Origin of the sequence: Streptomyces zagrosensis, from assembly GCF_014203645.1 — a bacterium.
Taxonomy (GTDB): Bacteria; Actinomycetota; Actinomycetes; order Streptomycetales; family Streptomycetaceae; genus Streptomyces; species Streptomyces zagrosensis.
The window spans coordinates 115344-172264 of the sequence record NZ_JACHJL010000010.1 but is presented as its reverse complement, the minus strand read 5'-3'; the positions used below and the strand labels follow the sequence as shown (position 1 = coordinate 172264).

General features: G+C 69.5%; 51 protein-coding genes, 1 pseudogene and 1 riboswitch (2 of these 53 cut by a window edge). Of the genes and pseudogenes, 17 read left to right on the top strand and 35 right to left on the bottom strand.

Translation table 11 applies throughout. From position 1 onward, the window contains the following. Both FHS42_RS19870 and tdh read right to left on the bottom strand, forming a co-directional pair. Positions 1-137 carry the 5' portion of a glycine C-acetyltransferase gene (locus FHS42_RS19870; protein WP_184573754.1) on the bottom strand. The gene continues 1048 nt to the left of window position 1, outside the view, so the window shows 137 of its 1185 coding nt (coding positions 1-137); the start codon lies at positions 135-137; its stop codon lies beyond the left edge, outside the window. 110 nt (positions 138-247) lie between these two features. After that, complete coding sequence (tdh, locus tag FHS42_RS19865) at positions 248-1288, bottom strand: L-threonine 3-dehydrogenase (protein ID WP_184573751.1); 1041 nt, start codon at positions 1286-1288, stop codon at positions 248-250. A gap of 96 nt (positions 1289-1384) precedes the next feature. Between tdh and FHS42_RS19860 the strand changes: the two genes are divergently transcribed. Beyond that, positions 1385-2296 carry a LysR family transcriptional regulator gene (locus FHS42_RS19860; RefSeq protein ID WP_184573748.1) on the top strand — a complete coding sequence of 304 codons (912 nt, stop codon included), beginning with the start codon at positions 1385-1387 and terminating at the stop codon, positions 2294-2296. Between the two features lie 42 nt (positions 2297-2338). Here FHS42_RS19860 and FHS42_RS19855 read toward each other — a convergent pair whose 3' ends face one another. The 9 genes from FHS42_RS19855 to FHS42_RS19815 form a co-directional block, all read right to left on the bottom strand. Beyond that, complete coding sequence (locus FHS42_RS19855; protein WP_376772647.1) at positions 2339-2641, bottom strand: gas vesicle protein K; 303 nt, start codon at positions 2639-2641, stop codon at positions 2339-2341. Between the two features lie 305 nt (positions 2642-2946). Next, a complete protein-coding gene (locus FHS42_RS19850; protein ID WP_184573746.1) occupies positions 2947-3165 on the bottom strand; it encodes a gas vesicle protein in 219 nt (72 codons plus the stop codon). Beyond that, positions 3155-4126: a GvpL/GvpF family gas vesicle protein gene (locus FHS42_RS19845; protein WP_184573743.1), complete on the bottom strand. Its 972-nt coding sequence runs from the start codon at positions 4124-4126 to the stop codon at positions 3155-3157. The genes FHS42_RS19850 and FHS42_RS19845 overlap by 11 nt, the downstream gene beginning before the upstream one ends. Continuing rightward, positions 4126-4596, bottom strand: coding sequence for a gas vesicle protein (locus FHS42_RS19840; RefSeq protein WP_184573740.1), 471 nt, complete (start codon positions 4594-4596; stop codon positions 4126-4128). The genes FHS42_RS19845 and FHS42_RS19840 overlap by 1 nt, the downstream gene beginning before the upstream one ends. Before the next feature lie 72 nt (positions 4597-4668). Further along, the gene (locus tag FHS42_RS19835; protein WP_184573738.1) at positions 4669-4929 is read right to left on the bottom strand and encodes a gas vesicle protein GvpG; all 261 of its coding nucleotides are present in this window, start codon (positions 4927-4929) and stop codon (positions 4669-4671) included. 46 nt (positions 4930-4975) lie between these two features. Next, positions 4976-5689 (bottom strand): GvpL/GvpF family gas vesicle protein, encoded by a 714-nt coding sequence (locus tag FHS42_RS19830; protein WP_184573736.1) that lies wholly within the window; start codon positions 5687-5689, stop codon positions 4976-4978. A 5-nt stretch (positions 5690-5694) separates the two neighbouring features. Next, the gene (gene gvpJ / locus FHS42_RS19825; protein ID WP_184573734.1) at positions 5695-6147 is read right to left on the bottom strand and encodes a gas vesicle protein GvpJ; all 453 of its coding nucleotides are present in this window, start codon (positions 6145-6147) and stop codon (positions 5695-5697) included. Between the two features lie 282 nt (positions 6148-6429). Beyond that, on the bottom strand, positions 6430-6726 hold the full coding sequence (locus tag FHS42_RS19820) for a gas vesicle protein GvpO (protein WP_184573732.1): 297 nt from the start codon (positions 6724-6726) through the stop codon (positions 6430-6432). Between the two features lie 226 nt (positions 6727-6952). After that, on the bottom strand, positions 6953-8020 hold the full coding sequence (locus FHS42_RS19815; RefSeq protein ID WP_184573730.1) for a helix-turn-helix domain-containing protein: 1068 nt from the start codon (positions 8018-8020) through the stop codon (positions 6953-6955). Positions 8021-8189: 169 nt separating this feature from the next. Between FHS42_RS19815 and FHS42_RS19810 the strand changes: the two genes are divergently transcribed. Beyond that, on the top strand, positions 8190-8612 hold the full coding sequence (locus FHS42_RS19810; RefSeq protein WP_184574022.1) for a cupin domain-containing protein: 423 nt from the start codon (positions 8190-8192) through the stop codon (positions 8610-8612). A gap of 183 nt (positions 8613-8795) precedes the next feature. Here the strand turns inward: FHS42_RS19810 and FHS42_RS19805 are convergent, their stop codons facing one another. Beyond that, positions 8796-9659, bottom strand: a complete 864-nt coding sequence (locus FHS42_RS19805) for a SigB/SigF/SigG family RNA polymerase sigma factor (protein ID WP_184573728.1) — start codon at positions 9657-9659, stop codon at positions 8796-8798. A gap of 458 nt (positions 9660-10117) precedes the next feature. Further along, a complete protein-coding gene (locus FHS42_RS19800; protein ID WP_184573726.1) occupies positions 10118-10750 on the bottom strand; it encodes an alpha-ketoglutarate-dependent dioxygenase AlkB in 633 nt (210 codons plus the stop codon). A 125-nt stretch (positions 10751-10875) separates the two neighbouring features. Here FHS42_RS19800 and FHS42_RS19795 point away from each other — a divergent pair, with 125 nt between their 5' ends. Next, a complete protein-coding gene (locus FHS42_RS19795) occupies positions 10876-13605 on the top strand; it encodes a SpoIIE family protein phosphatase (protein WP_184573724.1) in 2730 nt (909 codons plus the stop codon). Between the two features lie 48 nt (positions 13606-13653). On the opposite strand, the gene FHS42_RS19790 is transcribed toward FHS42_RS19795, so the two are convergent. Further along, the gene (locus tag FHS42_RS19790) at positions 13654-14082 is read right to left on the bottom strand and encodes a MarR family winged helix-turn-helix transcriptional regulator (RefSeq protein WP_184574021.1); all 429 of its coding nucleotides are present in this window, start codon (positions 14080-14082) and stop codon (positions 13654-13656) included. A gap of 150 nt (positions 14083-14232) precedes the next feature. On the opposite strand from FHS42_RS19790, the pseudogene FHS42_RS19785 reads away from it, so the two are divergent. After that, positions 14233-14586 (top strand): annotated as a pseudogene (locus FHS42_RS19785) (HGxxPAAW family protein); the annotation flags it as partial. 70 nt (positions 14587-14656) lie between these two features. On the opposite strand, the gene FHS42_RS19780 reads toward FHS42_RS19785, so the two are convergent. Together FHS42_RS19780 and FHS42_RS19775 are read right to left on the bottom strand one after the other, a co-directional pair. Then, positions 14657-15433, bottom strand: a complete 777-nt coding sequence (locus FHS42_RS19780; protein WP_184573722.1) for a class I SAM-dependent methyltransferase — start codon at positions 15431-15433, stop codon at positions 14657-14659. 75 nt (positions 15434-15508) lie between these two features. Then, positions 15509-15898 carry a VOC family protein gene (locus FHS42_RS19775; protein WP_184573720.1) on the bottom strand — a complete coding sequence of 130 codons (390 nt, stop codon included), beginning with the start codon at positions 15896-15898 and terminating at the stop codon, positions 15509-15511. A 292-nt stretch (positions 15899-16190) separates the two neighbouring features. On the opposite strand from FHS42_RS19775, the gene FHS42_RS19770 reads away from it, so the two are divergent. Both FHS42_RS19770 and FHS42_RS19765 read left to right on the top strand, forming a co-directional pair. After that, complete coding sequence (locus tag FHS42_RS19770; protein WP_184573718.1) at positions 16191-17066, top strand: glycoside hydrolase family 19 protein; 876 nt, start codon at positions 16191-16193, stop codon at positions 17064-17066. Positions 17067-17266: 200 nt separating this feature from the next. After that, complete coding sequence (locus FHS42_RS19765) at positions 17267-17728, top strand: pyridoxamine 5'-phosphate oxidase family protein (protein WP_184573716.1); 462 nt, start codon at positions 17267-17269, stop codon at positions 17726-17728. Here the strand turns inward: FHS42_RS19765 and FHS42_RS19760 are convergent. The 5 genes from FHS42_RS19760 to FHS42_RS19740 all read right to left on the bottom strand — a co-directional run bounded on the left by FHS42_RS19760 (position 17694) and on the right by FHS42_RS19740 (position 21479). Beyond that, positions 17694-18377: an alpha-ketoglutarate-dependent dioxygenase AlkB family protein gene (locus FHS42_RS19760; RefSeq protein WP_184573714.1), complete on the bottom strand. Its 684-nt coding sequence runs from the start codon at positions 18375-18377 to the stop codon at positions 17694-17696. The two genes, FHS42_RS19765 and FHS42_RS19760, sit on opposite strands and share 35 nt — an antisense overlap. Continuing rightward, positions 18374-19039: a hypothetical protein gene (locus FHS42_RS19755; RefSeq protein ID WP_184573712.1), complete on the bottom strand. Its 666-nt coding sequence runs from the start codon at positions 19037-19039 to the stop codon at positions 18374-18376. The genes FHS42_RS19760 and FHS42_RS19755 overlap by 4 nt, the downstream gene beginning before the upstream one ends. Continuing rightward, a complete protein-coding gene (locus FHS42_RS19750; protein ID WP_184574020.1) occupies positions 19036-19338 on the bottom strand; it encodes an Ada metal-binding domain-containing protein in 303 nt (100 codons plus the stop codon). Before FHS42_RS19750 ends, FHS42_RS19755 begins: the two co-directional genes overlap by 4 nt. A gap of 154 nt (positions 19339-19492) precedes the next feature. Further along, positions 19493-20005, bottom strand: coding sequence for a methylated-DNA--[protein]-cysteine S-methyltransferase (locus FHS42_RS19745; RefSeq protein WP_184573710.1), 513 nt, complete (start codon positions 20003-20005; stop codon positions 19493-19495). A 295-nt stretch (positions 20006-20300) separates the two neighbouring features. Next, entirely contained in the window at positions 20301-21479 is a 1179-nt protein-coding gene (locus tag FHS42_RS19740; protein ID WP_184573708.1) for a CapA family protein, read from the bottom strand. Between the two features lie 229 nt (positions 21480-21708). Between FHS42_RS19740 and FHS42_RS19735 the strand changes: the two genes are divergently transcribed. After that, positions 21709-22524, top strand: coding sequence for an ArsR/SmtB family transcription factor (locus tag FHS42_RS19735; RefSeq protein ID WP_184574018.1), 816 nt, complete (start codon positions 21709-21711; stop codon positions 22522-22524). Between the two features lie 120 nt (positions 22525-22644). Here the strand turns inward: FHS42_RS19735 and FHS42_RS19730 are convergent, their stop codons facing one another. Further along, positions 22645-25776: an AfsR/SARP family transcriptional regulator gene (locus FHS42_RS19730; protein WP_184573706.1), complete on the bottom strand. Its 3132-nt coding sequence runs from the start codon at positions 25774-25776 to the stop codon at positions 22645-22647. A 348-nt stretch (positions 25777-26124) separates the two neighbouring features. On the opposite strand from FHS42_RS19730, the gene FHS42_RS38685 reads away from it, so the two are divergent. Then, positions 26125-28272, top strand: coding sequence for a tetratricopeptide repeat protein (locus FHS42_RS38685; protein WP_184573704.1), 2148 nt, complete (start codon positions 26125-26127; stop codon positions 28270-28272). Between the two features lie 117 nt (positions 28273-28389). On the opposite strand, the gene FHS42_RS19720 is transcribed toward FHS42_RS38685, so the two are convergent. The 8 genes from FHS42_RS19720 to FHS42_RS19690 all read right to left on the bottom strand — a co-directional run bounded on the left by FHS42_RS19720 (position 28390) and on the right by FHS42_RS19690 (position 35863). Beyond that, positions 28390-29289 carry a carbohydrate kinase family protein gene (locus tag FHS42_RS19720; RefSeq protein ID WP_184573702.1) on the bottom strand — a complete coding sequence of 300 codons (900 nt, stop codon included), beginning with the start codon at positions 29287-29289 and terminating at the stop codon, positions 28390-28392. 1041 nt (positions 29290-30330) lie between these two features. Next, on the bottom strand, positions 30331-30594 hold the full coding sequence (locus FHS42_RS37275) for a WhiB family transcriptional regulator (protein ID WP_312866956.1): 264 nt from the start codon (positions 30592-30594) through the stop codon (positions 30331-30333). Between the two features lie 65 nt (positions 30595-30659). Further along, on the bottom strand, positions 30660-30872 hold the full coding sequence (locus tag FHS42_RS19710; protein WP_184573698.1) for a hypothetical protein: 213 nt from the start codon (positions 30870-30872) through the stop codon (positions 30660-30662). A gap of 502 nt (positions 30873-31374) precedes the next feature. After that, entirely contained in the window at positions 31375-33018 is a 1644-nt protein-coding gene (locus FHS42_RS19705; protein WP_376772646.1) for an ATP-binding SpoIIE family protein phosphatase, read from the bottom strand. A gap of 932 nt (positions 33019-33950) precedes the next feature. Continuing rightward, positions 33951-34313: a hypothetical protein gene (locus FHS42_RS19700; RefSeq protein WP_221476689.1), complete on the bottom strand. Its 363-nt coding sequence runs from the start codon at positions 34311-34313 to the stop codon at positions 33951-33953. Positions 34314-34388: 75 nt separating this feature from the next. Next, positions 34389-34538: a hypothetical protein gene (locus FHS42_RS36265; RefSeq protein ID WP_221476688.1), complete on the bottom strand. Its 150-nt coding sequence runs from the start codon at positions 34536-34538 to the stop codon at positions 34389-34391. Positions 34539-34736: 198 nt separating this feature from the next. Next, complete coding sequence (locus FHS42_RS19695; RefSeq protein WP_184574014.1) at positions 34737-35405, bottom strand: alpha/beta hydrolase; 669 nt, start codon at positions 35403-35405, stop codon at positions 34737-34739. An 83-nt stretch (positions 35406-35488) separates the two neighbouring features. After that, on the bottom strand, positions 35489-35863 hold the full coding sequence (locus tag FHS42_RS19690) for a hypothetical protein (RefSeq protein ID WP_184573696.1): 375 nt from the start codon (positions 35861-35863) through the stop codon (positions 35489-35491). A gap of 371 nt (positions 35864-36234) precedes the next feature. Here FHS42_RS19690 and FHS42_RS19685 point away from each other — a divergent pair, with 371 nt between their 5' ends. Continuing rightward, complete coding sequence (locus FHS42_RS19685; RefSeq protein WP_221476687.1) at positions 36235-37389, top strand: LLM class flavin-dependent oxidoreductase; 1155 nt, start codon at positions 36235-36237, stop codon at positions 37387-37389. 102 nt (positions 37390-37491) lie between these two features. Beyond that, on the top strand, positions 37492-38118 hold the full coding sequence (locus FHS42_RS19680; protein ID WP_184573694.1) for an FMN reductase: 627 nt from the start codon (positions 37492-37494) through the stop codon (positions 38116-38118). 188 nt (positions 38119-38306) lie between these two features. Here the strand turns inward: FHS42_RS19680 and FHS42_RS19675 are convergent, their stop codons facing one another. From FHS42_RS19675 to FHS42_RS19665, 3 genes are all read right to left on the bottom strand, one after another. Continuing rightward, on the bottom strand, positions 38307-38906 hold the full coding sequence (locus FHS42_RS19675) for a hypothetical protein (RefSeq protein WP_184573692.1): 600 nt from the start codon (positions 38904-38906) through the stop codon (positions 38307-38309). Between the two features lie 198 nt (positions 38907-39104). Then, the gene (locus FHS42_RS19670; RefSeq protein WP_184573690.1) at positions 39105-39578 is read right to left on the bottom strand and encodes a C40 family peptidase; all 474 of its coding nucleotides are present in this window, start codon (positions 39576-39578) and stop codon (positions 39105-39107) included. 4 nt (positions 39579-39582) lie between these two features. After that, positions 39583-39734, bottom strand: a riboswitch (cyclic di-AMP (ydaO/yuaA leader). A gap of 541 nt (positions 39735-40275) precedes the next feature. Then, the gene (locus tag FHS42_RS19665; protein ID WP_312866955.1) at positions 40276-41307 is read right to left on the bottom strand and encodes a methyltransferase domain-containing protein; all 1032 of its coding nucleotides are present in this window, start codon (positions 41305-41307) and stop codon (positions 40276-40278) included. A gap of 612 nt (positions 41308-41919) precedes the next feature. Here FHS42_RS19665 and scoE point away from each other — a divergent pair. The 6 genes from scoE to FHS42_RS19635 are packed head-to-tail and all read left to right on the top strand — an operon-like array spanning position 41920 to position 52839. After that, positions 41920-42825: a (3R)-3-[(carboxymethyl)amino]fatty acid oxygenase/decarboxylase gene (scoE, locus tag FHS42_RS19660; RefSeq protein ID WP_376772637.1), complete on the top strand. Its 906-nt coding sequence runs from the start codon at positions 41920-41922 to the stop codon at positions 42823-42825. A gap of 9 nt (positions 42826-42834) precedes the next feature. Beyond that, positions 42835-43398: an FcoT family thioesterase gene (locus FHS42_RS19655; RefSeq protein WP_312866954.1), complete on the top strand. Its 564-nt coding sequence runs from the start codon at positions 42835-42837 to the stop codon at positions 43396-43398. A gap of 38 nt (positions 43399-43436) precedes the next feature. Next, entirely contained in the window at positions 43437-49802 is a 6366-nt protein-coding gene (locus FHS42_RS19650) for a type I polyketide synthase (protein ID WP_184573686.1), read from the top strand. Beyond that, positions 49799-51352, top strand: coding sequence for a long-chain-fatty-acid--CoA ligase (locus tag FHS42_RS19645; protein WP_184573684.1), 1554 nt, complete (start codon positions 49799-49801; stop codon positions 51350-51352). The genes FHS42_RS19650 and FHS42_RS19645 overlap by 4 nt, the downstream gene beginning before the upstream one ends. Before the next feature lie 9 nt (positions 51353-51361). Continuing rightward, entirely contained in the window at positions 51362-52624 is a 1263-nt protein-coding gene (locus tag FHS42_RS19640; protein ID WP_184573682.1) for a cytochrome P450, read from the top strand. Next, entirely contained in the window at positions 52624-52839 is a 216-nt protein-coding gene (locus tag FHS42_RS19635) for a ferredoxin (RefSeq protein WP_184573680.1), read from the top strand. The genes FHS42_RS19640 and FHS42_RS19635 overlap by 1 nt, the downstream gene beginning before the upstream one ends. A 192-nt stretch (positions 52840-53031) precedes the next feature. Here the strand turns inward: FHS42_RS19635 and FHS42_RS19630 are convergent, their stop codons facing one another. Both FHS42_RS19630 and FHS42_RS19625 read right to left on the bottom strand, forming a co-directional pair. Next, positions 53032-53796 carry an AfsR/SARP family transcriptional regulator gene (locus tag FHS42_RS19630; RefSeq protein WP_184573678.1) on the bottom strand — a complete coding sequence of 255 codons (765 nt, stop codon included), beginning with the start codon at positions 53794-53796 and terminating at the stop codon, positions 53032-53034. A gap of 323 nt (positions 53797-54119) precedes the next feature. Next, positions 54120-55856 carry an amidohydrolase gene (locus tag FHS42_RS19625; RefSeq protein ID WP_184573676.1) on the bottom strand — a complete coding sequence of 579 codons (1737 nt, stop codon included), beginning with the start codon at positions 55854-55856 and terminating at the stop codon, positions 54120-54122. Between the two features lie 578 nt (positions 55857-56434). Here FHS42_RS19625 and FHS42_RS19620 point away from each other — a divergent pair. Next, on the top strand, positions 56435-56921 hold the 5' portion of the coding sequence (locus tag FHS42_RS19620) for an endonuclease I family protein (protein ID WP_184573674.1). 356 nt of this gene lie beyond the right edge of the window; the window shows 487 of its 843 coding nt (coding positions 1-487); its start codon is at positions 56435-56437; its stop codon lies off the right edge, out of view.

Sequence of the window (56921 nt, the reverse complement as noted above, 5' to 3'; positions counted from 1 at the left end):
AAGTTGACGACCGCCTCGCCGCCAACGCGGACGCTCGCGGACTGCGGGCTGGAGATCACACGCTCGGACTTGTACAGGCCGGCGTCGCGGATCTCCTCCAACTGGGCACGCAGATCCTGGCGCACGCTGTCGAACACGGGGACTCCTTCGGGGACGGATCGGTGGGTACGCGGCGAAGGCCAGGCCGGCGGCCACTGGGGCGATCGGCCAGGCGGAACCAGGTCAGGGCAGGTCAGGGCAGGTCAGGTCAGGTCAGGGCAGCGCGGGTCCAGTCAATGATGACCTTGCCGCAGTTGCCGGAGCGTGCGGTGGCGAACGCCTGCGCATGCTGCTCGTAGCCGAACCGATGCGTGATCACCGGCGAGATGTCCAAGCCGCTTTGGAGCAGCACGGACATCGCGTACCAGGTCTCGTACATCTCACGGCCGTAGATGCCGCGCAGCGTGAGCATGCGGGTCACCACCGTCGCCATGTCCACCGGGACCTCCTCGGCAGGCAGGCCAAGCACCGCGATCCGGCCGCCGGGGCTCATGGTGGCGATCATGTCGCGCAGCGCCTCCGCGCGCCCCGACATCTCCAAACCGATATCGAAGCCCTCACTCATGCCGAGGTCGGGCATGACGCCGGCGATGGAGTGGGCGCTGACGTCCAGGCTGACGGTGGCGCCCATCTTGCGCGCGAGATCGAGCCGGTACGGGCTGACGTCGGTGATCACCACATGGCGCGCGCCCGCGTGGGCGGCGATCGCCGCGGCCATCATGCCGATCGGGCCAGCCCCGGTGACCAGCACGTCCTCGCCCAGCACGGGGAAGGCCAGCGCGGTGTGCACCGCATTGCCGAACGGGTCGAAGATCGCGGCCACGTCGAGGTCGATGTCATGCCGGTGGACCCAGACATTGGACGCGGGCAGCACCACGTACTCGGCGAACGCGCCATCGGTGTGCACACCGAGACCGATCGTACGGATGCACAGATGGCGCCGTCCGGCCATGCAGTTGCGGCACTTCCCGCACACCAGATGGCCCTCGCCGCTGACCGTGTCACCCGGCGTCACATCCGCGACGCCGGCACCCACCTCCACCACCTCGCCGACGAACTCATGGCCGACGATCAGGGGCGTACGAACCGAGCGGGCCGCCCAGTCGTCCCAGCTTTCAATGTGCAGATCGGTGCCGCAAATCCCCGTGCGCAGCACTCGGATCAGCACTTGGCCCGCCCCGGCCTGCGGGGTCGGCACCTCGGTCAGTTCGATGCCGGGCCCAGCGGCGGCCTTCACCAATGCCTTCATGGGCGCCCACTGTGCTGCGCTCACGCTATGAAGTCCATCGCCATTTTCCCAGGTCACCTGTGAAGCTCAGCTTCACAGGCATGGAATACTGCCCCGGTGATCGACCCCAGAAGGCTGCGTGTACTGCGGGCTCTCGCAGATCACGGCACCGTCACCGCCGCCGCGCAGGCGCTCTATCTCTCGCCCTCCGCCGTATCCCAACAACTCGCCGTGTTGGAGACTGAGGTGGGTCATGCGCTCCTTGAGCGGCGTGGCCGGGCGGTACGGCTGACCGCCACCGGCGCCGTGCTCGCCACACACGCCACCAAGATCGCCGCACAACTCGAACGCGCAGAGGCCGACGTCGCCGCCTGCGCGGCGGGCGTGACCGGCGAGGTGACCATCGCCGCGTTTGCGACCGCGATCACCGAAGTCGTTGCCCCCACCCTGGTGGCGCTGCGCGAGTTGGCCCCGGGCGTACGGGTGCGGGTCAAGGACGCCGAGGGCAAGGAGTGCCACCGGCTGCTGATCGCTGGCGAGGCCGATGTGGCCGTGGCCGTGGAGGATCGGCAGACGCTGGGGCGCTGGGACGACCGCATGCTGCGCGAGCCGTTGTACGCCGAACCGTTCGACGTGGTGCTGCCGCCGGACCACCCCCGGGCCGAGGCGCCCGATGTGGACCTCGCGGCCCTGGCAGGCGATCCATGGATCACGCCGTGGCCGGGCAACCCGGTGCATGACGCCGTGGTCCTCGCCTGCCACAAGGCGCGGTTCCAACCCCGGGTGGCGTCCTTGTCGGACGACTTCAGGGCGGTGTGCGCGCTGGTCGCCGTGGGAGCGGGGGTCGCCCTGGTGCCCAGGTCCGCGCTGCCCGGAGCGGTGGCCGCTGGTGCAGCGGTGCGGCCCGTACGCGGTCACGGGCCCACCCGCAAGGTGTTCACGGCGGTGCGCTCGGGCACGGAGGGGCATCCGCTGCTGCGGCAGGCCCTGGCCGGGCTGCGCGAAACGGCGGCATCGCTGCCGGTGTGAGCGTGCGCCAGCGCCGCACCGGGTGGGGCAGGGATGCCGGGGTCAGTCGCGCGGCAGGAGGGAACCCAGGGGGCCCAGATCGAGGTTGAGGTCGTCCATCGTCAGCCCGTAGCGATCACACAGCTCAGCCATTCGATCCTCCAACGCCAGCAGTGTGCAGCCGACTCGCTCCTCCTGCTCCTCGTCCAGGTCCCCCTGATCGACTCGGTGTATCGCCGTACGTTCCATGAGCTGACGCAGCAACTCCACGATGGTGAGCACGAGTCGGATCAGATCCCGTTCCACCGTCTCCGGATCGGCGTTCAGCCGGCGCGCGGCCGGAACCGGGCTGGTGCCTTGCCGCACCCCGGCGGTGCGCGTGGCGGTCACGGTGGTTACGGCATCCGCGGCGGTCACGGCGTTCAGGGCATCTGCGAGATGCGCAGTGTTTATGGTGCCTATGGCGTTTACGGTGTTTATGGCATTTGGGCTGTTCCGGGCATTTGTGATGCCCCCGGTGTGCATGGTGTTGAGGGTGGCCGTGGTGTTGACGGCGCCTGTGGCGCTCACCGTCTTGGTGACGTCCGCAGCGGCAAAGGGCTTGGCCGTATCGGGCAGATCGTGCACGGTTTCACTCCTCTCCTGCCCTCCCGCGCCGGGCTCGCCGTCGCTCACCATGGAGCGAGATTCTCGGCGGTGATCGAGCGGATGACCGCCCGCACATTGATGTGCACCAGGTCCACATCGGCGATGGAGAGCACCAGGTCGCCGGTGAGGACGGCGCCCCCGGTGAGCAGCCGGTCGAGCAGATCGATCAGGGCGACCTGCCGCCCGGCAAGGGCTTCGAGCCCCGGGGCACCGACGCCGGCCACCGGCAGCTCAGCGTCCATGGCCCGCCCCTGCTCCAGGGTCGCTGCCGGTGCCGGTGCCGGTGCCGCTGTCGCTGCCGGTGTCGGGGGCCGTCTCGGGGGCCGGCGGCGAGGTGGCGGCGAAGGAGTACGGGGCCCAGGGGCCCGTCACCTCGACGCGTACGCCTGGTGCGTCCGCCGCCGCCTGGCGTACCGCGGCTTGGAAGGCGTCGGTGTGCTCTACGGACACCAGGTAGGCGTCGTTGGCCAGGTTTTCGCCGGAAGCCGTCGCCAGTTCGCCCTGCTGGGGGTGGTGCGCGACATGGCCGGCCGCAAGCGCTGCGGCCTGCTCGTGTATCCGGGCCACGACGTCGCGCGCCGTGCGATACACCGCATGGTGAGCGTCCCGCACAGCTCGCCGCTGCCGCAGATAGGCGCGCCCGGGTGAGCCGGCGGAACTGGCGGAGCCGGCAGTTGCGGCACCAGACTGAGGGGCCGCCGCCGGGGGCATGGCGCGGGGGTCGGCGTAGACCTTGACGCCCCACTCGGCGTGTCCCTCCAACCGGTCGAGCAGCGTCCGCAGGGCCCCGCCGTGCTCCTGGAGCATGTGGGCGACCCGGGCCTCGTCCCGGTAGACCGTGCCGAGCCGCATCGGCAGCACCGTGGTCAGCGCATTGGCCGCGACCACCAGGGCATGGTGCGATCTGGCGATGGCCGCCAGCCGGTCCAAGTCCTCCATCTGGCCGCGCAACCCCTCCTCGCCGAAAGCGTCCGCTGGTACGTCGCACACCAGCGCGCTCAGCCCGTCCGCGCAGACGGTGCGTACCGCCGCCCCGTCGAGCCCCGGCGCGCCGGCCGCGGCCTCAGTCAAGGCCGGCTCGTGCCACCCGACGGCATAGACGTAGGCGTGGCGCCGGCGATCATCACCGTGGCCCGACCCTGCGGCCACCTGCGGCCGGTTCGAGGCGCCGGTCGTCGCAGTGGCCGTGACATCGCCGTTCATCACTCGCTCCCTTCCGTGCGCGCACCGCGCGCGGTGCGCTCGACTGCCTCGGACGCCGCGGGGGCACCGGTGATGGCCCGCAGTTCGTCGAGTTCGGCGCGCAGTCGGGCGTTCTCCTGTGCCAACTCGCCTGCTGCGGGCGCCTCGCGGGCGGCTGTGGCAGGCTCGGCCGGCTCAGAGGGCGCCGCCGGCCGTGCGGAGGTGCCGTTGGCCAGCGAGGAGAGCGAGGGATCGCGTTCCCACCAGTCGATGCCCATCTCCTTCGCCTTATCGACCGATGCGACAACGAGTCGCAGTTTGATCGTCAACAGCTCGATGTCGAGCAGATTGATCTGGATGTCACCGGCGATGACCACGCCCTTGTCCAGCACGCGTTCCAAGATGTCGGCGAGGTTGGCGGATGAACCCTGCTGGCTGTGGGGCGAGAGCCCGCTGGCAAGCCCGGGCCGGGTCGAGAGCGGATCGGACATGGCAGCCGCCTCCTTGGTGTCGATATGCGGTGGGAACGCGGGGCCCGTGCGGCGCGGATGCGGTACGGCCCGTCAACGCCCCGCTGCCCGTATCCGGCGCTGGTACTCCTCAAGCCACTCCAGCCGCTCCAGCAGCTCGTCCTCTCGGCGGTCGAACTCCTCCTCGCTGATTCTTCCCTCCTCCAACTCGGCGACAAGCGCAGCAAGTTGGGCCCGTACGGGCTCGGGGTCGTAGTGCTGACGCTCGGCCGCCGCCACCACCTGATCGAGTACCCACACCGTGCCGTACACGGGGGCGAACGGCAGCTTCAGCAGCCCGGTGACAAGTCCCATGGGCCCTGCCTTCCTCGTCGATGGCGCCGAGGCTCTCCCGGCTGCGTCACACGAAGCTGTACGGCGGCAGTGGGCCGTGCAGGCTCAGCACATAGCCGGGACCCTGCTGCTCGGCCTCCTCGTCCACGGCCTGTGCGAACGAGGTGGCATCCGCACGCTTGACCAGGAACGACACATTGAGGAAGTGACTTGAGGTGGCCGCCCCCACACGGTGCCCAAGCCCGGTGGGCGCCAGCCGCGCCACGATGCCGTTGGCCACATCGTCTTGGCGCTGCCGCACCTCATGCGACAGGAGTTCTCCCAGGCGCAGGCGTTCTTCTTGCGCATCGGGTCGCTCTCGGGTGATCTCGTTGAGCCGGCGGACCTCATCGGACTCGGAGACGATTTCGCGGAGCATGTCGCTCTCGTCGCGCGACACCTTGAGGTGGTACTCGACGCATCCGGCGATTTCCTTGAGGCGTTCGCCGTACTCGGCGCGCCGCTCCTCCAGCGCGGCCAGTACCCGATCGTCGTCCGGGCCGACCAGCCCGAACCGCATGGGCAGGGTGGCCCCTTCGTCAAGCAGCCGACTCAACACGCTTTGATGGGCAATCAGGTCGCGACGCTTGGCCCGCAGATCCTCGGGCGCGTCGCTGACGACGGCGCCCAACTCCCGGGTCTTGAGCACTCGCAGCTCACCGGCGGGTTCGCCGACCCCGTGCAGACCGTCGAGCCGCAGTGGGTGGTCTACCGGTGTGATGGCGTACACGTACGTGGACATGGGGCCTACTCCTCTCGGGACGTCGTGCGGCGGCTGCTCGTCCTCTTGCTGGTGCGCTCGCTTCCACGCTCGGCGGGCTCCTCCTGGGAGTCCCCCTTGCGACCGCGCGTCAGGGACTCGCCCACGGCCTCGACGGCGCCGGTCAGCGCACCCTTGGACTTGCCCTTGGCGCCGCTCTCGGTGGCCTCGCCGACGATGTCGGTGAGCTGGGTCGGGGCCTTGCGCCCGGACTCCAAGTCCAGCCGGTTGCACGCCTCAGCGAAGCGGAGATACGTGTCCACGCTGGCGACGACCACCCGGACGTCAACCTTCAAAATCTCGATGCCGACCAGCGACACTCGGACGAACGCGTCGATGACCAGGCCACGGTCCAAGATCAGCTCCAGGACGTCATAAAGCGTCCCTGATCCGCCGCCTTGGCTCGTCGCGGCCGTATTGGCTTGCGGCACGACAGTCACGTTGGCTCCTCCTCTTTCCTTTCCGGCATTCCTGGATTTTTGGGAATGTGTCGGGACGTCGTGATGGTGATTGGCATGTCAGCGCGTTCCGGTCAATGCGTCCCGCTTCGGTACGCGCCAAAGAAAGCTCAACGGGCAGCCCAGGGCCGGCAGTTCACCTAGCGGGCGGGGCCTTGCGTGGAGCCGGTGTACGGCGGCGAAGGTGCCGCGTACCGGGACCGCCTGGCATTTCTTCGGGCACCACCACCGCGCCGTTGCGGTCGGTGGCCAGTTGGTCAGCGGTCAGCCATCGAGCTGCCCCCTGGCGTAGCGGCGGGTGCGCTCGTAGCCGAGGAGACGGCCGGCAGAGTCGAGCCGTACGCGATAGGACGCCAACACGCTGGTGGTGTCCGGGACCCGCTCGACCTCCACCACTTCGACATCGGCCGACCAGCCGTCATCGGTCGCCCGCAGCGCGGATACCGAACTCGGTTGGCTGCCCAGCAACTCGCCGAGTTGCCGGGCGGCGCTGCGCATCGCCTCGGGTGCAGCGAGGCGGTCCTCCCGATCATCGCCGTCATCGCTGGGCGTTCTCGCCATGTCCGCTCCATCTCCGTCATCCGCCGATGGGGCCGGGCTCGCCGGCCGCCGCGCCTCTCGCGACTCGGGAGCGGGTGCCCCGGCAAACCGAACGTATGCACACCCAGGCGGCCTCGGGTCGGTCTCTTCGGCCGTGGGCGACCCCCGGCGCGCCGGCAGAACGGATGGCGTGCCGCGGGGGCGGGCTCAGGTTCTGGTGAGGCGCCTGCGTGGAGACTTCGCCGTATCAGGGTCGCCGGCGTTGGCTTGCGGGGCCGGCGCCGGCTTGTGCTGGTGCCGGTGCGGCTTGTGCTGTCGCCGGGCCGAAGCGTTGCCGGTAGGCAGCGGGGCTCAGGCCCGTTCTGCGGCGAAGTTGGGCACGGAGATTGGCGCCGGTGCCCAGGCCGCTGAGCTGGGCGACTCGGTCCAGGCTCGGCTCCCCGCGCTCGATCAACCGGCAGGCCAGGGCGACGCGTTCGGCGGTGAGCCAGCTCAGCGGGGTCGTGCCGAGCTGGGTACGGAACCAGCGGTGCAGTGTCGCCTGGCTGACCGCCGTCTGGGCCGCCAGCTCCATGATGGTCAGCGGTTGGTCCAGGCGCTCTCGTACCCAACCGAGCACCGGCGCCAAGGTGGCATCGGGCGTGGCCGGAACCGGCAGTTCCACGAACTGCCGCTGGCCGCCGTCCCGGTGGGCCGCGAACACCAGCCGCCTGCTCACCATGTTGACCACCTCGGCCCCGTGGTCGTGGCGGATCAGCTGGAGCCCGAGGTCGAGTGCGGCGGCGCTGCCCGCGGCGGTGAGCACGTTTCCGTCGTCCACGAACAGCACATCGGGCTCCAGCCTGACCGCCGGATAGCGAGTGGCGAAGCTGTCCGCCCAGCGCCAGTGTGTGGTGGCCCGGCGGCCGTCCAGCACCCCGGCGGCGGCCAGCGTGAACGCTCCTGTGCACAGGCTCACCAGGCGGGCACCGCGCGCCGCCGCCCGCCGGATGGTATCGAGCACCGGGGCAGCCGGCTCGGCGTGCGGGTCGGGCCGGTTCGGCACCACCACGGTGTCCGCCGCGTCCGCCGCGGACAGGTCCGCGACGCCGGACAGCGTGAACAACCCCGCGTGCATCTGCACGGAGGGCGCGGCGGCGCAGAGCGTGAACTCGTACCAGGGGCGGCCCAGTTCCGGCCGCCGCAGCCCGAACAACTCGGTCATCACCCCCAGCTCGAAGGGGTTGGAGCCATCGTCCACGATCACCGCCATCCGATGTGGTCGGCTGGCTTCGGCCGCCGGCCCCCAAGGGTGGTGCGAGAATCCTTGCGGCATATGCGATTTTTAGCACTCTCCTGGCGCGGTGTCACCGGTGCACGATGGCCGGGTGACAGACGACACCTTCCGCGGCGATCAGCCCACTCCCAGCAGCCAGCCCGTCCGCGGCGGCGGCGCGCCCAGCGCGTCCGCGGCAGGCGAGGGCCCCACCCACCGCCGTGAGCCGATGGGCCTGCGGGACGCCTTGGCCACCTTTGAGACGGTATGGAGCCCGCGCATCGTCACCCAGGTCAATGACTACGACGTGCGGGTTGCCAAGATGAAGGGCGACTACATCTGGCACCTGCATACCGACACCGATGAGTTCTTCATGCTCATCGACGGCGAGCTCAGCATCGGCCTGCGCGATGGTGAGCCGAAGGTGCCAGGAGGACCGCCGGGGGAGCGCGTGGTCACGCTCGCGCCGGGCTCGGTGTTCGTCGTGCCGCGAGGAGTTGAGCACCGGCCGTCATCAGTGGCCGGGGCCTCGGTCCTGCTCTTCGAACCCACGGGCACGCTGACCGTCGGAGACCAGCACGAGCCGGTCCCCGAGCACGTGGACGCCACCACGGGACACGCCCTCACCTCACCCACGCCGCACGTCCCGTAACGGCCTGGCCACCGCCGTTCAGCCCTACGCGCTCGCGCGGGCCGGGGCGGCCCGACCCTGGCCCCGCGTGAAGCGACGTGGGCCCGCAGGAGGGCGGTGCCACCCGCGGGCCTGCGATGCTCAGGGACGGCAATGCCCAAGGGGTGCGGTGCTCAGGAGGGCGGCGCCAAGGGATGAAGGCATTCACGCGGACGCGGTGGGGGAGTCCTCGTCCCCGGGGCGGGTGGTGAGCGCGGGACGTCGTGGCCTGTCGTCCATCACCTGATCGCACAGGGCGGCACAGGTGCGGTTGATCAGCCGCGAGACATGCATCTGCGAGATGCCGAGTTGCTCGGCGATCCTGCTTTGGGTCATGTCGCAAAAGAAGCGCAGATACAGGATGTGACGCTCCCGCTCGGGTAGCCGGCTGAGCTGAGGTCTGACCGCCTCTCGGTCGATCACCTGGTCAAAGCCGGGCTCCTGGTCGGCGAGGGTGTCGATGAGGGAGTAGCCGTCCTCGGTGCCGGACAGCTCGGCGTCCAGCGACAGCGCCGTATAGCTGTCTAGGGCCTGCATGCCAAGGCGGACGTCGTCGGCGCTGAGCCCGGTGTGCTCGGCGATCTCGGCCACTGCCGGAATGCGGTCCTCCAGGGTGGGCGACAACTCCCGGCACGCGGCCCGTACCTGGTTGCGCAGCTCCTGTACGCGGCGCGGTACGTGCACTTCCCACATGTGGTCGCGGAAGTGGCGCTTGACCTCGCCGACGACGGTCGGCACCGCGAAACTCTCGAACGCGATCCCTCGCGTCGGGTCGTACCTGATGACCGCCTTCACCAGCCCAAGGGCCGCCACTTGCCGCAGGTCCTCCAGGGCTTCGCCGCGGTTGCGGAACTGTCGGGCGAGCCGGTCGGCCATCGGAATCCAGGCCGAGACGATACGAGCGCGCAGGGCGTCCTTTTCCGGCCCGTCCTCCAAAATGGAAAGCTTGCGGAAGTCGGCGGCGGTGTCGGGCGCGTCGTCGTGCGGATGTTTGGTGGGGCGTTTGGCGTGTACTCGTGCAGTCGTCATGGGACAGCTCCCGGAACGGCGGACGATTCTCCACGGAGCGCACACGCCAGCCCGACACGGGGTGGGGGCAGACGCGACCGCCCCCGTGGTGCGTGCCTGTGGTCCGAAGCACGGTGCTCGTTGCCCTTCGGCCCTGGGCGCCGCGCCGTTGGTGGGTAGTGCGGTGTGCCAATGAATCGGACCAAACGGGCACTTCCCACCGTAACTACTTCCGCCCCAGCACGCATCAGACGGAATCGGCAGCCTTGCGTGTCGGGCCACCTGGTCTAGGGAGAGCCACGGGGGCGGGGGTTGCCGCGCGCCCTGTGAAGGGGACGGGAGGTTTGCCGCGCGCCCTTTGAGCGCGCGGCTCGGCGGGGGCTCGGGTGCGTACTCCTCGGATCTGCTGGCTACCTGAATCCGCTGGCTAGGTGGCGAGGTGCTGTCTCGTGGGGTAGGGCTCAGGCCGAGCCGAGGGCTCAGGCCACGCCCCGGGGCCGGAACTGCACGCTGATGCGCGGTCCCGTCGCCCGCCTCGACTTCGAGATGGCGTGGTCCCAGGTGCGCTGGCAACTGCCGCCCATGACGATGAGGTCGCCGTGTCCAAGGGGCCACCGCAGCGTTGGGCCGCCGCCGTCGCGGGGGCGCAGCAGGAGTGGGCGCGGCTGGCCGACGGAGACGATCGCGACCATCGTGTTCTGCGTTGCGCCCCGACCGATCCGATCGCCGTGCCAGGCGACGCTGTCTCGACCGTCTCGGTAGAAGCACAGCCCGGCGGACACGAAGGGCTCACCCAGCTCCGCCGCGTAGTGCGCGCTCAACCGGTCTCGGGCCGCGTCGAGCACGGGGTGCGGAAGCGGGTTCCCCGCGCGGTAGGAGGCCAGCAGCCGCGGAACGTCCACCGTGCGCTCGTACATTTGCCGCCGCTCCGCGTGCCAGGGCACCGCGTGCGCCAGGTGTGCGAACAGGGCATCGGCACCGGTGAGCCAGCCGGGTAGCACATCGATCCACGCGCCGTGTGCCAGCGGGGTGCGGCGTACGGCCGTCAGCGGGCGCAGCCCGGCCTCCTCCGCCGCCGCGTCGAACAGTGAACCTTGCAGGGAAGCCGCCATGCTTGCCAGCATACGTTTTAATAGAACATGTGCGCGATTTGGGTATCGCGTGATAGCCGTCGATACCAGAATTTTCCGGGAACACACCAGTCGCCCCGCCGTCGCATCGATGTCAGCATGGGCTCATGGGTCGTTCCCGGTTTTCGTCGGCCTCCGCCGCTACCGGCCGACGCCGGCACCGCCGTAACCGCCCCGGCTCGCGTTCGCGTTCGCTCCTGAGCGTGCGCAGCATCGCGGGCCAGATCTTTGTCTTGCAGCTGCTGATCGTGCTGCTGGTCGTGGCGACCGGGGTGACGGCTCTGGTGCTCCAGACCCGGCGGGATGACGAGCGCGAGGCACGCCACCGCGCACTGGCCGTCGCCGAGTCCTTCGCGCACGCGCCCGGCATTCTCGACGCCCTGCGCTCATCGGACCCAACAGCCGTCCTCCAGCCGCGCGCCGAAGGCGCCAGGGTGGGCGCCGACGTGGACTTCGTGGTCGTCATGCGCACCGATGGGACCCGCTACACCCACCCCAGGCCCAACCGCATCGGCAAGAAGTTCGTCGGCGAGATCGGGCCCGCCCGGCGCGGCGAGCGAAGCACCGAGACCGTGCAGGGCACCATCGGCCGCGTCGTCCAGTCGGTGGTGCCCGTCACCGACGCAGATGGCAGGGTGGTGGGCCTGGTCGCCGCCGGCCTGCGGACCAGTCGGGTGAGCAAGTCGCTCAACGACGAACTGCCGATCCTGCTGGGTGGTGGTGCGGCGGGACTGGCCCTGGCGTGGGGCGGAAGCGCACTCGCCAGTCGCCGACTGCGCCGCCTCACACACGGCCTTGACCCGGCCAAGATGACCCGGATGTACGAGCACCACGACGCGGTACTGCACGCGGTCCGTGAGGGCGTGCTCATCGTCAGCGGCGACCGCCGGCTGCTGCTCGCCAACGACGAGGCGCGCCGACTGCTGGCGCTGCCCGACGACGCGGAAGGCCGCCATGTCGCCGACCTCGGCTTGGACGTCCCGCTGACTGAGGTGCTCGTCTCAGGCCGGGTCACCACCGATGAGGTGGTCAGCTCGGGTGACCGGCTGCTCGCAGTGAACCACCGGTCCACCGAACGGCACGGCGGGCCGCCCGGCACCGTTGCGACCCTGCGCGACACGACCGAACTGCACACCGTCACCGGTCGGGCCGAGACCGCCAGCAAGCGGCTACGGCTGCTCTACGACGCCGGCATGGAGATCGGCACGACCTTGGATGTGCGGCGTACCGCAGAGGAACTGGCGCAGGTCACGGTGGACAGGCTCGCCGACTTCACCAGCGTCGATCTGGCCGAGACGGTGGTACTCGGCGAGGAGCCGCCGGCGGGCGGCGCCATCCAGATGCGCCGCACGGCCCTGACCGGCATCCGCGACGACCATCCCCTGTACCCCGTGGACGAGATCATCGACTTCGCTGCCTCCACGCCCCAAGTACAGGGCGTCGATGACCGGCGCGCCGTGCTGGCGGCACGGCTATGCGAGGTGCAGGGTTGGCGAGCCCAGGACCCCGAGCGCGCCCAGCGCATCCTCGACTACGGAGTGCACTCGCTGATCGCCGTCCCGCTGCGGGCCCGTGGCGGCATCCTGGGCGTTGTGAACTTCTGGCGCTCGGTGAAGCCAGAGCCCTTCGACGAGGACGATGTGGCGCTCGCCGAGGAACTGGTCGCCCACGCCGCCGTCTGCCTGGACAACGCCCGCCGCTACACCCGCGAGCACGCCATGGCCGTCACCCTCCAGCAGAGCCTGCTGCCGCGCGGGCTGCCCGATCAGAGCGCGCTGGACGTGGCGTACCGCTATCTGCTGGCCCGCGCGGGGGTCGGCGGCGACTGGTTCGACGTCATTCCGCTGCCCGGGGCTCGCGTCGCGCTCGTGGTCGGCGACGTCGTCGGGCACGGCCTGCACGCGGCGGCCACCATGGGCAGGCTGCGGACCGCGGTACACAACTTCTCCTCGCTCGACCTGCCGCCCGACGAACTCCTCAGCTACCTGGACGAACTCGTCAGCAGCATCGACCAGGACGAGACCACCGCGAGCGAGGCCGCCACCGTCACCGGCGCGACTTGCTTGTACGCCATCTACGACCCGGTCGAACGCCGCTGTGTCGTGGCCCGCGCCGGTCATCCGCCACCGGTCATCGCGCACCCGGACGGCTCGGTGGAGGTCCTCGACCTACCGGCCGGGCTGCCACTGGGCGTCACCGGCCTGCCGTTCGAGGCAGCCGAGATACAGGTGCCGGAGGGTAGCCGTCTCGTGTTGTACACGGACGGGCTCATCAACGACGGCGTCCGCGACGTGGACGCCGGCCTTGAGTTGCTGACCGAGGCGCTACGCGGCCCCGATCGCACCCCGGAGGAGACCTGCCAGGTGATCCTCGACGCGCTCTTGCACGACCGCCCTGACGACGATGTCGCCCTGCTCGTGGCCCGTACCCGCTCCGTGCCGCCGGACCGCATCGCCGACTGGGAGGTCCCCGCGGACCCCGCGGCGGTCGCCGACGTACGGGGCAAGGTCACTCGCACGCTGTCCGCATGGGGCCTGGACGAGGAAGCCTTCACCACGGAGTTGATCCTCAGCGAGCTGATCACCAACGCCATCCGCTACACCTCCGGCCCGATCAGGGTCCGGCTCATCCGCGACAACGGCCTCATCTGCGAGGTCGCCGACTCCAGCAGCACCGCCCCACACCTGCGCTACGCCGCCACCACCGACGAGGGCGGACGCGGTCTGTTTCTGGTCGCCCAGTTCGCCGAGCGCTGGGGCACGCGCTACACGCCCACCGGCAAGGTCATCTGGACCGAGCAGGCGGTGCCGGGATCGGCGGTACGCGAGGACGCGTAGCCCCCGCAGGTCGCCGTCCTCCCCACCGGCAGCGGGTCGGGTCGGTGGTTACATCGCGCTGTGGCGCGTTTCCTCCAGGTAGCCGCGCACCAGGGCGTCGGCGCGTTGGAAGAAGTCTCTGAGTACGGCGATCTCATCGGGGGAGTAGTCGGCGTACAACTCGGCGAGGCGCCCGTAGAACGGCTCGTAGACCGCGTAAACGCGGGTGAGCGCGGCTGGTTCCGCGACGATGCGCACCCGTCGGCGGTCCTCGGGGTCGGGCTGGCGCAGCACGAAGCCCGCGCGTTCGAGCCGGTTGAGGATGCCCGTCACCGCGCCGGTGGTCACATGGGCCCGCTCGGCGAGGTCCCCCGCGGTCAGTGGCTCCACGCCCGCCTCCAGGACGTACCCGAAGCAGGTCAGATCGGTGGAGTTGAGGCCGAGGCGGCGTGCGATCTCCTGCTGGCCGATATGGCTGCCGCCGACGAAGTGGTCCATGGCCCGCTGTGCCTCCTGCGCCGTCGCCGCAGGGCGCTTGCCTTCCACCTAAAGTCTCCTTAGTATCTAAGATACTTAGTTCGTGAGCTAAACCATTCCTGTTCAGTGGACATTACCCGCGCCTCACCGCGCAGCCCGAAGGGGAAACACATGAGCGCACACGCTCAGTGGGACGAGGGGCACACCATCGCCGGCTGGACGGGCTGCGTGCTCGCCGTCACCGGCTCGGCCGTCGCCGGGGTCGGCGTTGCGATCTGGCGTCCGATGGGCGTTTGGCTGGGCGTTGGCGTCATGGTGGCGGCTGCGCTGCTGACCTGGGTGCTGCACCTGGCGGGTTGGGGCAAGCCGGGTGGGGTGCGGCCCCGCGGCCAATGGGGGATGCGAACGCGGGACCTGTCGGCGCGTCAGGGGCACCCGGGCTGCCTCGGCTGCCGGCTGGCCGGGCGGCAGCCGAAGCCGGCAGCCGCCGCCTTCCGTGCGGGCCCCGCTGGCCGCACTGGTCCCGCTGGCCCCGCTGGTTGTATCGGCGGCAACGAGATCCCCGTTGACGTGCACGGCGAGCACGCGCCTGCCGTTACGGTGCCGGCTCAGGCACCCGCCCCCATACGAACTGGGTGAACCCGGCCACTCGCTGCCCCACCTCGCACAGGCCCCGCTCCCGCAGCGCGTCGGTGAGCTCGGTACGCCCGAACAGCCACATGCCGGAGGTGCGGCGAAGCAGTTGGCGCAGCGCCGGGCTGCCGCCGGCAGGCTGACACGTGGTGAAGATGACCAGACGCCCGCCCGGCGCCATCACACGCACCATCTGATCGAGCGCCGCCATGGGGTCCGCGAACATATTCAGTGCGGCGAAGCAGCACACCGCGTCACAGCAGCCGGCGCGCAGCGGCAGCGCCGTGGCATCGGCCCGCAGATAGGCCACGTTCGACTCGTCGGTCTCTTGCACGGCCTTGTCCAGCATGCTCGTTGAGGCATCGAACCCCAGCACCAGGCCGCTGTCGCCCACGACCCGCGCCAGGCCGCGGCTGAAGTTGCCGGGACCGCAGGCCATGTCGAGCACCGTATGCCCCTGCGTCAGGGCAAGTTGCTCGCGTACGATGCGGTGCTCATCGGCCATGCTCGGCCCGGCTGGGCCGCCCTTGGCCACCCAACTCCACAGCGGACGCCACCACCGCTCGTAGACCACGGGCACGGCCCGGGTGGACATCAGCGCCTGGGCCACGCCGCTGGGCGGCGAGCCGTGAGCGCCTATGAGGTCGAGATAGCCGCGCGTGGTGTCCGGCGGCGTGCTGGGCGGCTCATCGAACAGGGCCAAGGCCCGCTCCAGGGCGGGAGGCAGACGCCCGCTCATGCGCAGCCCGCCCGATGGCGGCGCAACCCGGGGACCTCGGTGCGGGCAGCCGCTGCGCCCGCGCGGCGCGATGGCTCAGGCATCGTGCGGGTACCAGCGCAGTTCTACGGTGTTGCCGTCCGGGTCGCTCACGTACAGCGACTGGGCCACGCCGCGGGCGCCGAAGCGCTCGCCGGGACCGTCCAGGACCGTGAATTGGCCCGAGTCGATGACCTGCTGCCAATCGAGCGGCTCGACGGTCAGGCAGATGTGATCGACGTTGGTGCCACGCGCAGTACCTTCCTGGCGCCGCACGAGGTCGATGATGGTCGTCGGGCTCACCCGCACCGAGGGGAAGGGCACCTCGCCGGCGCGCCACTCCGCCACGCGCACGGGGTCCAGGCCCAGCGGTCCGCAGTAGAAGGCGAGCGAGCGCTCAACGTCGTCAACAGTGAGCACGAGATGGTCGAAGGCGGTCACGCGCATGGGGTGCTCCAGGGCAGAGTCGAACGGAGGGGCGCCAAAGGGTGTCAGGAGTGTGCTCGGACGGACATAGCCTGCTTCGCCCGATGTGCTCAGTCCACCGCATTGTGCCGCCCCCTGCGTTCGTGTCTCACGGCGCCCCACCTGGGCAGCACCGTTCGCAGCTCGATCGGGCACGGTGGTGCCCGCTGCCACCTTTTGGTCTAGACCTTGACAGGTTCAGGGCGATCGGGTTTGGTTCCCTCACCCCCAGGAGCCACCGGACCCCCGCTGGCTGCGCGAAGGAGAGAGTCACTTGAGACAGCGCTTGCTCGCCCTGCTCACCGCGGTGGCCTCGGCCATCACACTCGCCCTCTTCCTGCCCGGACCCTCCGCTTCCGCCGCGACGACGTGCGCCGCAGGTTGGAGCAACTCCGCCGTCTACACGGGCGGGAAAACCGTTTCGTACAACGGTCATAACTGGTTGGCGAAGTGGTGGACCCAAAACGAGAAGCCCGGCTCGACCCAGGTGTGGACCGACCAGGGCACGTGTGGCGGCGATGGTGAAACGAAGGGCTTCGTGGTCAGCGAGGCCCAGTTCAACCAGATGTTCCCGAACCGGAACCCCTTCTACACCTACCGCGGGCTGACCGACGCGCTCAGCGCGTACCCGGCCTTCGCGAACACCGGAAGTGAGACGGTCAAGCGTCAGGAGGCCGCGGCGTTCCTCGCCAACGTCAGCCATGAGACCGGCGGCCTGGTGCACATCGTCGAGCAGAACCAGGCCAACTACCCGCACTACTGCGACCGGACGCAGCCCTACGGCTGCCCCGCCGGGCAGGACGCGTACTACGGACGCGGCCCCATCCAGCTCAGTTGGAACTTCAACTACAAGGCGGCGGGCGATGCGCTCGGCATCGATCTGCTGCGCAACCCATCGCTCGTGCAGAACGATGCGGCCGTGGCCTGGAAGACCGCCCTGTGGTACTGGAACACCCAGTCCGGCCCCGGCACGATGACCCCGCACAACGCCATGGTCAACGGTGCGGGCTTCGGTGAGACCATCCGTTCCATCAACGGCAGCTTGGAGTGCAACGGCGGAAACCCGAACCAGGTGCAGAGCCGGATCAACAACTACCAGCGCTTCGTGCAGGTCCTGGGCACCACGCCCGGCTCGAACTTGAGCTGCTGACGCACCTGCCACCCCCGACACCTGAGCCCCGGCCGCTGCGGTACGCCGCCCCGGCCGGGGCCTTGTGTCGGCCGGCGCCGAGTGGCACACAGTGGCGCCGCACCGGCGCACGTCCTCCCAGGCTGGCGCCGGGTCTGCGACCACAGGACTAGGCCCCCCGCCCGATCCCGCCGTCATAGCGCGCGGCTACCGTCCCGGTCATGACGACAACCGAACCCGCACGCCCCCCAGAGCAGCGCAAGCAGGACACCATGAAACTGCTCCGCGCGGAGCAGGATGCCTGGGTCGCTACCGCATCGCCGGATGGTCAGCCGTGCCTGGTGCCGCTCTCCTTCGTCTGGGAGAGCGAGTCGTTGCTGATGTGCACCAAGCGCACCACGCCCACGGCACGCAACCTCGCCTCCGGTACGAGCGTCATCGTGACGCTCGGCCACACCCGGGACGTCGTGCTGATCGAGGGCACGGGCCAACTCATCGACGCCGCCCGGCTGCCGGCCGCGGCGGCCGACGCCTTCGCGGCCAAGCTGGTCTGGGACCCCAGGCAGCAGACCGAGTGGATATACATGCGGATCACGCCGCGGGTCATCAAGGCATGGCGGGAGGAGAACGAGCTGGCTGGGCGCGTACTCATGCGCGACGGCGCGTGGACGGCTCGTCGGTGAGGCCGGTGACGCGCAGGGTGATGTTCAGCCGTCCCCGGGCCAGGCCGTCAGCCGGGTCGGCGGTGCCGGGATACACCTTCGGTACGCCGTGGTACGCGAAGCGGGACGGGCCGCCAAAGACGAACAGGTCGCCCGAGCACAACTCGACGTCCGTATACGGACGGGTACGCGTCTCGGTATTGCCGAACCGAAAGACGCAGGTGTCGCCGAGGCTGAGCGAGACGACGGGGGCGCTGGAACGTTCGTCCTTGTCCTGGTGCATGCCCATCGTGGCGACCGCGTCATAGAAGTTGATCAACGCCGTGTCGGGGGTGTATGCCTCCCCGGCGCTCGGGTCCTGGTACGCGTCGGCCACCGCACGCCGCCCCAGCCCCACCAGCCACTGCGGAAGCGGTGCGACCCGCTGGCCGTTGACGTCGTCCGCCGTGCGCGTGTAGATGTACGGCTTCCAATGCCAGCCCAGACAGACAGTTTGCGCCGACATCGTCCCGCCCCGGGGCAACCGGGTGTGCCGCATGGGTACCGGGCCCACCGCCCACTGCCGACAGGCCGTGACCAGCGAACGCTGCGCGCCGGGTGCCAGCCAGCCCGGTACGTGCACGGCGCCGGGAGCGAGGGTGGTGTGAGGACGCGGGAGCAGGGCGTTCATGAGCGGGTCTTTGCCCAGGACGTGGGCAGCGGGAGCGGGTCCGCTGACGGGGATGGCGACCGGGGCGAGAGGAGGGTGATCCCGCCGCGGCTGATCTCCCAGTGCCCGCCCTGCGAGGTGACGCCGCGCAGCCCTTCCACGGTCTGCGCACCGGCCAACTCCACCATGTCCGCAGTGCCCAGAGAAGCGAAGGCGTAGGTGTGCGCCGGGGACCAGTCGGTGCTCAGCCGCAGCCGGCGCGCCATCCGCGCCCATCCCGCCGGGGCGCCGCACACCACCCAGGCATCAGGTGCCCCGGCAGCGAACCGCCGCGCTTGCCGCAGCCACGACGCCGCTTGTTCGGGCCAGTCCACGACGGCCAGTACCGTGTGCTCATCGATGGCGGCGTCGATGTTGTCGGCTGCTTCCCGCGCTGCGCCCGCGCTGTCCTCCGTACGCCCGAAGGCGTTGTCGGCGCGCCATGCGGCGGCGAACGCCCTGGCCGCCGCGCGTGCAGCGGAGTTCCGGGCGTGGCCGATGCTGACGGACCGAACACGAGGCCGCTGGTCATGCAACAAGGCGATGAGGGCCCGGAGTTCGAGCTCGGTGTGTGGGCCCTGCTGCGCGACGACCGGGTCTTCACCTCCGCCCCGCCAGTCGCGCAAGCGGCTTGACTTCGTCATGGAGACTCCTTCGATGTCACTGGCTCAGTTATCTCTTCGGGCTCATGCGGCCGGGCCGCGCCGGCGTGCGCCTTCCACCGTGCGTACTGCTGCGGCAGACACACGGCACACGGCCGGTACCCAGCCGCCCGCGCGGTCACCTCATCGGCGAAGAAGACACGTTGCGACCGGTACTCGCCCCGGTCGAGTGCCCGCAGCGCGCTGGGGCAGTCGAGCCGCCCGTACAGCCGGCCCGCGCGGTGACCGCCGAGCGTGCCTGGCAGGACGCTTGCGTACGGCCGCCTATCGCGGCCGAGCAAGGTGTACCGCCGACGCGCCGCGGCCGGCTGGGACCCTGCCGCCCCGGACCGCGCGGGCTTGGGCTCCGCAACCCGGGACCGCGCTGCCTTGGACCCCGCCGCCCGGGGCCCCGCGGCGTCTTCGGTCGGCTCAGCCGCTGCCCGCGCGGCGCTTTCAGCCAAGGCGCGCCGGGAGCGCGCCCTCGTGCACGAGCAGCGTCTCCTTGCGGTCGAGGCCGCCCGCGTAGCCGGTCAGCGAGCCGTTGGCGCCGATGACGCGATGGCATGGGCGCAGGATCAGCAGCGGGTTGGCGCCGATGGCCGTGCCGACCGAGCGGACGGCCGAGCGCGGGGCGCCGATGTGCTCGGCGATCTTGCCGTAGGTCGTCGTGGTGCCGTGGGGGATGGTCTCCAGGGCCTGCCACACTCGCCGCTGGAAGTCCGAGCCGCCGACCGTGTAGGGGAGGTCGAAGTTGGTCAGGGCGCCGGCGAAGTACGCCTTTACCTGCTCTGCCGCCTCAGCGAGCGCCGCCCGGTCCGCGCGCCACTGCGGCCCGATCGTGGGCGCGTTGCGCTGGCCCGGCATGGACAGTGAGGTCACCGTGGTACCGCTGCTGGCCGCCGGGTCCTCATCGCCCGTCATCAGCAGCTCCCCCAGGGGGCTGTCGATGGTGGTGTAGACCGTCATCGGCCTGTCCTTCCGTTGTCTTCCTCAAGCTGTACGGGTACCAGCCTGCGCCACGTCAGCCGGGTCGTCTGGCGGGTTTCGGACGTGACGCTGAGCGGGCTGTGACGCTGAGCCGGCCGGGCCAGGGTGGCTGTGCACCGGCCGCGCACCTGGCCCCCCGGCACCATAACCGGCTGCCCGACCCGGCCTTGCCCGGCCTTGCCCGGCCTTGTTCGGCCTGGACCGGTCTTGCTCGGCCTTGTCTGGCCTTGCTGGTCTTGTCTGGCCTTGCCTTACCGGAGGCTCGCCCGCCGTGTCAGTGCCCCATGCGCAGCCCCGCCGCCCCCGCTCCGCGCTCCAGCACGGCATCGCGTATCTCGGCACGTGCCCGCGCGTAGTCCGCATGGTGCGGGTCGTCCGCCAGGGCCTTGCCGAGGTCTACGAGCCGTAGCCGCGGGTCGTTCTCCATGACGTACGGAATGAACTCGGCCTTTCGCACCGACCACGGCGCGCCGGGCCTGGTCGGCGGGGCGAAGGTGAAGCGGGCTGCGGAGCCCTGCTGGCCGCGGTGGTCATCCATGCGCCCGGCGATCTGATCGCCAAGACCGTAGACCACCCAGGTGCCGTTGACCTTCTCGTAGGCCTGCGGCACATGATTATGGGTGCCGATGATCAGGTCGATATCGCGCCGGCCAGCGCGCTCGGAGCGGGTGAGTTGGCGGGCGAGCGCGAGTTGCTGCTCGTCGGGGGCCTGCTGCCACTCGGTGCCCCAGTGCAGACTGACCGTGACCACGTCGGCTCCCGCATCGCGGGCCGCACGGGCATCGGCGATGACGCGCTCGGGGTCGATCGTGTTCACCAACCAGGGGCGGTCCTTGGGCACCGGAATGCCATTGGTGCCGTAGGTGTAAGCGAGTTGAGCCACGGTCGCCCCGCCCGCTTGTAGCAGCGTCGGGCGAGCACGCTCTCGTGCGGTGCGGGCGGAGCCGGCGTGTTTGAGCCCCACCGCGTCCATGGCGTCGAGCGTGCGGGAGACCCCCTCGGGGCCGGCGTCCAGGCTGTGGTTGGAGGCGGTAGAGCACGCGTCGTAGCCCATGGCGCGTACCGCCTTGGCTATCTGCGGTGGGGTGTGAAAGAGCGGGTAGCCGGCGTACGGGCCGCCCCGCGGGCCGTACACCGTCTCCATGTGGCAGATCGCCAGATCGGCCTCGGAGACCAGCGGTGCGGCGGCGGCGAGCATCGGGCCGAAGTCGTAGCCGGAACCGCCTGCATCGGCGCGCGCCTGCCGAATGATCGAGTCGTGCACCAGCAGGTCGCCCGTGGCGACCAGGCTGAAGCCCCCCGTGCCTGCCTTGGGCACGGCTGCCTTGACATCGCGTTCCGCCCGCCGTGCGCCGTCTGCCGCACGGTTCCCATCCTGCTGGTCGGTGCACCCCGCCAGCGTGCCCAGCACGGCTGCGGCGATCACCGCCGCTCCATGGCGTGCCCATCTCATCACCGGTTCGCTCCTCATCTGCGCGATGCGCATCCCAAAGAAACTTCCATATCGGATGTTTCTGTTGTTATGAGGATTTACCCGGCGAAGGAGGCGCGCCATGGGAGTCGCCTGAAGGGGGGCGGTGGTACGGCCAACCGGCCCGACTGTTGCGCCATGGCGGCGGAGTCCCGGCATCCGCGGTGGACAAGCAACCAAAAGGTTGCCTATGGTGGACGTGGGGGTGCCCGTGGACGAGGTATTCAAGGCGCTTGCCGACGCAAGCCGCAGGCGGTTGCTCGACCGGCTCAACGAGCGCAACGGCCAAAGCCTGCGTGAACTGAGTGAAGACCTGGAGATGAGCCGTCAGGCCGTGAGCAAGCACCTGGCGGTGTTGGAGGCTGCCCGTCTGGTCAGCACCGTCCGACACGGCAGGGAGAAGCTGCACTACCTCAATCCGGTGCCGATCCGCGAACTAGCAGACCGCTGGATCGGCCAGTACGAACACGGACGGCTTACGGCGTTGTCCCAATTGAAGCGAACCCTGGAGGAACGAACGATGAGCAAGCCCGCATACGTTTACGTCATTTACATCCAAAGCACTCCGCAGGAGATCTACCGGGCGCTCACCGATCCCGAGTTCGTCGCTGTCTACATGGAGGGCACAGGGCCGCGCTCCGACTGGCAGGTCGGGTCCCCGGTGGAGTGGAAGATGGACCCGAACGGCGCATACAAGGACTACGGCCAACGCGTCCTGGAGGCGGAGCCCGGCAAGCGACTGGCCTACACCTGGCACCCGCTCCAGGAGGAGCACCGCGAGATGGTGGGCATCACATCCGACGAGGAGTTCGCCGAGGCCACCAAGGAGCGCTCCCAGGTCACCTTCACCATCGAACCGGCGGAGGAGCCTTCGGCGGGCACCAAGTTGACCATCGTCCATGACGGTTTCGACAGCCCGGACAGCAAGATGCTGCAATCCGTCTCCTTCGGCTGGACGCTCATCCTGTCCGGGATGAAGACCCTCCTGGAGGACGGCAAGCGGCTGGCCCCCGCGCACCGCGCGTAACGTCCGCAGGCCGCGGCTCCGGGGGCCAGGGTGGCAGCCGGAGCCGCGGCCGAGCGCGTGCTGGCCCGCACACCTGGGGGCGGTGAGCGCACTGCGAGGCGGGCCGGTGCAGTGCGTCGGCTACGCGACAGGGCCCCCTGCCGCCGCCGCGCGGCTGCGCAGGTCCTCGGCCTGCCGGGCGAGGCCGAGCCGCTCGTAGAGCGCCAACGCTTCGCGCCAGTGCGGCGCGGCGGCACTCGCGCCGTGCTCCGTGTGGACGATCTCGGCGATGGCACCCAACGTATGCGCTTCCTCGTATGGCCTGTCCAGCTCCCTGGCCAAGTCGAGAGCCGCCCGGTAGGTGCGCAGCGCGGTGGCGTACTCACCGTGCGCCCGCTGGGCGACGCCGGTCGCGGTCAACACTCGCTGCTGTTGGTGCCGGTCGCCGATGAGGCGGGCGATCTGGTCCGCCAGCTCCAGATAGACCCGGGCTTCGCCGTACTGCCCGTCCGCCTGGTACGTAATGCCCAGGTTGACCAGCGAATCCGTCTGGCCGGAGGCGTCGTGGATGTCTCGGTAGGTCTCCAGCGCGAGTTGAAAGTACGTGAGCGCCTGCGGGAACTCCTTGGCCTCCCGGCACAGATTGCCGAGGTTGTTGTACAAGATCGCCAGCTCTTGCCGTCCCCCCACGCGGCGGACCAGGGTCAGGGAACGCTCGTAGTACTCCCGGGCCTCCGCATGCCGCAGTTGAAGGCTGTAGACCTCGCCGATGTTGTTGAGCGCTTTGATTTGCCCATGCGCGTTTTCGGCGTCCTCGTGAAGCGCGAGCATGGTGTGGAACTGGCCCGCGGCGTCTTGGAGTCGTCCTAGGTGAGCGAGGACGATGCCCTGATGGTTCAGCGTCTCAGCCTCCCCGTCGCGGTTGCCCACGGAGCGGTGCAGCGGCAGCGCGGCGCGGAACCTGCGCAACGCCTCCGCAAGCCGCCCCGAGACCAGATCAACGATCCCCATCTGGTCCAGCGCTTCCCCCTGTAGCCGATGGTCCTTCGCGGCCTCGCCACCGGCCAGCGACTCCCGCGCGCAGGCCATCGCCTCCTCATGGGCCCCCTGGGGCCGCAGCAGGGCGGCACGTTCGACGAGTAACCGGGGAACGGTCACCGGGTCGCCATGCCCCCGGGCGAGGCGCAGCGCCACCGCGTTCAGCTCCGCGGCGGCCTCCCACATGCCCCAAATGTGCACCGCCCGGTCCAGCACATGGGGGAAGGCCATGGCTGCCGTTGGGTGGAGCTCGGTCGCTAGCCGGGCCGCCGCAAGCAGGTTGCCCCGGTTGAGGTCGAGCCACGCGGCGGCGGCGTCCGCGTCCTGCGGCGCGTTCCGCGGCTCCGGGAGTGGCGTGCTGAGCGGTAGGCGGCGGCGCTGCGGATGGGCGAGCCGGTCCGCGTGGTCGGCGACCGACAGATAGTGCTCTACTACGCTGCGCGCCGCACGGTGTCGCACCTCCTCTGCGTCCTCGCGCTCACCGGTGCGCAGCGCGAAGTCCCGTACGACGTCGTGTAGCCGATACCGGCCCATGACGGGTTCTTCGAGCAGGTGCGCGTCGAGCAGCGCGTCCAGCCCCGCACGGACCTGGGCCGGCTCCCCGGCGGCGAGCGCGCACGCCGCGGGGAGCGTGAGGTCGGGCCCCGGGTGCAGCGCCAGGTGCCGGAACAGCCGTTGGTGGGCCGTGCCCAGTCCGGCGTAAGAGAGATCGAACGCGGAGGCGATGCCGGGTGGCGCGTCGATCTCGGCCAGCGGCCGGGCCGACTGCGTGAGTTGGTCGGCCAGATCATGTACGCCCCACGACTCCCGGTGCCGGAAGCGGTTGGCCGCCAGCCGGATGGCCAGTGGATGACGCCCACACAGGGCGACGACCTGCCGTACCGCCGCGGTGTCGGACACCCGGTCGGCGCCCGCGATGCGGGTGAACATGGCCGTCGCCTCCACCGTGTCGGGCACCTCCAGGCACACCGACCACGCCCCTTGCAGGTCCGCGAGCCGATGGCGGCTGGTGACGAAGACCCGACAGGTGCGGGCCCCCGGCAGCAGCGGGACCACCTGCTCGGTGCTCCGCGCGTCGTCAAGCAGCAGCAGTGCACGGCTGTGCGCCATCCGCTCCCGCCACAGGGCCGCCCTGCGGTCCAGCGAGGCGGGGAGGTCCTCGGTAGGCACGCCCACCGAAAGGAGCAGCGCGGCGAGGGCATCCTTCGGATCGACCGGCGGCTGCTCATGGTGGGCACGCAGCGACACGTAGAACCTGCCGCCAGGAAAGTGCTCGGCGAGCAGATGCGCCGCGTGCGTGGCCAGGGCCGTCTTACCGACACCACCCATGCCGTGGATGACAGTGAGCGACATGGCGGTCGCCCCCGGCTCCGGATGCGCCAGCAACTTGCCCAACTCATGGCCGCGCCCGGTGAAATCCCCAATGTCACGCGGCAGGCTGTCCGGCGGCGCAGCCGCGGCCGGTGGGGGAGCGGAGACCGGACCGCGCAACTTCGGGTCGCGGCGCAGCATCCGATGGTGCAACTCGGCCAGTTCCGGGCTCAGGTCACATCCCAGTTCCTCCGCCACGTGGCGCCGTATGTCGCGATACACGCCAAGTGCCGCACCGTACCGACCGCACCGGTACAGCGCGAGCATCAGTTGGCGTGCATACGGTTCGGCGCCCGGATCGTGCGCGATCAGTTCGTACAGCTCGCCCACTAGATCCGCGTGCCGCCCCAGGTCCAGCTCCAAAGCGATGCGCTGCTCCCGCGCCCGGCGCAGGTCCTCCGTCAACCGTCTGCGGGTAGCCGAAGCCCAACTGCCGCTGAACTCCATCAGCGGCTCCGCCCGCCACAGCACCTCGGCCGACCGCAGCAGCGTGACCGCGCGATGCTGATCGGTGGCTGCCGCCGCCCGGGCCTGCCGCGACAGCGACTGAAATCGGTGCAGGTCGATGGAGTGCGGATCGGCGACCCGCAGGGCGTAGCTGCGCGCCGTGAACTCCACGTGGGCCCGGTCGCCAACGGCGGCCCGCAACTGGTTGCGCAGCCGCGACACGCAACTTTGCAAGGTCGCGGAGCCGCTCGCAGGCGGGCGCTCTTCCCACACCCGGCGCAGCAGCGTATCGACGGGGACGGACGCGCCTCCCGCACAGAGCAGGACCGCGAGCAGACGGCGCTCCTTACCGGAGCCCACCTGGTACTGCCTGCCGTCCACCCACAATTCCAACGGGCCCAGTACCCGGAACTCCACCAGCGGCCCCCTTGCGCCGGTTGTGCCCCATCTCGCTGACTGACCATCGACTACTGTGCCACGGCGGCTTCAACGAGCGTAGGGAGTGGTGAGCCGGCGCCGGAGGCACGAGGGGCGCTCAGTCGCGCGCACGGAGCACGGCGTGCGAACGGACGCCTGGCACCGTACGTGCGCGCCTGGTGACCGTTTGTTCGATGCCCGCCCTGGGCAGCCGTGATGAGGGGGAGCCGCTCCGCGCCCCTTGTTCCCGTCCCTAGGGGACCGCTTTCAAGAGCCTTGGGGGATGGCGTGGGGGGAGACGGTCGCCGGCCATCGGATGGGTCACGGCCCGGTGACGCGCACAACGCCGTGTCCGGACGGGTGTACGGGCCAAGCATCCAGGCGGGAGCCATCCACGGCAACATCCACATCAGTACGCCCGGCGCCCACCGGCTGCCGCCGAGGCAACTCCCGCCAGACCCGCGGCACTTCACCAACCGATCCCGCTTGCTGGCGCGGCTTGACGGGCTGCTGGGCTCCGGCACCCGGGCCTTCGCACTGCTGAGCGGACCCGCGGGCGTCGGCAAGACCTCGCTCGCGGTGCATTGGCTGCACCGGTGCAGCGACCAGTTTCCAGACGGACAGCTCTACGTGGACCTGCGCGGTCACGAGGCGGGCGATCCAGTGGCCCCCAGCGTGGTTTTGCCGTGGTTCCTGCGCGCACTCGGAGTGGAGCCCGAGCGGGTGCCGGCCGAACTCCCGGAGCAGGCGGCATTGTTCCGGACCGTCACCGCCGACCGGCGGATCGCCGTGCTGTGCGACAACGCCGTCTCCGCGGCACAGATCCGCCCGCTCGCGCCCGCGGGTCCGGCCGGCGCCTGCGTGGTGACCAGCCGCTGGCGGTTGGCTTCACTGCTTTTGGACGGCGCCGATGTGCTGCACGTCGAGCCGCTGGACACCGCGTCGGCCGTCGAACTGCTCGGCAAAGTTGCCGGCCGCGACCGGGTGGCCGACGACGCCGCGGCACAGCGACTCGTGCACTCATGCGGCCACTTCCCACTCGCCATCTGCGTGGGGGCCGCGCTGCTGACGACCAGGCCGGATTGGAACGTCGCATCGGCCGCGGACGGACTCGCCGCCCTGCGGTCCGGCAGACCCGACGAGGAGGTTTCCATGACCGCCAGCCTCGACCAGTCCTATGCCCTGCTACCAGGCCACGCCGCGCGCCTGTATCGGCGGCTCGGCCTGCACCCGACGCCCGGATTCGGCACGGGCGCAGCCCAGGCAGTCGCGGCCACGCCCCCCACCGTGAACGACGTGCCGCGATGCCTGGCGGCCCTGGTAGAGGCCAACTTGCTGACGACCCCGGCCGCGGGCAGGTACGCCTTCCACGACCTGATCCAGCAACACGCGCGCACCCGCGCTGAACTGGACGAGACCCCGAGCGCCTGCCGGGAGACCGTCGCCCGGGTGGCCGACGACTATCTATCCCGGGCCAACGAGGCCGACCGATTGCTGCATCCGAAGCGGCGACGGCCACCGGCGGCATACGCGTGCCCGCCCCCCGCACCTGTCGCGTTCGACACTGCGACCGCCGCGCTGAGCTGGCTCGACACGGAACGTCACAACCTGCTCGCTATCCAGCGCATGGCCGCGGAGCAGGGCATGCACCAGGCGAACTGGCAACTGGCCGAAGCGCTGTGGGCGCTGTTCGTCATGATGCGCTACCACCACGACTGGATCGACTCGTACCGGCTGGGTGTTGCCGGGGCCATCGCCTGCGGTCACCAGCTTGGCCAGGCACGGCTGCGTTCCGGGCTCGGGGTCGCCTACCGGGAGGCCGGCCGGCACGAGGACGCGCTGCGCGAGTTCGCGTTGGCGGGCGATATTCGCCGGAAGATCGGCGACCGGCGGGGTGAGGGCCTGGTGCTGCGAAATATCGCCCTCACCTACCGCTTCGCCGGTGACCTGGGGCGGGCTCAGCAGGTGCTACGCGAGGCGCTCGCCATTCACGCCGAAATCGGAGACACCCACGCCGAGGCCAGAGAGTATGCGGCGCTCGGCGAGGCGGAGAGCCTGGCCGGAAAGCACGAGGCGGCTATCGACCACCTGACCCGGGCTCGCGCCGCCCTCCTCGCAGCCGGGGACGCCTATCACGCGGCCTTGGCCCAGCGGTTCCTGGGCGAGGCGCACTGGCGACGCGGCGACCTTCCCGCGGCCCGCGCACACCTGGAGTCGGCCCTGATGGAGCACGACGCGCTAGGCGGTGACGTGTTCGAATCGGGCACTCTCCACGAACGTCTCGGCGAGTTGGCCGAGGAGGAGGGCGACGCCACGTCGGCGCGCACCAGCTTCGTACGTGCCGGCGTCGTGTACGGCAGGCTCGGTGCCGACTCCGCTGCTCACCGTGTCGCTCGGCGCCACGAGGGCCTGGACCCGCACCCGGCGCCGGGCGGTGGTCCACACCCGAGCGCGCCGGGCGGCGGGCCCCCGCCCAACCTGTCGGAAACGGGGTAACAGCGGCAACGGCTCGATGGGCTTCGGCGGTTGACCGGTGGCGACGACTTGGGCCTACGGGCCGGGCGGGCGCCCCGCCGATGGCGCATCCTCGTGATGCCACCGGTCGCCGGCGGTTCAGCGCCAGGTACCGAGCGTGGTCCGCAGCGGATAGACGTGCCGCAGCGCCGCGAGCTCGGCACCGGTGAGGAACCCCTCGGCCGCCGACTCCGCGCCGACTTTCCAGCCGGCGAAGAGCACGGCCGACTTCAGCGCCTCTACCGGCTCGCCCGACGCCAGCCAGCCGTGCAGGAACGAGGCGAACAGTGCGTCCCCCGCGCCGTCCGTGCTGCGCACTGGGCGCGGACGTACCGCCTCGATCTCCACCAGCCTGCCGTCCCGCAGACCCATGGCACATCCCCGGTCGCCCCGCCCCACGGCGGCTATCTGGCAGCCGGGGTACCGCCTCAGCACCTCGGCGATCCACTCCCCTGGCGAGCGCGACAAACGCTCATGGCTGCGGAAGAGTACGTCGGCACACTCCAACCAGGGCCGCTGCCCCACCTGGTCCACATCGAGGGCGGTATGCAGATCGGTCGCGATGGGCAGACTCAAGAGCTCCTTGGCCACCGGAAGGAACGGCTCCCCGAACGCGCCGCCGCAGATCACCGCCAGATCCGCCCCCACGGCCCGTTCGATGAACCGTTCCATCGGATAGTCGCGGGGCCCACTCGCCCACCCATTGCGGGCCGCCCGTCCATCGGGCTCGATCAAAATCACCGTCTTGGCCGATTCCGGCACAGTGACCACCCCCGGGCCGTTCAGAGCGGAACGCCGCAGCGCGGCTCTGATCACCTCGCCGGCGTCATCTGCCCCAACCAGCGTGCACAGCCGAGGCGTGTCACCCAGGCGCAGCAGTGCACCGGCGATGTTGTACGCCCCGCCCACCACCGCACACCTCATCCAGGATGGAGTGCGGTAAGCGTCGAACTGGAGGGGGAAGCCGTCCACCGGCACCGTCATGGACAGTCTGGTCATCCCTGCGATCACGATATTTGCCACGTTATGCCCCCGAGGCCGTTTGCCACATGTCGGGCCTGGGTGCCGAACGCCTCGCGCGCCCGGCCACTGGCCCACCCGTTGCCATCAGCGTGGGGCAGGGGGCTGCGCGGAATGCTTGCAGAACGCTTGCGGACGACTGGCACACGTGACGGGACGACCGCGGGCCCCTCGTCCGCATGGGGCGGGGGAGCCCGAGACTATCGTTTGACGCCGGAGGTGCGGGAGGGGATTGCCGCGAACTGGCCGCAGAATCAGATCATGAACCGCAGAATCTCTACGAACACGGGTATTCCGGACATCATTATTCCCAGCACGGTCGCGCTTCTCCTCAAGGTTCAACAATCAAATGGCAGAGAGGAGTTGCAGAGTTGCTCTGGTCTACTCTCTCAGTAGCAACCCTAATCGACTGGCGTAGCTCGTGCGGGTGAGGGGTGGTCATCTTCCGAAAGTCTGTCCGGATCTTGGCCTTCCGGTCTTCGGTGCCGGTTTCTCCATGTCATAGCCCTAGAGGGGAACATGGGTACGAGGCGGGGTGGGTCCAGCGGATGAGGGCAACTCAAAGATCGGGACATCGGACGGCGGACGCGTCAACCCGACTCCGGATCACTGTGGTATGTCATGCGGATCGCGGCGTGCTGGCTTGCTGTCCCGCTCTCCCGGGCCGAGGGCGTGAACTGCCAATGACCAGGGAAGTCGGCCCAACTGTGCGGCGGGAACAGACCTTCGCGCGAACGTCGGCGGCTGGTCGGGCACACTGCCAGGCCGGCGGCGCATGTGTTCGCTGTGCGGCACCAAGACCCGAGCCGTTTCGCAAGGAGGCGCCATCAAGACTCGAAGCCGACGACCCGGGGGTGCCTCGGCCCGGCGTGGCCTTCGATGCACGTGGCCGTGCCCGCCGTACTCGGTGGATTCGAGGGGGCGTTCGCCGCACGTACCCGACCCGTTCGGGGCGCCCGCCGGTGGCCATCGGGCTTATTCGTTGCCTGGCCTCGTACCTGGCCTCGTTACCTGGCGTTATTACCTGGCCTTTTCGCGTCGCGCCCGGCGTAGCAGCACCGCCCGTTCCTGCTCGCTGGTGCCGCCCCATACGCCGTGCGTCTGGCCCGTGGCCACGGCCCAGTCCCGGCACATGTCGATGATCGGGCAGCGCGCGCAGACCGCCTTGGCCTCCTGTTCCTGCTGAAGGGTGCGCGGGCTCGTGGCGCCGACTGGAAAGAACAACTCGGGGTCTTCATCAACGCATGCGGCGTGCCGCCACCTGTCCGCGTGGCCCTCAGGCACCCCTTCTCCTACCGGGCGGGCGAAGGGCTCGGTGCGGTTGGTTGCCGCCGTTGGGGACACGGCCATCAGTCCTCGCCCCGTACGATGTGCGGCTCCAACGGGACCTCATCGGGGGAGCGGCGCAGGCCGCCGTGAACCCCGGCCGCCTGCGGTGACGCGTCGTCGGAGCGCTGGGCGGTACGTACAGGCCATTGGTGCGGTGCGGGTGGTTCCTGAGCCGCCTTGGCCGGGGAGGTGACCCCCCTCCCGTTGGCTGCCTGGCTCGTGTGATCGATCACTGCCCTGCCTCCTTAACTCCCGTTTTCTGCACTGCGACTGACTGTCGTGTAACCCGGTCCGGCGGGCAGCGGTGTGCTGTCAGCCCCGTGGCTTCAGTGCCGAGCAGTGACCGGGTCCCCTGGCTGTCAGCGGGTAAACGGGAAACAGGCCGAACGGAGCGGGTTTGGCCATCACGGGCACCGGCCCGCAGCCGGTGCGGCAGCGTCCCAGCGCGTAGGGGGCAATTGATGTCCTGTGGCGGTAAAACGCCCCGAGCCACGGGCATTTGGCCACGAAAGGCTGCGCGAAGCGTCTGGTTGGGGCCAAGCCCGAAAGGCGCAGACGTGGCCGACCGGGATTGCCGCGAAGAGATGCGCGCCGAGGCGGCGGTCGCGGTGTGCGGACTGTTGGCGGAGCTGCCTGTGTCGCTCTCCACAATCGGCCGCGCCACCGAGGAGATGCGCGCCAAGGCCGAGACACAGCTTTTCCGCCCACGGTGTCGTCCTGCTACCGCCAGGGCTTCTAGGTCGCCGACCGCTCGCCCGCCCCGGCCGGGACGTCCTGTTCTGCCCAGACCACCTTGCCGGTGGCCGTACGGCACGAACCCCAGCGCCGGCAGAGCATGTTGATTAGTTGCAGGCCCCGGCCCCCCTCATCGCTGAGGGATGCGTGCTGGATCTGCGGGAGATCCGGGCCGGTGTCCGAGACCTCCACCACGAGCCGGTCGTGACACAGCAGCCGCAGCCGGCCGGGGCCACCCCCGTAACGCAGCGCATTGCCGACGAGTTCACTGACGACCAACTCGGTGACATCCGCAAGGTCGCCGAGGCTCCACAGGTCAAGCTGCTCGCGGACGTACTTGCGGGCCGCCCCCGCAGCCGAGCCGTCCGCGGGCAGCTCCCACACCCGCAGCCCCACCCCGGACGCGGGCGGTCGGGCCGCCGCTACCAGCAGCACGGCCTCATCGAAGCGTTCGCTGCCGGCCGGGGCGAAGTCGTGGAGCGCCACCGCGTCAAGGTCCGCGAACCGCAGCGCCGGCGCCGACTGCAACAGCCGGTTGAGCTGCTTGTCGATGTCCTCCGTCCGCGACTTGACCAGTCCATCGGTGTAGAGCACCAGCCGACTGTCCGGTTCCACCGGAACCCGCAGCCCGTCGTACGGAATGACCCCCGCGCCGATCGGGGCGCCGACCGGCACCTCCACAAAGGATGCCGAGCCATCGGGCGCGATCAGCATCGGCAGCGGATGTCCGGCGCTGACGACGGTGAAGCTCGCATCGGCAGGGTCGTACACCGCACACAGACAGGTGGCAATCTGGTCCTCCTCCAGGTCGCGGGCGGCCAGATCGAGCCGGGCCAGCACCCGATCTGGGGCCATGTCCATCGCCATCAGCGTCCGGGCGACGGCGCGCAGTCTGCCCATGGTGGCCGCCGCCGAAAGCCCGTGCCCCATCACGTCACCGACCACGAGCGCGGTGCGCCCACCCGGCAGCGACGCGACGTCATACCAGTCACCTCCCACGCCGCTGGGGTCGGCCGTGGGCGCGTAGCAGTGGTTGACCGTCAGGCCCGGGGTGTGCGGTGTGTCGCGTGGCAACAGGCTGCGCTGCAAGGTCACCACGTGTTCGCGTTCGCGCTCGTAGAGCCGGGCGTTATCCACGAACAGGGCTGCCCGCGAGGCCAGTTGGGTGGCCAGTTCGAGGTCGGCTTGGGTGAAGGGGGCTCTGTCGCCCGCCCGGATGAAGTCGGCCGCGCCCAACAGCACGCCCCGGGCGATCAGCGGTACCACCAGATAGCTGTGCACACCCGCAGCGCGCAGCAGTACCGCAGCGCTGGGAGTGGGCGCCACCCGGTCGTACTCGTCAGGCCCGATCCTGCTGACCAGCACCGGCTTGCCGGTCGTCAGGCAGACCGTGGCGTACTTGTCGGCCCCTGTGGCGCTGAGTTCGCCCACTGGGTCGGGCTCAAGGGACGTCAGCGCGTCGATGGCGGATACCGCCATGGCCCGCGTTGCGGGGCGCCCGGCCCTGCCGGGGCGGGCGCCCTCCTCGCCGTGGAGCACGGACTCCAGCAGGTCCACGGCGGCGGCATCGGCCAGTCGGGGAACGGTGAAGTCGGCCAACTCCTGCGATGTGGTGACCAAGTTGAGCGTGGTCCCGATGCGCACGCTCGCCTCGTTCAGCCACGCAAGCTGATCACTCGCATCGTCACCCTGCGCCGCTCCGTCGTACCCGGTGGGCTTGGCCGCCTGGTCGTGCACCGCGCGCCCGATGGCCCCCTCATGCGGTGCGGGCTCGGCCGACCCGGAGTCCTGGTCTGCGTGCTGATGCGCAACGGGGTGGTCAACGGAGGCCGAGGAAGAGTTGCCCGTGGCGCTGAACCCGGCGTCGTTCTTCCGGCCTTGCTCCACGTCCGTCTCCTCCTTGTCCGCTGTTGCCGCGCTCCGGCTCCTCACGCCCCGCCGGGAGCGCCGACTCTAGCCCCCACTTGGCCCCTTGCCAGGTGTGGCCTGGCGTGTCGGACGTTCTCTGCTGGTAACGGCGCAGGGTGCGGCACGCCAGGGGGCGGTGACCACGAGCGCGGTGGGTGGCCTGTTGCGCGCGACCGGCGACGTGGGCCGCCGGCCGGGCAGCCCGGCCGGAACGGCGGGCCGTACTGGGCGGCCCGGCCGGGTGCCAGGTGGTCGAGGGCGTACCGACTGGGCACCGGCCGTGGGCCGTGCTGTGGCGATATCCGCACCGTGTCTCGCACCTCGTCGTTCCGCGTGCCGCGCTGCAAACCCACCGGCCAGCACGCCCACGCGCGCGACAGCGACGGCCCGAGGCTTTGTGCTGCCGGCAGGCCGGGCCCACCGGGTCGGTTCCCGCGTATCCCTGGCGGCTACCTTATGGGCGATCTGCCGGGCCGGCACCCGGGCGTCACCGAGGATTCCGCCGGTCACGGCCCGCAGCCGCGCATTTACGCGAGGTGTCCCTCGCCCTCACGCGAGGTGTCCTAGCGGTGGCGCCGGGCCCGCAGCATGCCGCACCCCGCGCGCTGCAGGCGCGCGCCCTGCCTTGTCCTGCCTTGTCGGCTCGAAGCCGAGGCGAAGCCCTGGAGCTACCGCCGGGTCGCTTCTTCCCTGGCATCCCGGCCAGCGTTCTTCGGCAGCGGCTGGGCGTCGTGGGGGACGGCTTGTCGAACGACGAGGGCGGAGACGAGGCACACCGTCCCAGCGACTGCCATTTCGGATGAGGGTCCGAGAGCCGCAGTAAGCCCGGTGGCAGCCGCCACGGTCAGCAGGCTGAGCATCATCGCTGCCTCGCCCGCGCCCATGCCCTGGGCAGAGCCAAGCTGCGGGAGCTCGGTCAACCCGACCACGAGCATGCCCATGAAGGCACCTGTTGCCAGCGCGTACGCCCGATAGGCGGGAACCCGCAACAGGTCCACCGGTATCGCGGGATCGGGTGCGCGCCGTTCCACGCGCACGAGTGCGAGGGCGCTGGCTGCCGCGACGATGAGGAGTGCGACCGGCCCCCACCACGGGACGCCAGTCCCTCAACCCAGACCCAGTGCGGTCATCGCTGCGGCGATGGTCACATCGGGGACGACAGCCGTCGAGCCGGTGATGGCGAGGGGAAACACGGCTGTGGAGATGAGGTCAGCGACCAGGACACGCCGACGCTGACGAGCAGACAAGGCAACCATGGGGTGCGCTCCGGAACAGGGAAGTCCGAGCGCCACAAAGGCGCTCCTGGCCAGGGGTCAGGAGCGACGGCGAGAACTGGGCTGTTGCGCCGTCGCTCTCAGCGACGGCGCACCCTGTCTGTTGTGGGCACGAGCACTAGTTAACAGCAGCCCTCTGGCGAGCGGGGCACCCAGCACAGACTCACGCCGCGCGCAGATTCACGCCTCCCACGGGCCCCGCGGTACCTCCCTGCCCAGGCTCGTGTCTTCCTCGCTCGCGGCCCCCGTCAGTGCGCTTGCCACCAGCGGCGGCAGCGGGGCCAGCCCCAAAAGGCCGCTGACCACCTGGGTGGTCAGCGCGTGCCAGGCGGCTGCCCGACGCAGCATGGCGTGGTCGCCATCGGGGAGCAGCAGGGTGCACGCCTCGGCGCCCGCCTCGCGGGCCCGCGCCGCCAGGTTCTGCGATCCACTGGGCGCCGTCACTCGGTCCCGGCCGCCATGCAGGAGGACGACGCGCTTGCCCGCCAGGTGCGCCACCGGTTCGCCATCGGGGCACCACGGCGCGAGTCCCACCACGGACCGTACGTGTGGATGGACGGCGGCCCGCAGCGCGGCCCGACCGCCCATGGAGTGCCCGACCAGCACCACCGGCACCGGGCCGTGCAACTCGCTCAGCTCATCCAGGGCCCGCTGGGCGTCTTGGGCCGCATCATCGCGCTCACCGTTCCAGCCGCGGTGGCGGTAACGGACACTGCCGAGCACCACCGCATGGCCGGCCGTGTCCCGTGCGATGGCTCTGGCGAACGGCAGCATGCGCGCGCTCGGTAGGTTCAGCGCCGGCGGTGGCTCCAAGCCATCTTCGCGGCCACCGTGCAGTAGCAAAACCACTGCTCGCGGTGGTGTGGCGCAGGGCCGCAGCACCAGCGCGCGGGAGGCGCCGGTGGCATCGCGTACGAAGAGGGGACCGGTCCTCACCGCGGCCCCCGGCGCCCGAGCAGCCCCACTACGGACAGCGCGCCCCAGCCCACCGAGACCGCCACCGCCTTGATGCGCCGGTCTCGGTCCGGCAGTGTCAGGCCGAGTAGAGCGGCATCGCCGAGGTCCGCGGCGATCCGTACGGCGGTGGCCGTACGTAGCGCGGGGCCCTCGGGTGCGACCAGCATGGCCAGCCCGCTGGCCGCGTCACGCCAGGCCAGGGGGCGCAGCGAGATGCGCGTGGCCGCTCCCACCGCGCCGTCCTCGTCCGCGAGTCCGGACGGCTTGGCCAGCAGATCGGGCCACGCCGTCACCGCGAGGCCGTAGAGCGCCGTCGTTGCGCCCACTGTCCGCAATAGACCCACCCGCATCGTGCACATCACCCTCTCGCCGCCCGTCTCCGGCCGCCCGACTGACCACCGGCCGACGCCGATATGCCGTCCCGGCGGCCCATCGGACGTTCCTTTCCACACCGTACGCGGAGCCGATCGTGCCCCGAGGCACGAAGGGCGCTCGATCGCGAAGGGCGTATCGCGAGCACCGCCGGCGGCCTGCTCCGAGCCCGCAGGCGGAGCACGGAGCGGGCCTAGGCGTCGGGCCGCACCAGGCTGGGCGAGCTCAGCCTCCTGTGCGGGGGAATACGTCCAGGTGGCACCTCGTTGGCAAGAGTGGTTGAATATTTAACGAAAGTCGAGTCGAGTGCTTCGGGGTGCGGCCCCGAGCCAGAAGAGGTGGAAACGACATGCAGTTCGGGATCTTCACGGTCGGGGACGTCACGCCGGACCCCACCAACGGAAGCACGCCGAGTGAGCACGAGCGGATCAAGGCGATGGTCGCCATCGCGCTCAAGGCGGAAGAGGTCGGCCTCGACGTCTTCGCGACCGGCGAGCACCACAACCCGCCGTTCGTGCCCTCCTCGCCGACGACCATGCTCGGCTACATCGCCGCGCAGACCAAGCGGCTCATCCTGTCCACGTCCACCACGCTGATCACCACGAACGACCCGGTAAAGATCGCCGAGGACTTCGCGATGCTCCAGCACCTGGCCGATGGCCGCGTGGACCTGATGCTCGGCCGCGGCAACACCGGTCCGGTCTACCCGTGGTTCGGCCAGGACATCCGCCAGGGCATCCCGCTCGCCATCGAGAACTACGCGCTGCTGCACCAGCTCTGGCGTACGGACGTGGTGGACTGGGAGGGCCAATTCCGCACCCCGCTCCAAGGGTTCACCTCCACGCCCCGCCCGCTGGAGGGCGTCCCGCCCTTCGTCTGGCACGGCTCGATCCGCAGCCCGGAGATCGCCGAACAGGCCGCGTACTACGGCGACGGCTTCTTCGCGAACAACATCTTCTGGCCCAAGGACCACTTCATCCGGCTGATCGACCTCTACCGCCGACGCTTCGCCCACTACGGCCACGGCACCCCGGAACAGGCCATCGTCGGGCTCGGCGGCCAAGTCTTCTTGCACAAGAACTCCCAGGACGCCGTCCGCCAGTTCCGGCCCTACTTCGACAACGCGCCGGTGTACGGACACGGCCCCTCGCTTGAGGAGTTCACCGAGCAGACCCCACTGACCGTCGGCAGCCCACAGGAGGTCATCGACAAGACGCTGACCTTCCGGGAGTCCTTCGGCGACTATCAGCGGCAGCTCTTCTTGATGGACCACGCGGGCCTTCCGCTCAAGACCGTCCTTGAACAGCTCGACCTGCTCGGTGCGGAGGTGATCCCGGTGCTGCGCCGGGAGTTCGCCGCAGCACGACCCGCCGAGGTGCCCGATGGCCCCACGCACCCGGCCCTGACCGCACGCGCCGCTGCCAACAACGGGAGCCGGCCCACCCGCGACTTCGGGCACGACACCGCCACGGCGGAGCGCACCGATGCGGACACCAAGCGCTGACGCGCGGGCTCACCCGGTCCCGCCCGGCTCGCACGCCCCCTCTCGGCGTCCCGTACCGCATCCCCATACCACATCCTCCTACCGCATCGGAGAAGAATCCCCATGCAGCCCCTGTACCTGGTGGCCGTCACCGCTGGGATGAGCCAGCCGTCCTCCACCCGGCTTCTGGCTGACCGGCTCACCGACGCCGCCCAGCGGCAGTTGGCTCACACCGGGCGGCCGGCCGAGGTCCGCGTCATCGAACTGCGCGACCTGGCAACCGCCATCGCCCAGAACATGGTCACCGGCTTCCCCAGCACCGCGCTACGCGAGGCCATCGAAGCGGTGACGCGGGCGGACGGGTTGATCGCCGTAACCCCCGTCTTCACCGCCTCCTACAGCGGCCTCTTCAAGTCCTTCTTCGATGTGCTGGACAACGAGGCGCTGGTGGACAAGCCCGTGCTGATTGCGGCGACCGGTGGTACGGCCCGGCACTCCCTGGTGCTCGACCACGCGCTGCGCCCGCTGTTCTCGTATCTGCGTGCCGCCGTCGTCCCCACGGGGGTCTACGCCGCCTCCGAGGACTGGGGAACGGCGGGGGATGACCGCACTGATGGGCTGGCCACACGAATCGAACGGGCCGCGGGCCAGCTGGCCCGGCTCGCCGCGGGGACTGCGCCGCAGCCACGGCAGAAGACCGAAGAGGTCGTCCCCTTCGCGGAGCAACTCGCCGCGATACGAGGCAGCTGACCGCACGCACAGCGTGCACGGCACTGCTGGCAGCCCGCTCCCGCTCCAGGTGGCAGCCCGCTCCCGCTCCATGCCGATGCCGCCGGCGCAAGGGAAATGCGCCGGCGGCACGGGGGAGCGATTGGCCTAGGGCGGCTCAACGGCCGTCGGCCCGGGCGCTCCTGACCCGTACAGCTTCAGCAAGGCGCTCAGCGCAGCGTGCCCAGCAACAACTTGGCGGTGCCCATGGCACCCCGCGGCATGTCGGCGACCGCGTTGAGGGTGAACGGCTGTTCTCCCCTACGCAGCGGAGACTTGCCGAACGTCTTCTTGAGCAGCTTCTCGCCCTCGGCGGTCAGCGTGGTCTTCACATCAACGGCCTTGATGTGCTTCTGCGTAAGCTGGGCGTTCTCCCGCTTGATGGCGAAGGTCAAGAACTGGGCAGGGCGCGCCTTGGCGCGGTTGACCGACGCATGCAGCATGGTGCGAGGGGTCTTGTCCACGTGGTTGTAGATCTTGGTGAGGTCGAGGCGGTCGTCCTTGTCGCGGAACGTCATGCCGCCACTGAGCTTGGAGTAGGTCTTGGTGCCCTCGGGCATCGGCAGCGTCACACACTGACGCTGCTTCCCGGTGAGTCGCGCAGTACCGGTGGCGACCAGTTCGACCTTCGCATTGGCCAGCCGCTTGGCGGTGGCCTTGTTGAGGCAGAACTCGGCCTTGCCGTTCTTGATCGGCGTGGTCCCCTCACGGGCCTCGGCCGGCGCCACCGCGCACGCCAACGCCGCCACCGCGACGGCGGCGCCCGTCATTCCTCGCATCATGACTAGTCCTCATGGGTCAGGCCGACCGTGGTTCGGTCGACACGTGAGGACAACGCCGTTTGCCCCCTGCGGGTGACGTACTTGACGGCAACATCACCCGGCCTGGTGACTGTGCGCGGCCCGCCGAGCCCCTGGTGCGGTCAGCCGCTCGGTGCGCGCTGCGCTGCACGGCCGAGGGGGCGCGGCTCAGCGAACTCGGCCATACCACACGCTCTTGGTCCAGATCTTCTCCAGCCGCACCGACTTACCTGGCTTCGGCGCGTGCCAGACCTTGTTCTTTCCGGCGTAGATGCCGACGTGGTACACGTTCCGCCCGGAGTGGAAGAAGACCAGGTCGCCCGCCGTGCGAGAGCGCGCGGACAGATGGCGGGTCTTGTTGTACTGGGCGGCGGCCGTACGCGGCAGCTTCTTGCCCACCTTCTTGAACGAGTACAGCGTGAGCCCTGAGCAGTCGAAGCGGTGGGGGCCGACCGCTCCGTACTTGTAGGGAGCACCCTTCTTGCCGGCTGCGACCTTCAGTGCCTTGCCGGATGCGGTCGCCGCCTGCGCGTCGGCGGTCATCGCCGGTACGAGCGAGGAGCCCGCAAGGACCGTGGCGGTGAGCGCGGAGGCGGTGCCTATACGGGAAGCGAGCGCGGGAATACGAGCATGCGCGGACATACGAAAACCCTTCGTCATCCGCCTGCGAAAGATGACCTGTCGGGTTCGGGCTGGCGAAGTTGCCCGGCCACTTGCGTGGCTTCACCCCAAGGGCCACCGACTTCGTGGCCCGTCGTGCCTGGGTCTCCCGCTCCTGCCGATCTGCGGTCTTCTTCCTGGAGTCCGGTGCGGCGGCAGGATTCGGCGTCCGCCCGAACTGCCCCGCCGTGGTGACGGGGGCTTGGTGCTGTCGGATAGGGATACTGCGCTATCGGCGGCCCGAATTGGCAGTCGAAAGGGTCGTATGTGAACTTCTTCACCTTCGGCGACGACGCCGGACCGTTGAGCTGCCAGCGACCAACACGACTCCGGGTCATCGGAGCTGACCTGCGAAAACCCGATGTTGGACGAGAACGTTCCGCAGGCCGGCCGCCGCGCAGACCCGGTCGCCGCCGAGGGGCCTCGCGACCGGAGTGTGGACACAGTGACGAGCCGTCACGCTGGGCCCCACGCCCGTCGTCGGCGGGCCGCGTGGTCCCGGACGCCCGCGGCGAACAGCCCGCGAGCCCTCCGCGGCTGCGGCATGCGTGCGCTATGGCAGCACCGAGGTAGAGAGGCGGTATAGCGGCGCCGCGACGGGTGGGCGGCAAAGGCCGGCCGCCCGCGCGGCGGAGGTGCGCCAGCCGTCCGGGGCCCGTACGCCGCGGACGGCCGCTGGTCAGCCCTCGACGCCGTAAGGGCTGACGCCGGTGAAGGCCCGGAACTCTTGTCCGGGCATCAGACGACGGGACCGTACGTCGGTGAAGCCCGCCTCCCGCAGTTGCTCCACCAGCTCATCGGGGCGCGGCAGCGGGCCGGTGAAATCGGCGTACCGGCACCACAGATTCAGCATCTCCATACCGGGGCTGCCGCCATGGCAACTCGTCGTCAGCAGCAGCTTGCCGCCGGGCGAAAGGAAGGAGCGCACCCGCTCCAACACCTTGGTCCGCTCACCCTGCGGGAAGTAATAGATGTTGTTGTGCAGCGTGACGAGGTCGAACTTCTGCTCCGTGGAGAAGGTCCGCAGATCGCTGCGTACGACCTCCACCCGCTCGGCGAGTCCCCAGGCGTCGAGGTTCGCACTCGCCTGCTCCACCACCTCACTTTGCAAATCGATCGCCACGGCCGTCAGACGCGGATTGAGCGAGGCGGCGTGCCGTACATAGGTACCGCTGCCGCACCCCACCTCAAGAAGTCGCACCGGCGCCGTGCGGTTGACACATCGCTCCACTACGCCCTGCACGGCGGGTTCCAGGACCCGGGACGAGCGCGCGATGAGCGCGCCGTCCTGGTCGGTGATCGCCACCCGCCGCCCTTCACGCAGCATCGCAGGCGCGTCGAGCAGCAGCGGTGTGTGATAGCGCACGAGTTGTTCGATGAGCGCGACGTAGGAGTCCGCGTCGGGCCGCGCCAGCGCCTTCGCCAGCCGGCTGCGCAGCCGGTAACGATCACCGCGGCGGCCGAGGTCGCCCACGTGTACGCCCATATCAAGCCAGGCGCCCAGTAGTTGCTCTTCGCCATGCATGCCGAGCTCATCCGCAAGCGCGGGGGCGTCCAGCGGCTGTTGCGCGAGGTGGCGGAGCACCCCGCAACTGGCGGCTGCGGCCAGGAACGAGGCGCGGTAGGCGGGCACTCCCAACTCCTTGGGTAGCCGCAGCATCAGCGGAAGCTGGTGGCTACGCACCATCTTGACGAGAGTTTTGATCTTCACGGTGGAGGTCCTCATTCGTGGTCGATCCTGGGGCGGCGACGGTGCGCCGATGGAGGCGGGCGGCCCGGCGGAGAACTCGCCAACGGCTCCCGTGCACGACTTCCGCCAACGTCCCGGCGGCAGACGGTGCGGGAAGATCGCGCAGCAAGTCACGCTCAGGAGAGTTGACGGTGGCGGGCGCTGGGGGACTGGTTGCCCAGCGCTCGTGTGATCCACACCGTCACGCACCGGTCACGTGCGCTGGACAGGTGTACCAGGAGATCCATCGAGCGCGCCGTGCGTCGCACGCCCGGTGCGCCCGCCCCGGCACGCCCCCGGCGCACCGAAGTGTGAGGTGACCTGGCAACCGCGCCTTTTGCGCAACACCGTGTGGCCTAGCCCATGGTCCACTCGTATGGGTGACGTATAGTTCGGCCGCATTCCGTTGAATAGCCCTGGGGCGAGCCCAGATGAGCCGGGCGACACACGGAATCCGCGCACCTGCCCCTCAAACGCCTGTTCGTGATATCACCCCTCCGTTTCAGCGCGCGAGAAGGTTGGCCTAAGCCCCTTGCTGAACGGTGGTGCCGCCAGCGAATTCTTAAACCAACCGGCTACCTGCTGGGGGAGATTATGACTACTGCACCGCAAACAGACGTCGCCATGGGCATGACCCTGGAACTCGATGTTTTGGCCGCGCCGGACACGGAGCTAGCCGCGCTCAAAAAGAAGGTCTACGAACACAAGATCGTGATCTTGAAGGGGCAGCACCTCTCACCGGCGGAATTCGTCACCTTCGGGCAGAGGCTGGGTGAGGTGGAGACGTACTACCAGCCGATGTACCACCACCCGGAGCATAAGGAAATTTTTGTCTCGTCGAATGTGAAGCAAGAGGGCCAGCAGGTCGGAGTGCCACAGACGGGAAAGTTTTGGCACCACGATTACTCGTTTATGGCCCGTCCCTTCGGGCTGACCCTGATCTACCCACAGGTCGTGCCCCGAGAAAACCGTGGCACGTACTTCATTGACATGGGAAAGGCGTACCAGAAACTTCCCCGAGAAGTGAAGAACGCCATCGAGGGAACCCGTAGCGTCAACAGCGTGCGGCGGTACTTCAAGATCCGCCCCAACGACGTGTACCGGCCCATCACCGATGTGCTCGCGGAAATTGAGGACCACACCCCGGCGGTTATCCACCCCACCGTCTTCCCGCACCCGGTCACTGGCGAACCACTGCTGTACGTCAGTGAGGCGTTCACCTACGAGCTGCGCGATGCCGATGACCACCCGCTGCCCGACAGCCTGTTGCGGGAAGTGCTGGCCGCGGTCGGCCAGACCGACCCGACCTTCCAGCACGAGAACATCCACCTCCAGACCTTCGACAAGGGCGATCTGCTGGTCTGGGACAACCGCAGCCTCGTGCACTGCGCCCGGCACACCCTCAAACCCGAGCCCACCGTCTCGCACCGGGTCACGGTCCACGACGAGTACGAGTTCTACGCCGGAATCGGCACACAGCAGTCGGCAAACGGCCGCTGAGAGGAAGCAGTGGAACTCATCACTCCCACCACCTCACGGTCGGTCCAATACGGCTGCGACGAGCAACTCCTGGAACGGGTCCTCACCCCGTACAAACCCCACTGCCGATATCTCACAGCCGCCACCTTGACCCGTCAAGGAGAACCACGAGACGGCGGACGGGTCAGCGCGCGCGGTGAATTCACCATCCCCGAGTCGTGCTATATCGACGACACCGGCCACTTCAACGCGGTCGAATTCAATCTGTGCTTCAACCAGCTTGTCTACTACCTGCTGGCAAAGTCCGTGAAAGAGCGCACCATGTGGCCGTTCAACACCTGGACGCTTGACGAGTATTGGGCGCGGCAGCTACCCGACATTCTCATCGTGGACTTCCGCAGCACCTTCCGGCGCGCCATGCGCGGGCACGGATTTTGGGGCGAGATCGACGTCGTCGGCATCGACGAGCGCGACGGCGACGGCGGCTCGATCGTCCTGGTCAGCACCCTCTGCCGATACGGCGAGGAGGACATGCCGGCATGCCACGGCGGCGTAAGGCTCGCTGTCAGGACGACTCGGACCAAGGCCGCGTGAGAGCCGCAGCACGGACTTTGCAGACAAGAGCAGGAGCCATGTCACACAACGCTACCGAACAGCAGGGCCACGCCGGACACCCCGAAACGCCCTCACCGAACACCGCGCCTACCCCCATTGCCATTGTCGGCATCGGTCTGCGCATTCCCGGCGGGAGCAACGCGCCGGACGAGTTCGCCGAGTTCCTGCGCACCGGCCAGTCCGGCGTACGAGAACTCCCCACGGACCGCTGGGACCCCGAGGGCCTGACCTCCGACGACCCAGAGGCCAAGGGCGTGATTCGGTGTGAACGCGGCGGATTCGTGGACCGAATCGACCACTTCGACGCGAAGTTCTACAACGTTTCACCGAAGGAAGCCGACTACATCGACCCCCAGCAGCGGCTCACCCTGGAGACCGCCTGGGAGGCGCTGGAGGACGCCGGCATCGACCCCGGCCCGCTGCGCCACGGCAGAGGCGGCGTCTACGTCGCCGTCAGCAACACGGATTACGCCGGCGAGATGGGCGCGTACTCCCACGAGGAACTCAACAGCTATATGCCCACCGGCGCGGCGCTCAGCGCGGTCTCGGGACGGCTCTCGTACTTCCTGGGCTGGCGCGGGCCCTGCATGACCATCGACACCGCCTGCTCGGCCTCGCTGGTCGCGGTGCACCTCGCTGCCCAGGGGCTGCGCGAGAACGAGTCGGACATCGCGCTGTGTGTGGGCGTCAACGCGATCATCAACCCCCGGCCGTACATCCTCGCCAGCCAATCCAACATGCTCGCCCCAGACGGCCGCTGCAAGACCTTCGACGAGACGGCCAACGGCTACTGCCGTAGCGAGGGGGGCGGCGCGCTGGTACTCAAGCGGCTGTCCGACGCGCAGCGCGACGGCGACCAGGTCTACGCCGTGGTGCGCGGCTCCGCTGTCGGCTCCGACGGCGAGAGCAGTTCCCTCATGGTGCCCAACGGCACCGCGCAAGAAGGGCTGATGCGGCAGGCGTTGCACGTCGCGGGGTTGCGACCGCACGACATCTCGTACATCGAGGCACACGGCACCGGCACCCCCCTGGGCGACCCGATCGAGATCAGTGCGATCACCTCCGTGTTCAGCGAGTCACACAGCCCCCAAGCCCCGGTCACCATCGGCTCGCTGAAGACCAACGTCGGGCACATGGAGTCAGCGGCGGGCATCGGAGGACTCGTCAAGACCGCGCTACAGATGCGCGAGTCCACCATCTTCCCGCACCTGAACTTCACCACCCCCTCCAGCCGCATCCCGTGGGAGACGGCACCCGTCGCCGTGGCCACCGAAGCCCGCCCGTGGAAGGCCGAGACGAAGCGGGCCCTGGTCAACTCCTTCGGACTCACCGGCACCATCGCCTCCGTCGTCCTGGAACAGGCCCCCGAGCGCACACAGCCGGCCACCCCCGCAGACGACGGCGGCGGCCACCTCCTCACCCTCTCCGCCAAGTCCGCTCCCGCGCTGACCGGCCAAATCCAGCGCTACCAGCGGATGCTGCGCGACAAGCCCGAGACCGACGTCGGCGACCTGTGCTACACCTCCAACGTCGCACGGGCGCACTTCCCGCTGCGCCTGGCCGGAGTCGTCCGTGACCACGATGACGTCGCCAGACTCCTGGACCGCGGCCTGGCCAAGGCCGGCCAGGCCGCCTCTGCGGGCGGTGGCACCCAGGTGGCGTTCCTCTTCTCCGGCGGCGGCACCCAGTACGTGGGCATGGGACGACCGCTGTACGAGCGGTTCGAGGTCTTCCGCGAGCACCTGGACGACTGCGACCGGCTGTTCACCCCGCATTTGGGCCGCTCCATCCGCGACATGATCCTGGGCGAGGCCGATGACGCGGACCTGATCCACCAGATCAGCTATATGCAGCCCGCGCTGTACGCCCTGGAGTACGCGGTGGCCAAACTGTGGCTCTCGTGGGGCGTGCGGCCGTCCGTGCTGGCGGGACACAGCATCGGCGAGATCGTCGCGGCCACGGTCGCGGGGCTGTTCACGCTGGAAGACGCGGTCACCCTCATGGCGGCCCGCGCCCGGCTGATGGCCGCCTCTCCACCCGGTGCAATGGCCGCCGTCGAGGCTTCAGTTGCCGAGGTCGCCGGGCTGCTTGAGGACCACGATGACCTGTCGATCGCCGCTGTGAACGGCACCCGGCAACTCGTGTTGTCCGGTGGTAAGGAGTCCCTGTCCGAGGTCGAGCGCCAGCTCACCGAGCGGGGCATCAAAAACCGGCGGCTCGCAGTCTCCTGTGCCTCACACTCTCCGCTGATGGCCGAGGCCGCCCAGAGCCTGCGTGAGGTCGTAGCGGGCCTGACCTTTCACGAGCCCGAGTTCACCCTCATCTCCAATCTGACCGGCACGGTGGCCGACCCCGCGGAGATCTCAAGGCCCGACTACTGGGCCCGCCACCTACGCGAGGGCGTCAAGTTCGCGGACGGCATGCGGGCGATCGCCGAACGCGGACGACACGTCTTCCTCGAATGCGGACCCTCCACCGAGCTGATCGGCATGGGCAAGCAGTGCCTCGATGACGCGGCCGGCCACACCTGGCTGAACAGCCTGCACACCGAGGACACCGACGCCACCATCACCCGCCAAGCACTCACCCAGCTCTACGCCGCAGGGGCGGCCATCGACTGGGTCGAGCACCACCGAGGGCGCGAGCGCCACAGGATCACCTTGCCGACCTACGCCTTCGACCGGCGCCGGCACTGGCTCCCCGCGCCCGCCGCGCTACCCCAGCCCGGCGGCGCACCGGGCGGCCACCCGCTGCTCGGCAAGGAAGTCTCCACCGATGACCAACGCGCCGCGGGCGTGCGCGAGTTCGGCAGTCGCATCAGTGCAGAGCGGCCCGCCTACCTCACCGACCACAAGGTCATGGGCAAAATCGTCTTCCCCGGCGCCGGATACGTCGAGATGCTGATCGCGCTCCAAGACGCCGTGTACGGCGAAAGCGCGCTGCCCATCACCGACGTCAGTATTCACGAGGCACTGTTCATCGCCGAAGAAGGCAGCGTCGAACTCCGCACCCGGCTGGTCCCGCGCCCGGACGGCCCTGCCGACGTCGAGATCGTCAGCCTCCTGCCGGGAGACGAGCCCGGCACCAAGGCCATTGAGCGGCGGCACATCACCGCCACTGTTGCTACGGGACCCGCCCCCGCGCTGGCGGAGACCGAGCAGCAGTTGCGCGAGTTGGCCGAGCAGGCGGGCGAACCAAGCTCGCGGTTCACAGCAGACGATATCTACGCCGACTTCACCGAACTCGGCGTCGGCTACGGACCCCTCTTCCAGGGGCTCACACAGGCCGAGGCACACGGCACCGACCTGGCCATCGGCGAACTGCGCGGCCAAGACGGGGCCAGCGCCGAACACCTGCCACCGGCCATCCTCGACTGCGCCTTCCAGACCATCACCGCGTTGAGCGGTGACAGCGACGTCGTCGCCATGCCGGTTGGCATCGGAAGCTGCCGACTGCTGAAGAAGCCGCGCGGGGCAAAGCTGCGCAGCGTGCTGCGGCTTGCCGCACCCGAGCACAGCACGGCCCACGACACCGATGCGCCCGATGCCGCCCAGCCGCCCGGCCCTGTTCTTGACCTGCTCGTCCTCGAAGGCGACCGGACCGTCTTCGTCATGGAGCGACTGACATTGCGGCAGGTGGCGAACGCGGCCCCGGACCGCGACCGGATGTACTCCGAACTGCGCTGGGTCAAGCGCTCGCTGCGCGCGGCCGACCCAGAGCCACGGCACGCGTTGCTCATCGGCCCAGGCGAGCAGGGCCTCGCCGAACTGGCCGAGCCTGCCAAGGACCACAACGTCACCCTCACGGTCGTGGCGAGCGCCGCCGAGACGACGGCAGCGCTGCGCGACCGCCCTGCCGACGTGTGCTGGTTCTGGCAGCCCAGGCGGGACGCGCAGGAGTCGCTGCGCTCGGAGTGCGAGCGCAACTACCGCGATCTGCTCATCTTGCGGGACGCGCTGGAGGAGGTCGGCTTCGGCCGTGACCAGCGCCTGTGGCTCATCACCGAGGGTGGGCAATGGGTGCCGGGAGATCGACCCGAGGGCGGGGACGAGGAAGCCACTTGGGCGGCGGCCACGCTATGGGGCTTTGGCCATGTGATGTGGACCGAGTACCCCGCCCAGCGCGTGACCCTCATCGACCTGCCCGTACGCGGCAGCACCGGGGCCTACCCGGCGCTGCTCGACGAATGGGCGGCCAAGGACTCCACCGAGTACCAGGTGGCCTACCGCTCAGGGCTGCGGCACGTGCGCCGCGTCTACGCCGGCACCGGCGGCCCGTCCACAGCGGACGTCGAACTGGTCATCAAGGAGTACGGCCAGTTCACCGGCGTCGTCGCAGCGCCGCTCCAGGAGGAGCCGGAGCCGCAGGGGAGCGAGGTCCGGGTCCGGGTGCGGGCAGCCGGATTGTCGCTCAAGGACGTCTTCAACGTACTGGGGCTACACCGGGTCTTCGCCGAAGAGGCAGGCACCGGGCCACTGGAGCTCCCACTTGGCCAAGAGTGCGCAGGCGAGGTCATCGCGGCAGGGCCCGAAGCCTCCTTCACCATCGGGGACGAGGTGATGGTCGCCCATCTCGGCAGCCTCCGGCGACAGGTGACCGTCGAGTCCGCACAAGCCGTCCGCAAGCCCGAGCAGCTCACCTTCGCCCAGGCTGCAGCGCTGCCCACCGCGTTCCTCGTCGCCCACCATGCGCTGCACCGGCTGGCCGGCATTAAGAAGGGCGATCGCGTCCTCATCCACGCGGCAGCCGGTGGCGTGGGACAGGCCGCGGTACGGCTCGCCCAGCGGGCCGGGGCCGAGGTTTATGCCACCGCGAGTCCACACAAGTGGCCGCTGCTGCGCTCCCAGGGCGTACAGCACCTGATGAACTCACGTAGCCACAACTTCGCCGACGAGGTGCTGAAGGCCACCGAAGGCAAGGGCGTGCACATCGTCCTCAACAGCCTCGACAAGGACTTCGCCCAGGTGAGTCTGCGGGCCGTGGCACCGGGCGGTCACTTCGTAGAACTCGGCAAGGTCGGTCTGTTGAGCGCGCAGGAGGTCGCACAGACCCGCCCGGACATCACCTACATCGATGACAGCGACGTATCGGCCGAGCGCACCAGGCAACGGGCGGGCGATGCCCTGGCCACCTTGGCCGAACTCGTATCAACCGGGGAGTTCACACCGCTGCCCACCACCACCTACACCCTCGACGAGATCGACGAGGCGTTCGGCGCGGTCAGCCGGGGTGCCCTCACCGGCAAGGCGGTCATCGCCTTCCACGACGAGAATCTGCCTGCGGCGCCGCCGGCCGAGATCGGGCCCGACCGCACCTACCTGGTCACCGGGGGCCTTGGCTCGCTGGGGCAGCTCGCGGCGGAAAAGCTCGTCGGGCTCGGTGCCCGGCACATCGCGCTCATGGGGCGGCGTACGCCCTCCGAGACGGAACTCGCCGCGCTACAGACCCGGCTCGGCCCCGACACCGAGGTCATCACCTACGCCGCCGATGTGAGCGAGGCCGACGACGTACGCCGGGTCAGCGCGGACCTACGCTCCCGGCCACAGCCGCTCGGCGGAATCATCCATGCGGCCGGAGTGCTGGCCGACGCCCCGGTGACCGCACAGACCTGGGAGAGCCTGGACACCGTCTTCGGCGCCAAGGTCTACGGCACCCATCTGCTGCACCAGGAAGCGGCCTCCCACCCCGAGCTCACATTCTTCATCGGCTACTCGTCGCTCACCTCCGTGCTCGGCTCCCGCGGACAGGCCAACTACGCGGCGGGCAATGCGTTCTTGGACACCTTGATGTGGCGACGGCGCGCGGCAGGGCAACCCGGCATGAGCGTCAACTGGGGCGCTTGGGGCGAGATTGGCCTCGCCGCCACCATGGACGAGCAGCACATCGCCAACGTCGAGCACCAGGGCTTCGGCTTCTTCAAACCGACCACCGGAATGCGCTCACTCATCAGGCTCCTCGAACGGCCACCGGCCCAGGTGACCATCGCCGAGGTGGACTGGGACCAGTGCGTGGCAACCCGTCCACTTCCCAACGCGCTCTATCACCAGGTCGGCCGCGCCAAACAGAACACAGCCGTCAACGTGGACCTGGACGCGCTGCTCCAGCTCTCCAAGTCGGAGCGACGACAGGGAGTCTCCCTCGTGGTGCGCGGCGTCATTGCCGATCTGCTGCACTTCGACGGCGCCGACGATGTGCCCCCAGACGCCCGCTTCTTCGAGGTCGGCCTCGACTCGCTGGCCGCCGTCGAGCTGAAGAACGCCCTGGAACTGTGCTTCCGGCTGCCGCTCTCCGCCTCCAGCGTGTTCGACCATCCATCGGTCTCGCTGCTCGGCGAGTTCATCGATGGGCAGCTCACCACTGCCGGGCAAGGAGGACGGTCATGAGCGCACCAGCCACCGGCGGGCGTCCCCGCACGATCGCCGCCGCGTCAGCACAGCATGCCGAGATCAGGCCCGACCACATCGCCATCGCCTGCGAGGGCCGCACGGTCACCTACCGAGAACTCCACCAGCGCAGCAACCGAACCGCGCACGCACTACTCGCGGCGGGCGCGGCCCAGGGCACGCGGATCGGCTACCTGGGGCATGACGGCGAGCACCTCTACGACCTGCTCCTAGCCTGCGCCAAGACCGGAGCCGTACTGGTGCCAGCCGACCCCCGGCTGACCCCGGGCGAAATCGAGCACGTATTGCACGATGCGCAGGCCGAGCTGCTGTTCACCGAGGAGCGACACCTCCTGGCCATCGAGGGCATCCGACCCGCGCTCGACCGGCTGCGCCAAGTCATCCAGCTGACGCAAACCGAACAGGCCGAGGGGTTTTTGGCCTGGACAGCAGGGCACCCCTACACCGCACCAACCACCTCGGCAGGCCCCCGGCACCCACTGGCCCAGATGTACACCTCTGGCACCACGGGAGTACCCAAAGGCGTTGTGCTCAGCCAAGCTAGTTTCTGGGCGATCAATGACCTGCTGGCCCGCCACGAGCTCGACTGGCTCGACTGGCGGGAGGACGACCACAGCCTCAGCCTGCTGCCCGGTCACCACATCGGCGGGCCCTGGTGGTTCCTCCACGGCTATCGCGCGGGCGCTACCAATGTGCTCGTCCCCGGGTTCGACGCCAAGCGCACCATGGAGCTGATCAGGGATGGCGGGTTGACCACCGCCTTGATGGTGCCGTCGATGCTGCAAATCTTGCTCTCGGAACCGGACGTCGAACCGTCCGACTTCGCCGGGCTGCGCAAGGTCGTCTACGGCGGCTCGCCGATCTCCGAATCGGTCCTCCAGCGCTGTATCGAGGTCATGGGCTGCGAGTTCGCACAAATCTACGGGCTCACCGAGACCTGCGCTTCGGCCGTCTGCCTGCCCCCGGCCGACCACTATCCGGGCAGCCCCCGGCTCGGCGCTGCGGGCCGTCCTTACCCGGGCGTCGCCGTACAGGCCGTGGACGAGAACGGGGCCGTGTTGCCGCCGGGGGGCATCGGCGAACTGCGCATCGATACGCCTGCCGCCATGGAGAGCTACTGGCAGCGCCCGCAGGAGACCAGTCGGACCCTGGCCGACGGCTGGCTCTACACGGGAGACGCGGGCTATGTGGACGCGGACGGCTATGTGTACGTCTGCGACCGCATCAAGGACGTCATCCTCGTCGCCGGGGAGAACGTCTACCCGGCCGAGGTCGAAAACGCCCTGAGCAAGCATCCGGCGGTCGCCGACGTCGCGGTGACCGGCGTGCCGCACCAGGTGCGCGGCGAAGCCGTGCACGCCTGCGTCGTGGCCGGACCGGGCGAGCGACCGAGCCCCCGGGCACTGCTGCTGTTCCTCAAGGACCGGCTCGCCGACTACAAGATGCCCACCAGCTACGAGTTCGTGGACGAGCTGCCACGTAACGCGGGCGGCAAAATCCTCCGGCGCGCGCTGCGCGACCGGGCCTAGGGAGAACCGATGGACCAACATACCGACCGGACAGGCACGCGAGAGCTGATGGAACTGCCGCTGCCCCGGCCGCGCGAGTGCCCCTTCGGGCCCTCGCCCGACTACGCCCGGCTGCGCATCGAGGCACCCGTGGTCGAGGTCAGGTGCCCCACCGGCATGCGGGCCTGGTTGGTCAGCCGATACGCGGACGTGCGCGAGGTGCTCGGCGACTCGGAGCGCTTCAGCAGCCGTACCGGTCAAGTGCCGCACATGATGGGGCACGCCGACCCGGCACGACCGGTGCGGCCCGGTGAGTTCACGCGCATGGACGGTGCCGAGTACCAGCGCTTCCGCCGCCATATCAGTCCGGAGGTCGGCACCCCCAAGCGGTTGGCTGAACTGCGCCCGCGGATCGAGGCCATCGTTGAGGAGCGGATCGACGCGCTGGCCGCGGCCGGGAGGACCGCCGACTTCTACGGTGACTTCACGGTCCCGGTGACCACCGCGGCGATCAGCGGAGTGGTCGGGGTGCCGTACGCGGACCGCCATCTGTTCCACGATGCGGCGGCGGCGGTGTTCAGCGACGTCTCCTCGGAGCCGGAGATGGCGGCAGCCATGCAGCCGCTCCACGCCTACCTGTACCAACTGGTGCGCGCTCGCCAGGAAAATCCGCAGGACGACGGCGTCAGCCGGATCATCGTGCGCAGCCAGGAGAGCAACGAGCCCTTCTCCGAAATGGAGTTGGTGTCGATGTGCGCGGTGATGTTGGTGGCGGGGTTCGATACCACCGCTACCGCGCTCGCGCACGGCCTGTTCGCGCTGCTGGCGCACCGGGAGCAGTACACCCGGCTGCGTACGGACCCGTCCCTCATTCCGGGGGCAGTGGAGGAGATTGTGCGCTGCTTCGGGGGAGCGGCGGGCATCGCCCGGCAGGTGACGCGGGACACCGAAATCGGTGGCACACCGGTGAGCGAGGGCGACTATGTGGTGGTGGCCATCCAGGCCGCCGACCGGGACCCAGAAGCGTTCGATGAGCCCGATCGGATCGACGTCGGGCGCCGGATGAGCGGCCACCTCGGCTTCGGCTACGGCACGCACCAGTGCTTCGGGCAGCAGACCGCTCGTCTGGAGTTGACGGTGGTGCTGGAAAAGCTCACCCAGCGCATTCCGTCGCTGCGGCTAGCCAGCGCGGTGGAGGACGTGCCGTTCAAGACCCATACGCCCGTGATCGGCCCGGCGGCCGTGCCGGTGACCTGGGATGAGATTGTGCCGAGCGAGAAGGGACAGCGTTGATGAAGGTCCGGGTCGAGGAGGACGCGTGCGTGGCTTCGGGCATGTGCGCGTATCTCGCCCCCGAGGTGTTCGACCAGCGAGATGACGACGGGGTCGTCGTCGTGCTACAGGAGGCGCCGGGCGAAGATCAGCACGAGGCGGTGTGGGACGCGGTCCGTAACTGCCCGGCGCAGGTGCTGTCGCTGGCAGACGCGGACGACCCAGCGGAGGGCTGACCATCACAGGTGGCTGGGCCGCGCCGGTGCGCGGGCCAGCCACCTCTCGCCGCCGGCCGGACCAGCGGCGAGTGCTGACGTGCGCCCGGCGACGGCCTGGCCTGGGGCCCTCGGGTCTCTCGGGTCATCGACGTGGCAGATCGGCCGGTGGAGTCGGCCTGTGGTCGCAAACGGCCAGCTGGGCGGCCACTGTTAGCTGGGCCGCTCGCTGAACTGGTCATCGCCGCTCAAAATGGCCTGGTGAAGATCGCGTAGCGGGCGGCAGGGAGCAAGGCCGAGTTCCTCGCTCAACCGCCCGCAGGCGGCGCGGTAGACCATCAGCGCCTCAGCCTGCCGCTCGGATCGGTACAGCGCCAGCATCAGATGGCGGTAGAACGTCTCTCGTAGCGGGTGGTCGCTGATCAGGGCGTAGAGCTGGCCGACGATGTCCCGGTGGCGGCCGAGGGTGAGGTACTCCTCGATAAGGAGTTCCAGGCACTGTAGTCGGGTCTCTTCCAGCCAGGTGGCGCAGGTGTTGACGATGGGCCCGTCGCGCGCGTCGTCGAATGCGGGTCCGCGCCACAGTGCGAGTGCGGACTCGAAACGTTCCAGGGCCTGTTCATGTCGTCCGAGGCGGACCTGCTGCCGGCCGTCGTCCATGAGCCGCTGAAAGTCCAAGCTGTCGAGCTCATCGGAGCCAAGACGCAGCAGATAGCCCAGCGGGCGGGTGACGATGGACTGGCCGCCACCGGCGTCCCGGAGGAACTTACGCAGTTGGGAGACGTACACATGCAGGGCGGCATGTGCGCGACGGGGCGTCCGGTCCCCCCAGAGCTCGTTGATCAACTGATCGGCGCTGACCACCTGTCCGGCCCGAGCGAGCAGCGTGGCCAGCAGGACTTCGGCCTTGTGCGCGGTGATGTAGGACGTGTCCTCGGGGCCGACGACACGGATGAGTCCCAGTAGTTCGTATCGCATCCGACTCCCCGTATGCCCCTGCGTCACGGTCATCGGGGGCCCGGCAACATGCCCCAGTGGCATAACCGCCGTCGTGACGTACGGTATCGACCCAAGTGATCATCGTGACCATACCGATATCAGAGCATGCGGCGCGGCGGAGCGCACCATGGCGCTCGGTTGTGCCCTTGGCATGTGCGGTGGGTCGAACGTCAGGATACGGGCCGGGAGTTGGGCCCGGACGGCGAAGCTGGTGGGTATGACCGCTCGCGGTCCGGGCCCGGCGGATGTGCTGTCCGCGGAGGCTGGTGGGCAAATTCCCCGGCCCCTTTGCTGTCGCGCCGTCAGGCCTCGTGGACGATCCGGCCGTCGAAGACGGTCATCGCCACGGGCACCGCGGTGATGTCCTCCGGGGGCGTGGTCCGCAGGTTGCCGCCGAGCACGCACAGGTCGGCCACTTTGCCGACGCTCACCGATCCCTTCCACGTTTCGGCGAAGTCCTGCCAGGCACCGGCGCTGGTGTACGAGGTCAGCGCCTGCTCCAAAGTGAGGCGCTGCTCCGGCCCGTGCACCTCGCCGCAGGCACCGCGCCGGGTCATCAGGGCCCGCACGCCCGCGCGCCAGTTCGGGTCGTTGACCGGGGTGTCCGAACTGCCGAGGAAGGGCACACCCGCGTCCACCGCGGAGCGCCACGGGAGGAACCCGTCACCCGCCGGCCCCTGCGCCGTGCCGTGGATCACGTTCGCCCAGCTCTGTGCCTGTGGTCCGAGGCCGATGTGGTGCTGAGCCATCGTGGGCAGGAGGCTCGCGGGGACGAACGCGCCGTGCATCAGGATGTGCCGGGCATCGGCCCGCGGGTGGCGGCGCAGCGCGGCGATGAACGCGTCCACGACGGTGGGCACCCACCGATAGCAGTGCACCCCCAGTTGGTAGCCGGCGGCGTGTGCGACACGGACCATTTCGGTGAGCTCGGCGGCCCGCTCCTCGTTCGTGTCCCCGGCGACCAGCAGATCACCGCCGCTGTCGGAGAACAGCTTGACCCCGCGCACCGCGAACCGCCGGGTATCGACGCCGGCCGGTGGCGTGAAGGCGCGCAATGCCTCCTCGACCGCGGCAGCGGACCCGCCGGACTGAGAGCAGGGCAGGAACAGGGCACTGACCCGCGCGTGGAGGTCTCCGGCCCGCGCCAGGTCCGCATAGGCCTCAAGGGTCTCCATCCCTTGCGTTCCACCGCCGAGTCCGTCACCACCGGGGCCAAGACCCGGGTCGGTGAAGCTGGTGATGCCCTGCGCGTGCAGGCGAGCGACCGCGTCCTGAATGGCCTGCTTGCGCTGTTCCCTGGGCCAGGGCGGGAGCAACAACTGAACTAGTGCCTGTGCTCCGTACCGCAAGATCCCGGTGGGGCGCCCGTTGGGGTCGTAGTCCACTCCGGGCTTCTTGGGGTCGTTCGGCCCGACGTCCACGATGTTGGCGAGTGCGAGCGCACGGGAGTTGACCGCGCTGACGTGATAGCCGCTGTCCTGAAGGAACACCGGGTGGTTCGGCGACACTTGGTCGAGATCGTCCCGGTTCGGCCCCCGCTGCTCGGCCAGTTGGCCTGGGGACCACCCGGCGCCCCGGACCCATTGCCCGGCCGGGGTGCGGCCGGCCTCGGCGGCCACCGCGGCGGTGATGTCGGCGATCGATGTCACGGTGGCTGCACCGAGGTCCAGGGCGTATGGCGGCAGGTTCAGCCGGTACACCGCGGCGTGCAGATGGGTGTCATTGATGCCGGGGAGTAGGCTCCGGCCCCGAAGGTCCACCACCTTGGTACCGGCCCTGGCCAACGCCCGGGCGCCGGCGTCCCCACCGACGTAGACGATCTTGCCCGCTCGGATGGCCACGGCCGATGCCTTCGGCCGCTTGGGGTCCATCGTGATCACATCGCCGTTGTGGAACACCAGGTCGGCCTTGCCCGATGCGGACGCGGCGGCAGCCGGACCCGCACCGGCGAACAGCGAAGCGGTCGCCGCGGCCCCAAGTAGCCGGCCGGCATCCCGGCGAGACAAGGCCGAGGCGGGACGCTGATCAGGTGCAGACATAGGGGAAGTCTCCTGTTCGCGAGGTAAGGGGGCCGGCGGCTGCCGCACGAACGAGGGATCAGCCGACAGCGGCAGACACGTCAAGTACCGGGACAGGTAATTGGGTCAGGTGCGGCCATCGCGGTAGCTGTGTGGTGGACGACTGGCGAGCTCCTCTGGGCGTTTGTCGACGTACGGCGCTGGAACCAGACACAGGATACGGCGAAGATGAGGTTTGCCTCACCTAAGTTGGGTGATGCGTTTGCGGCGTCCGCAGGTGCCAGTGACGGGCCGTCAGTGGCAGTGGCCGCCTCCCGTCCGAGCTCGGGGCGGCGCGCGCAAGCCACCGCTGACGCCGGAGCGGCCCGCTGAGGTCGGGGTTGTGGCGCTTCGTGCTGGCCCGGGGAATGGGCGACTCGTGCCAAACGGCCCCATACGCAGTCGGCTGCCCGCCGAGCTCCACCGAACCGATCCACGGCGTTCATCTCCAATGATCGATCCCATGCCACGCTGCCTCGGGTCGAACGACAGTTCGCCTGGATGGCCGTGGCGGGTGACCCGCGCGGCGGTCGTCCGGCTTCGGGGAGAGGACACCGATCATGCGCCACAGCCGAGTTGCCCGTTGGAAGCTGCTGCCCCTACTGACCGGCGTGGCCCTTGCGGCCCTCGTCGCACCGAGCCCGGCCACCGCCGCCGGCCCCGCGCGCGACGCCGACCAGTTCGCACAGGCCAAGGCGTTCTTCGGTGCGTACGACGACACGTACTACAAGGGCGCGATCGGAAAGACCGGCGAGCCGCTCAAGGCCGCACTGCACCAGATCATCAGCCGCAACACAACAAAGCTCTCCTACAGCCAGGTCTGGGACGCGCTGAAGGCCACCGATCAAGACCCGGCCAAGTCGGCCAACGTCATCCTGCTGTACAGCGGGCGCTCCCAGAGCAAGAACTCCAACGGCGGCGGTGCGAACCAGTGGAACCGCGAGCACGTATGGGCCAAGTCGCACGGTAACTTCGGCACGGCCACCGGCCCCGGTACCGACATCCACCACCTGCGCCCCACCAATGTGTCCGTCAACAGCATTCGGG

Bases quoted from the DNA above. Each gene is read 5' to 3' on its own strand.
- FHS42_RS19625 (WP_184573676.1), bottom strand. From the start codon at position 55,856: ATGTCTGCACCTGATCAGCGTCCCGCCTCGGCCTTGTCTCGCCGGGAT.
- FHS42_RS19835 (WP_184573738.1), bottom strand. From the start codon at position 4,929: ATGGGACTTGTCACCGGGCTGCTGAAGCTGCCGTTCGCCCCCGTGTAC.
- FHS42_RS19745 (WP_184573710.1), bottom strand. From the start codon at position 20,005: ATGACGGTCTACACCACCATCGACAGCCCCCTGGGGGAGCTGCTGATG.
- FHS42_RS36265 (WP_221476688.1), bottom strand. From the start codon at position 34,538: ATGGTTGCCTTGTCTGCTCGTCAGCGTCGGCGTGTCCTGGTCGCTGAC.
- FHS42_RS19650 (WP_184573686.1), top strand. From the start codon at position 43,437: ATGTCACACAACGCTACCGAACAGCAGGGCCACGCCGGACACCCCGAA.
- FHS42_RS19830 (WP_184573736.1), bottom strand. From the start codon at position 5,689: ATGTCCACGTACGTGTACGCCATCACACCGGTAGACCACCCACTGCGG.
- FHS42_RS19675 (WP_184573692.1), bottom strand. From the start codon at position 38,906: ATGACGGGCGCCGCCGTCGCGGTGGCGGCGTTGGCGTGCGCGGTGGCG.
- FHS42_RS19635 (WP_184573680.1), top strand. From the start codon at position 52,624: ATGAAGGTCCGGGTCGAGGAGGACGCGTGCGTGGCTTCGGGCATGTGC.
- FHS42_RS19640 (WP_184573682.1), top strand. From the start codon at position 51,362: ATGGACCAACATACCGACCGGACAGGCACGCGAGAGCTGATGGAACTG.
- FHS42_RS19775 (WP_184573720.1), bottom strand. From the start codon at position 15,898: ATGCGCGTGACCGCCTTCGACCATCTCGTGCTCACTGTTGACGACGTT.
- FHS42_RS19685 (WP_221476687.1), top strand. From the start codon at position 36,235: ATGCAGTTCGGGATCTTCACGGTCGGGGACGTCACGCCGGACCCCACC.
- FHS42_RS19680 (WP_184573694.1), top strand. From the start codon at position 37,492: ATGCAGCCCCTGTACCTGGTGGCCGTCACCGCTGGGATGAGCCAGCCG.
- FHS42_RS19765 (WP_184573716.1), top strand. From the start codon at position 17,267: ATGACGACAACCGAACCCGCACGCCCCCCAGAGCAGCGCAAGCAGGAC.
- FHS42_RS19845 (WP_184573743.1), bottom strand. From the start codon at position 4,126: ATGAACGGCGATGTCACGGCCACTGCGACGACCGGCGCCTCGAACCGG.
- FHS42_RS19810 (WP_184574022.1), top strand. From the start codon at position 8,190: ATGGGCCTGCGGGACGCCTTGGCCACCTTTGAGACGGTATGGAGCCCG.
- FHS42_RS19850 (WP_184573746.1), bottom strand. From the start codon at position 3,165: ATGGACGCTGAGCTGCCGGTGGCCGGCGTCGGTGCCCCGGGGCTCGAA.
- FHS42_RS19760 (WP_184573714.1), bottom strand. From the start codon at position 18,377: ATGAACGCCCTGCTCCCGCGTCCTCACACCACCCTCGCTCCCGGCGCC.
- FHS42_RS19815 (WP_184573730.1), bottom strand. From the start codon at position 8,020: ATGCCGCAAGGATTCTCGCACCACCCTTGGGGGCCGGCGGCCGAAGCC.
- FHS42_RS19720 (WP_184573702.1), bottom strand. From the start codon at position 29,289: ATGACCAGACTGTCCATGACGGTGCCGGTGGACGGCTTCCCCCTCCAG.
- FHS42_RS19630 (WP_184573678.1), bottom strand. From the start codon at position 53,796: ATGCGATACGAACTACTGGGACTCATCCGTGTCGTCGGCCCCGAGGAC.
- tdh (WP_184573751.1), bottom strand. From the start codon at position 1,288: ATGAAGGCATTGGTGAAGGCCGCCGCTGGGCCCGGCATCGAACTGACC.
- FHS42_RS19690 (WP_184573696.1), bottom strand. From the start codon at position 35,863: ATGCGGGTGGGTCTATTGCGGACAGTGGGCGCAACGACGGCGCTCTAC.
- FHS42_RS19645 (WP_184573684.1), top strand. From the start codon at position 49,799: ATGAGCGCACCAGCCACCGGCGGGCGTCCCCGCACGATCGCCGCCGCG.
- FHS42_RS19670 (WP_184573690.1), bottom strand. From the start codon at position 39,578: ATGTCCGCGCATGCTCGTATTCCCGCGCTCGCTTCCCGTATAGGCACC.
- FHS42_RS19795 (WP_184573724.1), top strand. From the start codon at position 10,876: ATGGGTCGTTCCCGGTTTTCGTCGGCCTCCGCCGCTACCGGCCGACGC.
- FHS42_RS19780 (WP_184573722.1), bottom strand. From the start codon at position 15,433: ATGAGCGGGCGTCTGCCTCCCGCCCTGGAGCGGGCCTTGGCCCTGTTC.
- FHS42_RS19820 (WP_184573732.1), bottom strand. From the start codon at position 6,726: ATGGCGAGAACGCCCAGCGATGACGGCGATGATCGGGAGGACCGCCTC.
- FHS42_RS19755 (WP_184573712.1), bottom strand. From the start codon at position 19,039: ATGACGAAGTCAAGCCGCTTGCGCGACTGGCGGGGCGGAGGTGAAGAC.
- scoE (WP_376772637.1), top strand. From the start codon at position 41,920: ATGACTACTGCACCGCAAACAGACGTCGCCATGGGCATGACCCTGGAA.
- FHS42_RS19740 (WP_184573708.1), bottom strand. From the start codon at position 21,479: ATGAGATGGGCACGCCATGGAGCGGCGGTGATCGCCGCAGCCGTGCTG.
- FHS42_RS19805 (WP_184573728.1), bottom strand. From the start codon at position 9,659: ATGACGACTGCACGAGTACACGCCAAACGCCCCACCAAACATCCGCAC.
- FHS42_RS19800 (WP_184573726.1), bottom strand. From the start codon at position 10,750: ATGGCGGCTTCCCTGCAAGGTTCACTGTTCGACGCGGCGGCGGAGGAG.
- FHS42_RS19840 (WP_184573740.1), bottom strand. From the start codon at position 4,596: ATGTCCGATCCGCTCTCGACCCGGCCCGGGCTTGCCAGCGGGCTCTCG.
- FHS42_RS19790 (WP_184574021.1), bottom strand. From the start codon at position 14,082: ATGGACCACTTCGTCGGCGGCAGCCATATCGGCCAGCAGGAGATCGCA.